This is a genomic window from Acinetobacter defluvii (genome assembly GCF_001704615.3).
GTDB classification, from domain to species: Bacteria; Pseudomonadota; Gammaproteobacteria; order Pseudomonadales; family Moraxellaceae; genus Acinetobacter; species Acinetobacter defluvii.
This window is the reverse complement of sequence record NZ_CP029397.2, coordinates 980,416-1,038,086: the sequence shown is the minus strand read 5'-3', so window position 1 is coordinate 1,038,086 and position 57,671 is coordinate 980,416. Positions and strand designations below refer to the sequence as shown.

Here is a 57,671-nt window from a genome sequence, read left to right as displayed (position 1 = left end):
GCGAGCTAGACGAATCGCCAAACAACATGGCGGCAAACTCGGCTGTATCATGGTCGATTACCTTCAATTAATGAAAGTCCCAGGCATGGGTGATAACCGTGTTGGTGAGATTGGTGAAATTTCACGATCTTTAAAAGCATTGGCTAAAGAAATGCAATGTCCTGTGATTGCACTGTCACAGTTAAACCGTTCTTTAGAGAATCGACCAAATAAACGTCCTGTGATGTCCGACTTACGTGAATCTGGTGCAATTGAGCAAGATGCCGATTTAATTATGTTTATTTATCGTGATGAAGTGTATAACAAAGAATCGAAAGAAGCGGGGACTGCAGAAATTATTATCGGTAAACAACGTAACGGTCCAATTGGTACGGTACGCTTGGCGTTCGAGGGACAATATACGCGTTTCAGTAATTTGTCCCCTGAATACTATGCTCAATATGATGATGAAGAGTAAAGCTGAGATTACTCTTTTTGTTTATACTTATTTTAATAGTCACACCTTTATGACCATGATTTAAAATAATTGAGTAGCTTTTCCCACCATGATTTAAAGGTTGAAAATAAATCCTCAGTGTGCTGAATATCATGGATCCCCATTGTTGGAAATGCGGTATTTAAATGCTGACAGGTTGGGTATTTCTGTTGCAATTTCTCTAAATAATAACTTTGATTATGTTCTAAAAAACCATCTAAAATTCCAACTGTTTTTCTGTTTCCTACTGCACAATTTGAAGTTTATTTATTCCATGCTAAAAATGGCACAATAGGGTTAGCAATAATCAAACGATCATTTTCACAGCGCAATGCCGCAAACGATACAATTTCATATTGTTCAGGTTTTCCACCATCAGGCGTATAAGCTAAGCCAATAATTAAGCTGTTTTTTACAACACTTTCAGTGGAAAATGTACTGTACCATTGGGTTGGACGTGTATATCGAAATTCATCAAAGAGTGAACGGAAAATAAATTGATCTGAGCTCAATTCAATCATGAACTGAGAGTTTTGTTCTTGCGCTGCATGTGCTGCTTGAAAACGTGCAATAAATACGTCATCAGGTGAATGTGGCATACACGCAACACTTTGTTCCACAAAACATATTCCACAGCTTAAAACACAAATTAAAACACCATATTGCATGTGACAAGCCTTAAGATGAAGTTCACTTTTTATAGGAAATAAATATTATGAAATGCCTAATAAAAACTCTTTATTGTATAAAAAAATACTCCTTATAGAAAAAAAGCCTTGAAAATTCAAGACTTTTAAACTCTTAAGCATTAACGTCGTGGTAATGGAATATATTGTGAATCACTTTGTTCAATTTGACGCTCACCCACTTTGACATTTAAGTCTAATGTTTCTTGCCCTCGAACCACTTCAACTTTAATTTCCGAGTTTGGCGCTTGCAAAGCGACATAATTAATCAAATGCGAAGTCGAACTAATCTCTTCATCATTAACTTTAACAATACGATCACCAATTCTTAAACCTGCATCCGCAGCAGGACCACGTTTCAACACATCTGCAACCACGACACCCTTTTGACGAGGTGCTAAAACATCTGCCTGTGTTGGCGGTACTAAGCTAATGCCTAACCAACCACGAATGACACGACCATCTTTTAAAATTGAATTCATGACTTGTTGACATACTTTTGCGGGAATGGCAAAACCGATCCCCAAAGAACCACCTGACTGTGAGAAAATTGCAGTATTGACACCAATTAAATTCCCTGCGACATCAATCAATGCTCCCCCTGAGTTTCCTGGGTTAATTGCCGCATCAGTCTGGATAAAATCTTCATACGTATTGATGCCTAAGTCAGAGCGCCCTGTCGCAGAAATAATACCTTGCGTTACCGTTTGACCAACCCCAAATGGATTTCCGATTGCAAGTACAACATCACCCACTTCATTACCACTGAGTTTAAATGGCAATACTGGTAAATTCTCCAATTCTATTTTAATGACAGCCAAGTCGGTATCTGGATCAGTCCCAATCACTTTTGCTTCAGCACGACGACCATCCTGCAAAGCAACTACGATTTGTTCGGCTTGTTCAATCACATGATTATTGGTTAAGATATAACCATCAGGACGTACAATTACACCCGAACCTAAGCTATTTTCATTTTGTCCTTGGTTTTGATCTGGGATTTGATTACCAAAAAACTCACGAAATGCAGGATCATTTAATAGCGGATGATTTTGTTTGACTTTTTGAGTAGTGAAAATATTTACCACCGCAGGTGCTGCAACTTTTACTGCTGCACTATACGACACCACGCCGCCCGTGCGTGACGTATCGACCAATGGCTCAACCTTTTCAGCTGGCATTTTTACCCCATCTGCTGCGATGGGTGCTTTGGGTTGTTGTAATTTTTGCCATACAGCAAAACTGATAATAACTAGGATGAGTAACACCCAAGGTAGCCATGTAAAGGTACGGCGCACTTTTTCGTTCCTCTTAAGAATTTTTTAATTGATTGATGTAAAAGTATTTTCAATATTGTAATCTAATTCAACAAATAAACCTAAAAAACACAAGGAGTTTTGTTCAGCTTTAGTTACAATTAAAAAAGATAACTTGTTCTGGTAATTGATTTGTTGTCGGTTGATATTTCATAGCATCACTATGATTATCACGCATACAAATAAATTCTTAAATCCTATTTGAATTGCGTTGTAGTCGAACATTTTGATAAAGTGATTAAAGGATTTTTCACATTTCAATCCATTATTTTCATTTTAAAAATGTTCCAGCAAACTTTTCTTATTGCACATTGATTAGAGTATTATGGCAAAACTATCTGAAATCATTCAGTGGTGTGATGGCACATTAAAAGCTGCTGAATTTAAAGACTATGCACCGAACGGTCTACAGATCGAAGGTAAAACTGAAGTTAATAAAATTTTATGTGCAGTCACCGCTTCCCAAACTGCAATTGATGCAGCGATTGAACAAAAAGCTGACTTATTATTGGTTCATCATGGCTATTTTTGGAAAGGCGAACCTTACCCGATTACAGGTATGCGCGCTAAGCGTATCAAGGCTTTGATTCAACATGATATTTCACTGGTGGGCTATCATTTACCTTTGGATGCGCATCCTGTACTTGGCAATAATGCAGCAATTGCTGAAATTTTAGCTTTAGAAAATATCGAAGCACTTGATCCTAGCGAGCGCAATCCAATTGGCAACATTGGTTATCTAAAACAACCCATGTCACCTGAAGCTTTCAGAGCTTTATTAACTGAAAAATTAGGCTTCGATACGATTCATCTGCCCGCATCAACGACACAGGTACAAAAAATTGGTTTTTGTACTGGTGGCGCACAAGATTATATTGAGAAAGCCGCACAACAAGCGTGTGATGCTTATATTTCTGGTGAAGTGAGTGAGCGAACTTTCTATCAGGCACAAGAATTAAATGTTCATTATTTTGCATGTGGACATCATGCTACTGAACGTTATGGTGTACAACGACTCGCTCAAGCTATTTCAGAACAGTTTAATATTGAGTATAGTTATTTTGAATTAAACAATCCTATTTAATGGCGACAAAAAAACTTGCTATTGGTGTACACATTTACATTTAAATGCAAGACTTTTTTGTCAATCAGAATAGCTGATTTTTAACATTTTCTTTATACGTATTAAATCGAAATAATTTGTGTATTGTTATTTAACAACTTGCACAATTGTTCGTAGAATCCATTACAATAAAGCCACTTAATGTTAAAACCCAGCAAAATGCAAGGAATTTAGAACATGTCAACGATTACTTTACCTGCACTTCCTTATGGTTATGATGACCTCGCTCCACACATCAGTAAAGAAACTTTAGAATATCATCACGACAAACACCACAACACCTATGTTGTAAACTTAAACAAAGCAATTGAAGGTACTGATTTAGCTTCTAAAACATTAGAAGAAATCATTGTTTCTACAGCGGGCGATGCTGCTAAAGCAGGTGTTTTCAACAATGCTGCACAAGTTTGGAACCACACATTCTACTGGAACTGTATGGCTAAAAATGGTGGCGGTAAAGCAACTGGTGCTTTAGCTGCTAAGATTGATGAAGCTTTCGGTTCTTATGAAAAATTTGCTGAAGAATTCGCTAATGCTGCAACAACTCAATTTGGTTCTGGTTGGGCTTGGTTAGTTGCTGACAAAGTAAATGGCGAGCTTTCTATTCTTAAAACTTCAAATGCAGATACGCCACTTGCTCATGGTAAAGTGGCTGTGTTAACAATTGACGTTTGGGAACACGCTTACTACATCGACTACCGCAATGCTCGTCCTAAATATATCTCTACTTTCTTAGAAAGCTTAGTAAACTGGGATTATGCAAATGCAAAATACGCTGGTCAAGAAGCGGGCGTAGAAAAATAATTAATTAACAATTAATTATCTAGAAAGCCAGTCAGGTAAATCTTGACTGGCTTTTTTATTTTCTTAAATTTTCTTACAAAAATTTAAGATGCTTTTTTATGTTTTGCCGCAGTTGCATCAGCCAACTCATAAATCAAATCTTGCAAAGCCATCATTTTTTCACGGTTATCATGATCCCAAGGATGATAATTGGGACGAAAATAATCAATATAATTACCCAATTGCTTACGTAGTGCCCCAATTTCACCAAAAGTATATTTATACGCTTTACGCCATGCAGGAATATCTGTCAGTTTTTTCTCATCAAGGACAATTTTGGCAAATACAGGCAGTACAAAGCCCCAAAACACAATGGTTGCAGCCACTAAACCAAAGCTACGTAATAAATAAGCATAGATTCCTTGTCCCATTGCCGTGTTCCAAACATCATAAGCAACTGCTTTATGCTCTGTTTCTTCGAATGCATGCCAACGCCAAATATTGGCATAATGCTCTTCTGCACCTACGAATAATTCAGGAATTTGTAATACAGAATCTGCAAGCAACGCTGTAAAATGCTCAAGCGCAATCGTTGCACTCAATGAATATGATGCCGGTAAATGCTTTTTCATTAAACCAAATACACCAAGTACAAAACTTTCAAACTTTGGTGCAATCGGATTTCGTGCAAATAATGCACTGTTATAATCCTCATGCTCACGACCATGCATAGCTTCTTGACCAATAAATGCAGTCACGGCTTTTTTAAGTTCAGGGTCTTCGACCAAATCACGATGTGCTCGCACCGCATCGATAAAGAATCGCTCACCGATCGGCAAGACAATGGAGAATGTATTTAACAATGCAGTAAAAATCGGACCTGCGGCGGTATGCCAATCTGCAATACGATCAGCAGGTAAATCAAAGCGAATATCACGGCGAATCGGCAATGGCTCATGATATGTATTCGATTTAATAAATTTCTGGAAAATACCCATTTTCAGAATCTATCCTGTTTTAAGTTTATTGTCTGTGTTAAATGAAATTGTATCTTTTTGAATGCAATTCACTATGTCATTTCAATCCATTTACATGTCATTGCATCCCTTTTATGATATTTATGTCAAATAGATCACACCTATCTCATCCGTATAAAATTCAGACATATGTTCCCCAACCGTGAGGTTCTGCTGGAATGCTACAGGCTTTTTTACCTTGATGCTCGTAAAGAGAGTGAAGTAGACACAATGTTTTTTTTAATTACCATTCAAAAGATAAGACATTGAAATTAAATAATTAATTAAAAAATTTAACTTAAACACAAGCTAAGTTTATTGCAGTTAATTTTAAATAAAATTATTTTTAAAATGAGCAAATCAAGCAAGATATGGGTTTTATTGCTTTCTCTAAATTAACAAGTAATTGTGTGATTTTAGATGTGGCAATACGATATCACTTAAAATCTAAAATAAATGTTATTTTCAACTTAAAATCTTATTTGACCAAAGAGATAAATTATATTTTTAGTCAATTTAAAATATTGTTGTGCTGTGAAAATCATTCAATATTGGCTGTATGTACATATAAAATAATACGCTTAGCCATCACAAAAAATATTTTAAATATATAAATTAGTATGCAACAAGTTGCAAAGCCAAATGTTAAAAGGGATGCGCCATGACAACTCACTATACCAATATTTTAAAACCACTTCACTTAGGATATACCACCATCAAAAATCGTGTCGTGATGGGGTCAATGCATACAGGGTTGGAAGATCGTTTTTATAATTATCCAAAACTTGCGGCATATTTTGGGGAGCGCGCCAAAGGTGGCGTGGGCTTAATTATCACAGGAGGAATTTCTCCTAACCGTCAAGGTTGGTTATTACCAGCAGGCGGTACGATGAATACTTTAGGCGATATCGCACCGCATCGTTTAGTCACACGTGCAGTGCATAAGCATGGCGCAAAAATTCTCATGCAAATTTTGCACTCAGGACGCTATGGGTATCAACCTTTTGTGGTTTCAGCAAGCCCGATCAAATCCCCGATCTCCATGTTCAAACCACGTGAGATGAGTGACAGGCTTATTTTAAAAACCATTCAAGATTATGCGGATACTGCCAGTCTTGCGAAAAAAGCAGGTTATGATGGCGTAGAAATTATGGGTTCAGAAGGTTATTTACTGAATCAATTCTTAAGCCGTCATGTCAACCAGCGTACAGACCGTTGGGGTGGTCCTGTCGAAAATCGTATGCGTTTTGCTGTAGAAATCGTTAAAGCCATTCGTGAAAAAATTGGTGAAAAGTTTATTATTTGCTTCCGTTTATCTATGCTTGATTTGGTACATGACGGTAATACCATGGATGAAGTCATCACCATTGCTCAAGCTTTAGAAAAAGCGGGTGTGACCTTATTAAATACTGGAATTGGCTGGCATGAAGCACGTATTCCAACCATCGTTACCTCTGTGCCACGTGCTGCTTTTGTCGACTATACTGCAGAAGTAAAAAAACACGTTTCTGTTCCTGTGATCGCATCAAACCGAATCAATATGCCAGATACCGCTGAACAAATTTTGGCAGCAGGTAAAGCAGATATGGTTCAAATGGCACGTCCATTATTAGCGGATGCTTTTTGGGTAAATAAAACAGCAACCAATCGTGTTGATGAAATTAATACCTGTATCGCTTGTAACCAAGCTTGTTTAGACCATTCATTTCAAAATAAACGCGCGACTTGCCTGGTTAATCCTCGTGCTGCCTATGAGACAGAACTGATTTATTTAAAAACAAAAAAACCGAAAAAAATTGCAGTCGTAGGTGGTGGAGTCGCTGGTATGTCTGCAGCCACCGTTGCCGCAAGTCGTGGGCATCAGGTCACATTATTTGAAGCATCACATGAAGTGGGTGGACAATTTAATTTAGCAAAGGTTGTACCTGGTAAAGAAGAGTTTCACGAAACGATTCGCTATTTTAAAGTTCAGATCGAAAAAACAGGCGTAGAGTTACGTTTAAATACCAAAGTAAATCGTGAACAATTAGAACGTGAAGGCTTTGATGAAGTGGTTGTGGCAACAGGTGTCATCCCTCGCGCGTTAAAGATTGAAGGAAGCGATGCGCCACAAGTACTCTCTTATGCAGAGGTATTACGTGGTGCACCAGTCGGACAACGTGTTGCTGTTATTGGTGCGGGTGGTATCGGTTTCGATGTTTCTGAATATTTATTAAAACCTGAACATCAACCGCAGCCTCAACCACTCGCTGACTGGCAACGTGAATGGGGGGTAGATCCTCAACCGAATTATATGACCGAAGGTGGTTTTGTTCCCCCACAGGTTGAACAACCTATCCGTGAAATTTATTTGATGCAACGTAAATCAACTCCGCTAGGAATTGGTTTAGGGAAAACATCCGGTTGGGTTCACCGAGCACAATTGAAAAAACATGCTGTCAAAATGTTACGTGGCGTGCAATACAAAGCTGTTAGTAATGAAGGTCTTTGGATTGAAAATCATGGACATGATCAATTATTGCGTGTGGATACCATTGTAGTCTGTGCTGGACAAGAATCTGTGAAAGATTTGATTCCTTTTGAAGGTGAAAAAACCTTAGCCAATTATCATATTATTGGTGGTGCAAAACTGGCAGCTGAACTTGATGCAAAACGTGCGATTCGTGAGGGGGCTGAATTGGCGGCCAAACTTTAAAATAAAAAGCTGATTTTGACGAAACAATACACACTTGGTTGCTTTAATTGTATTTTTTACTTGTCATAATTGCAAAAGCTTCGTATTATGGCGCACATGGAAGCGTGGCAGAGCGGTTTAATGCACCGGTCTTGAAAACCGACGAGGGCGCGAGTCCTCCGTGAGTTCGAATCTCACCGCTTCCGCCAAATAACTAAAAAAGCTCTTGTTTTTACAAGAGCTTTTTTATTGCCCGTAGATTTACCCCACAACCATCCCCCTCAAATATTATATTTGTTAAGCTTTGATCAGATGGTGTTATATGCTTCTAGCAATGAACTTGAAGAAGTATTTATTAAACCGCTATTTTTGCAAAGCTTGAAGAAAAGCTAAATAGCCCATTACACCCATTTAGCGACTATGTACCCCCCCTGCTTTACCAATAACAGTTAAAACGATGCTACAGGGGCAACCATGGGCACAATACCCTAACCCTAACTGTGGTCATACCGATAATGGCTAAGGTATTAAAAGACTTTCAAAGGCGTTTAGCTAAAGTCGAAATCCATAGAAAGAACAAAGCGACTACTATTCGGTTAGTAGCCGCTTTTCCACCTATCTTGTCTTATGATGAATGGGAAGCGATTGCTGTACCACATCAACAACAATTAGTTGACGATACTAGGCACGATTAATATCTACACTTCATACCTATTTAATAATTTAAGATAGAATTTCTAGAAATGGATTCTTATCAATAATTGCAGTTTTTGATTTTTTACTCAGTAATTCCACAAGATCATCTTGACGTTGCAACAACATAACAAATTCTTGTAATGAACATAAAAACAATGTTTTCTGACTAAGAGCATTCCTACATTCTGAGACAACGGATGTAGAATATCCATTTGTTGCAATGAAAATGCCATGAGCATCTGCTCGACCAAATAAACGAACTAAGTGTGGTGAAAATTCACCTATACCCACAGGTGAATTAAGCCATTTCATTTCAACAAGATGAATTTTCCCATTTAACTCTATTACCCCATCAATCTGCTCTACGACAACAGCAGTATCGGGATCTTTACGACGGAAATCTTCACGGATAAGAATCCCATAAATACGAAATAAATCATTCAAGACCCCTTCTAATAACTTACCTCGTTCCTGTGGTTTATCATCCATTTTAAAAAGTGCAGAAAGGCGTTGATTTACACTATTAATTTCCAAGCGCTTTTTCAAATTTATTAATTGAAGCTTGATTTTTAGATAAGACGCTGGCGACATCTCTCAAATCTTTTTGAGCAACTCCGACACCTTGGAGAAAAAGAATCACAGCTTTCTTACTTCGAACTAATCTTGGAATAGTCTCAACAAGCAATTCAAACACATCGGGAGGGTAATGATAAATGTCTGCCATTTTATTCTCTACATTTTCTAAAACTTAATCTATTTTAGGTTTATGTTTAAATGTTATATCAGTAAATGAGCTATTGTAAGAAAATTTGACTTATATTTTTATGCTTACTACAGGCTTACGTTGCATAACCCTAGAAACAACAAAGCCCTGACAATGTCAGGGCTAAGTCGTTGATATTTGGCGGAAGCGGTGAGATTCGAACTCACGGAGGACTCGCGCCCTCGTCGGTTTTCAAGACCGGTGCATTAAACCGCTCTGCCACGCTTCCAATGGCGGCTATAATATAAATAAAAATTGAACTTGGCAAATGTTTTTCTAAAAATAGAGATTTAAATGCTCAAAATAAAATCAGATTCTTTCAAATCGATGAGTTTTCGGGCTTTTCATAACGAATAGCATTGATATACCAATTTTTTTTACCTAATGGGGTGATTACTTCAAATTCATCATCCACTTGTTTTGATAACATGGCACGTGCCATCGGTGAATCAATGGAAATATTTTGTGGATGATGATCATAAATTTCATCAACTCCTACTATTCGAACTGTTTTTTGTTCGCCTAAATCATTTTCTATCTCAACCCAAGCACCAAAATAAACTTTACCCTCTTGTTCAGGAGAAAAGTCAATTATTCTTAGCTCTTCTAAACGCTTTCCTAGATAGCGAACACGTCGATCTATTTTTCTAAGTATTTGTTTATTATATTGATAATCTGCATTTTCACTCCGATCTCCAAGACTTGCAGCCCAGTTGACCTTTTTGGTAATTTCAGGACGTTCTTCATGCCATAGATGTTGTAATTCAGCGACTAATTGATCATGTCCTGTACGAGTAATTAAATTAGATTTCATGATTTCGCCCTATATTTTTAGCAGGAAGTTCCTACATTTTTAAATAAAAAATGCACACTTTCTACACATAAAAATATTATAAAACTTTTTCACCAATTAAATCAGTAAATTATGTTCAGTAAAATAATTTTTTTTAGCACAAAATTTGACATTTTAAATTTTCAACTTTATTATTCGCACATGTTTTAAATTGTCTATTTTTTGTACTTTATCGCTTCACATCATGATGTAGCCATAAAGCTTTTAATTTCCCATATGTCATTTTTTGAATGACGTCCATGCCTGCCCACCCTTATTGAATTTATCAACTTCAAAAAGTTCAAGTAGCTTTTGCTACAGCTTTTTTGGGCATAAATTGCTTGTAGCGGAGACAACATGCACAGTAATTCAACGTCTGGATCGAGGATAAACTTCGATTCTTTTTTTTCAACGCTCCCTTTAAAAGCCTTAGTGTTAACCAGTGCTTTAATGCCATTTCATAGTATTAATGCCACTAAAACCAATCAGTACAATACTGTTGTTAATACCAATACATTAACCGTAGTAGCAGTATCCAGCCCTACAATTGTGTTTAAAGAAGGTCAATACCAACATGGTTTTGGTTATGATTTAGCACAAGATTATGCGCAAAGTCTAAATGTAAAGCTAAATTTTAAAACCGTACCAGATAATGCTGCTGCTTTAAAAATGGTTGCGCAAGGTAAAGTAAACTTTGCTATTACCACCGCAACTTTTGATCGAATTGAAGCAAAAAAGTTATCGTCATTTTCCGCAACCTGTGGTGACTTAAACAGTTTGCAAAAAAACGGCTTAAATCCTGAAATTAATTGGGTATTTAAACGTGCAGATGATCCACTCACTGAAACTGCGAGTGGTTTTATTTGCCAAAGTAAGCAAAATGGTTCAATTCAACAATTGGCATCTTTTTATAATCGTAATGTCGTTAAGCAAAATGACTGGAATGTGATTCAACGTGATCTAAAGCAACGTTTGCCTATCTATCAAGCCAGTTTCAAAAAAACTGCAAAGCAGTATGATATGGATTGGCATTTACTTGCTGCCATTGGTTATCAAGAGTCTTATCTAAAACCTGACTCCGTTTCTCCGACGGGTGTACGTGGTTTGATGATGTTAACCAATGCGACTGCACGTGCGATGGGGGTTTCTAATCGAACAGATCCGACTCAAAGCATACAAGGTGGTGCAAAGTATTTTAATCAAATGCTTAATCGTTATGCTTATATTCAAAATCCTGATCGTCATTGGTATGCTTTGATTGCTTACAATATGGGACCTGGTGCTGTAGATGCGATTCAAAAGCGTTTGAAATCACAAGGTAAAAACCCAAATGATTGGATTAATATGTATGAGTTTTTAAGTAACAATCAAGCACGCAATGGTCGTTATAAGCAAGCGGTACAATATGTCACACGTATTCGTAGCTATTTAGAACATATTAAAAACACACCGACTTTGATGACCATTTAGTTTTGATCTACTGACATAAAAAAAGGCTTACACAACGTAAGCCCTTTTTTTCAAACCTAGTCTTAAGCAGTTTGCTCAAGTACTTTTTTGAATAAATCTTTTTGTTCTTGGCTTGGTTTTGCAGTTTGTAATGCCATTAATTGTGACATATCACCTTGAACTTTGATTTTGCCAGTCATGAAGGCTTGCATTGCAGCAGCCATATCAAATTCTAAGAATACTTTACGAAGGGTTTCGCCATCCATATTCAAGGTAGTTTTTGCATTTGAAGATAAGCCTTTTACGATTTTACCACCGTCTAAAGACATTTCAGTATTGCCATTATCATCAGCAACAACAAGGTTGATTGCAAGATTTGCCAACGCAGGCGGTAAATTAAGATCACCCGCTTCCGCAGTCAGTTTTTCTACAGTTGCAAACCAATCATCAGTTAAAAATGCAGGCATGTTCATTCCTCAAAAAATTATTTATTCATTTATTGTGTTGTCTATCCAAACAACATCATGAAGCTTTTCGCTTGTTTAAGGTTATAACATGATAATTTCAATTTAGGCTAAAGTTTTTTGTACTGACTGTTCTATTTTTATTGATTTTATCGTTTTATTTTTAAAAATCAGACATTCATTTCAATATAAATGTCTGATTTGCTCATTAAAATAGCAAAAGTGCTTAATCTGCTGCAAAACTTAAATTTACAACATCTAAACGTTTTTTAGACTCTTCAGTGTCACATTTCATATCAAATTCACGTTGTGAATCGAGTGCTTCAAAGTCAAATAAGTCACGGTCAGCCAATTGTGAGGGCGATACATTTTGCATGGCACCAAAAATACTGTGCAAGCGTTTTGGATATTGTTTATCCCACTCACGTAACATGTCATTGATCATGGCACGTTGTAAGTTTTCCTGAGAACCACACAAATTACACGGAATAATCGGGAATTTACGCATTTCAGCATATTTAATAATGTCTTTTTCTTCCACATACGCCAGTGGACGAATCAAAATATTCTTTTTATCCGAAGATAACAGTTTTGGTGGCATTGCTTTTAAGCTACCACCATGAAATAGATTCAAAAAGAAGGTTGCCATGATGTCATCACGGTGATGACCTAAAGCCACTTTGGTGGCACCAATTTCTTGGGCGAAACCATAGAGTGAGCCACGACGCAAACGAGAACATACTGCACAGTATGTTTTTCCTTCAGGGGTTAAACGCTTAGTGATGCTGTAAGTATCTTTTTCCAAAATATAATAAGGAATGTTATTTTCTTCCATAAACTTTGGTAAAACATCTTCAGGGAAGCCGGGCTGTTTTTGATCCAGATTCACTGCAACCACATCAAAGTGAATCGGTGCAATACGTTTAAATTGCAACAAAATATCAAGTAATGTGTAACTGTCCTTTCCTCCAGAAACACAGACCATGACTTTATCGCCATCCTCAATCATTTTAAAATCACGAATTGCATGACCTACTTGACGACGAAGTTTTTTTAACAAGCGATAATAAGCTGAACTTGTAGGAAGTTCTGGTTTGAAATTAAATCCTTGATCGGACTCAACTGGCGAGTACATAGAGGAAAATTACCCAAATAAAAATGCTGCACAATTTTAGCCGATTTGTGGGTATATAACATCTAAAGATTTTTGTTTTTTACAATAATGCGATTTTGTCATGCAACTGTCGTACCTCGCAGGATAAAATAATAGATCGTGTACAAAATACGTGCTAAGTGCTTATCTTTTAAACTTTTCCACAGTTTTCCACAAAACCTGTGGATAAAATTGTGGATTGTTGAGGGCTTGACAAACGATATAGCCGAAGAGATGGGCTTTCTCTTTGGATTGTGTATTTTTTAACCAGTTATTTTTTTAAATAAATTTCAAACAGTTATAATAGTCAAGAGCTCTAAAATAAAAAAATAAAATTAATTTTTTTTGATTATTTGCAGATCAGTTGAGACTTGATTTTTTCTATTTGTCTTGATAAAAATCAATTCAAGGTTTTACTCCTAGCCGAACTTTGCTAAACTCCAAGCAAATTGGGGAAAAATATAATATTAAAATGAGAAACTTTATCCGTACATCGATAGTCTCTTGTGGGCTTTGCTTAAATCTGGGGATTTTAGCGACTTCAAGCTATGCGGGACAAATTTATATTTACAAAGATCAACAAGGCAGTACCCTACTGACCAACAAAAAAAGTTCTGATCGCTCACTGCAAAAAGTCAAAGTTACGTATTATCCAGACAGTAATATTCATAGTTATAGCAATTGGGGCAGTTCAGAAGCCTCGGTATTACCAAGCTATAGTCGTAATAAAAATGCTTATGACCACATCATTCAACAAGCTGCTGCGGCACATGGCGTTTCTGAAGGCTTAATTAAAGCGGTAATGCACACTGAATCAGGATTTAATGCAAATGCTCGCTCTCCTGTCGGTGCGCAAGGTTTGATGCAGCTGATGCCAGCCACAGCACGGCGTTTTAATGTATCTAATTCCTATGATCCCCAACAAAATATTTTTGCAGGTGCACGGTATTTAGCATGGCTACTTAAACGCTTTAATGGCAATACATCATTGGCACTTGCAGGTTATAATGCTGGTGAAGGGAATGTTGCAAAATATGGCGGCATTCCCCCATTTCGTGAAACACAAGACTATGTCAGACGAGTATCCAGTCGTTACAATAACTTATACGCTGGTGGCGTAGGCTTGACAACAACGAGCAATTCAAACCCAAGCAGTAATTCAACCACAAATACTTCTTCACAAGGTCAAGTTATCGCACAATCAAGCAATTACAATGCACCAAGTGAAAATACGATTGCAAAATCACAATATTCACAGCGTCAGATTATTGTAGCAAGCGATGGTAATAGTTTTACGGATGCGCCTGCAGGTTCTTATTCAACCAACCATGCGACTGCATCTGCTCGAATCTATATATCCAATTAAAAGATCACTTGAAAATGATGTCTTAAATAAATGATCTAAAAATAAAGCTATTTCTCTAGATGAGAGAATTAAAAAATAATAGTCGAATAATTTCGGCTATTTTTTTATCTTACTCTACTGATAGCAAAATTAAAGCTAATTTCTTAGTATAGATTTTTTCAATCCTTCTTGAATTTTCATAGGATAATCCTCATATTTCATTTTGGATTTATATTTTATAAATCATGTTATTTTTATTATTAAGAGGATTTTCTCAATGATGCGGATTGGTTTGTTCTTGCTTACCAACCTCGCAGTACTGGTTGTAGCTGGCATTCTCCTATCGGTTTTAGGTGTTGGTAGTTACCACGGCGCTGGCGGTCTAAACTTAGGCAACCTATTAGTCATCTGTTTTGTTTTTGGTATGGTGGGCTCTCTCATCTCACTGTTTATGTCTAAATGGATGGCATTAAAAACAACAGGTACTGAATTAATTGATCCCAATGCACCTCGTAACCAAGCCGAAGCATGGTTAATTCAAGAGGTTGCTCAACTTGCTCAACGTTCTGGAATTAAAATGCCAGATGTCGGGATCTTCCCTTCTTATCAATCCAATGCCTTTGCAACAGGTTGGAATAAAAACGATGCGCTCGTTTCAGTGTCCACGGGCTTGCTTGAGCGTATGAATAAAGATGAGCTACGCGCTGTACTTGCCCATGAGATTGGCCACGTTGCTAATGGTGACATGGTGACATTATCCTTGATTCAAGGTGTTGTGAACGCTTTCGTGATGTTCTTTGCTCGTGTGGTAGGTGATTTTATTGACCGTAATGTCTTTGGCCGTGAAGATGGCGAAGCACCCGGTATGGCTTACTTCATTATTTCTATTGTGCTTGATATTGTGTTTGGTATCTTAGCCTCAGCGATTGTGATGTGGTTTTCTCGTTATCGTGAATATCGCGCTGACGAAGCGGGTGCACGTTTAGCAGGTAAGGAAGCCATGATTTCTGCATTGTTACGCTTACAAGCAGAATCGGAAATGCCTGATCAAATGCCAAAAGAAATGAAAGCATTTGCGATTGCGGAAGGGAAAGAACAAGGTTTTAGTTTGGCTGCACTGTTCCAAACTCACCCAAGCATTGAGCAACGTGTTGCTGCTTTACGTCAACTCAACGTACCTTAATATAGATTTCATCAAACGATGATGTTGAAATTATAAAAAGCTTCCTTCGGGAAGCTTGGCTATTTTAAAACCTCATCTTAAAAGAAATGGCTCTTTTTATAATAGTTGATACTCATCGCTTTCTTGTTAAGCAATTCCAAGTGAGGAACAAGTTTAATCAAATATACTAGATGTCAATGAATTAATGCTGAGACCATGTTTGATATACCTCCCATAACCAACTCAGTCCAAACCACATCGCCAGACCGATTAAAATGAAAACTACTATACCAAGTAAATCTGGAATATGAATCCATAGCCAAGCAACCACTGGGTTACGCCAAAATGCAGAGTGTTGTTGTTTTTGCTCTAAGCGTTCATGTAAAAATGGATGAATCACATGATCTTCTGTTTTGATTTGATATTCTGTTTGGATATGTTCATGGACTAGATCTAATGCTTTTCGGCTTGGACGAATAAAAATATCAAATAAAGTCCCAAGTACAGGAATAAACCCAACCACAGCATCCATCATTGCAAGTTTCAGAACGCCATTCAGCTTGGACTGAGGCACGCCCAATTGTTTGGCTTTGTAGATAGCATAACAAGTCAAAATAAAACCAGCCACATCCCCTGCGACAGGAATGGTACTCAGTGCAGCATCCGCCCCCACGCCTTGCTTGGTAAAAGGAATACGCACAACTGAGTCCATCATATTGGCAAATTTCGCCAAATCACGTTCCAGTCGAATGACTTCTTGAGTGGTTAATTTTTTTTGTGTACTCATTTTCAGAACATACATCCAATTCGATTTTATTTCTAAATGATAACCAATAAATTCAGCATGTTGTGTATAAGTTTAATATTTAGCGGCTACCTACTATGCAACTACTTGACCTAAAAAAATAGAAGCAATAAATAAATAAACGATCACCCCTGTTGCATCACAGATAGAGGTGACTAGTGGAGCAGAGGCGCTTGCAGGGTCTAATTTAAGACGATTTAAGATAAATGGCAAACTCATCCCAATCAAACATCCTAGGAGCACAATTCCCATCATACTAAGCGCCAGCACCAAAGCTACCATAGCATCACCACGTATATAGCCCAATATAGAAACTGCAAATGCCATTGTACCCCCTAGAGATAATGCAACGAGGGTTTCACGCCCAATCAGTTTTAACCAATCTTTTAACTCGACGTCACCCATTGCCAATGCTCGTACCATTAAGGTGGCTGATTGTGAACCTGCATTCCCGCCACTCCCAACCAACAATGGTAAAAAGAACACCAGTACAATATTAGCCGCAATAATGTCTTCAAAATGGGCTATACCGATGCCCGACAACAAACTTCCAAACACCAAAATGACCAGCCAAAACACTCGTTTTTTATATAAAAATAAAATAGGTGCGGTTTTCAAACTAAAATTAGGAGAGCTGCTCACCGCACTTGACTTTAAAAAGTCCTCTATCATTTCTTCTTGTACAACATCCATGGCATCATCATAAGTGACAATTCCTTGTAAATGCTGTGCATCATCAATGATCGGTAATGCTATAAAATCATAATGACTTAGTTTTTGAGCAATAGTTTCTTGGTCATCATAAACATAACCTACAACCAAATCAGTACTCATAATTTCAGCAATCGTTTTATGTGCTTCAGCTAAAATAATTTCTCGTAAAGATACTACGCCTAAGAGCTTCAATGCTTCATCGGTAATATAAATCAGATATAAAGTTTCACGGTCAGACGCTTGCTGTCGTAATTGTTCAATAGCTTGAGTCATATTCAGATCAGGTGATAAAGTCACAAAATCTGAACTCATAATTGCCCCTGCTGACTGTTCAGCATATTGAGCAAGTTGTTTAATTTGCTGGCGTTTTTCTGTATTTAATTGCGTATATACTTCATGTTGTAGCTTGAGAGGCAATACTTTAAATAAATCAGTACTGTCATCTGAATGCATATCCGAAATGAGTTGTACCAATTGCGCTTTGGGTAAACGCAATGCAATTTCAAGCTGTTCCGTTAAGCTTAAAAACTCAAAAACATAAGCAGCATGTGGTAAATATTCTATTAATTTTAATTGTTGATCAAAACTCAAGTTTGCCAATAAATCCGCCAAATCGGCATGATTGACTTGGGTAATTAAACGCTTAATCTCCTCAATTTGATGGTTTTGAATCGCTTGTTCTAGACTTAAAATAAGTTGAGAAGATAACTGCATAAATATCACACCCGTTTTTTGCTACATCATAAAATGAGCTGTTTCAATAAAGCAAATTTACTCCGTATTTATTGCATAAAAACCAGAAATTCCAGTAGGCTAACCACTTTAAGAAGCTAAAAATACAAAGATTTTAGCTTAGGATGCTTCGCTGATATCTTTGATTTAAACTGAAGATTTGTTTTTGAAAGCTGAACGCACCATCACATACATAAAAGGAATAAAAATCAGTACCAAAACTGTTCCAAAAATCACCCCACCTAAGACACTGACACCAATTTCCTGACGACTAGCAGCCCCTGCACCAAAAGCAAAGACCAAAGGAATCACCCCTGCACCGAATGCCAAAGATGTCATTAAAATTGGGCGCAATCGCAAGCCTGCACCTTCAATTGCTGCTGCAACAATGGTTCTACCTTTTTCTTGTGCCAAAGCCGCAAACTCTACAATCAAAATGGCATTTTTACATGACAAACCAATGGTAGTTAATAATGCGATTTGGAAATAAATATCATTTGGAAAACCCGCCAAAGTACTAAAAATAATATTCCCACCAATCCCCAAAGGAATTGCTGCAAGTACACCTGTTGGAATTGACCAACTTTCATATAACGCTGCCAAGCATAGAAAAATAAAACCAATTGAAATCAAATACAACCAAATCGCCTGACTACTTGATTGCTGCTCTTGAAAGGATAAACCACTCCATGCGATGCCAATCCCTTTTTCAGCGGCAATCATTTTTTGTACATCCTGCATGGCTTGACCAGAACTGACATTTGCAGCGCTATTGGCTTCCATTTGTAATGCTGTATAACCTTGAAAACGATTGACCACATCAGGTCCGCCTTCCCAATCCACTGTCGCAAAATTACTAAATGGAATCATTTGATTTTGTGCATTTCGCACAGTCCATACATTTAAGTCCTCAGGTTGAGAGCGGAACTCGGCATCGCCCTGCATCATTACTCGCTTAATCCGTCCACGATCAATAAAATCATTAACATAAGAACCACCCCAAGCAGTTGCTAAGGTACTATTAATTGCCGTTTGACTTAAACCATTTGCCATCGCTAATTTTTGGTCGATATGGACTTTTAGCTTGGCTTTGTCAGGGTTAGATTTTTTATCTAAATTTTCAAAGCTGCTAAATTGTGCTGCATTTTGCTTCAACACACCAAACTTCTGATCTAAAAATTTTCTCCCTTGACCATCCACATCTTGCAGCCAAAATTCCAAACTATCACTATCGCCCAAGCCACTAACAGATGCAGGTAAATTCACATTAATAATGGCATTGGGATCTTTCTTAAAATGTTTCATTGCACGTTCACGAATCGCTTGTGCTGAATTTTCAGCACCCGAACGTTCATCCCAATGTTTGAGTGCAATAAAACCAGTGCCTAAATTTTGCCCTGTGCCTGAAAAGTTTCGCCCATAACGCATTAATACAATCCCAACATTTTGCTTTTCTTGCTCTAAGAAGTATTGACGAATATTTTCTCCAACGACTTGACTACGGCTCATAGGCGTACCATCAGCAAGTCGGAAATTTACACTGATAATACCTTGATCTTCGCTTGGAATAAAACTGGTGGGTAATTGCGTATAAATTAAGCCAAATGCAACCACTAACCCCACAAAAACAACCCCAATTAATGCTTTTAGCCGTAAGGTGTGATGGACTAATTTGACATAGGCATGTTTAAGCCGATCTAATTTTTGATTGACCCATACAGCCCATTTCGCAGGCTGTATATTGGGTTTTAAAACAATGGCACAAAGCGCAGGTGTTAGAATCAAAGCAACAACTAAAGAAATACTCATAGCAGCAACTAAAGTAATCGAGAACTGTCGGTAAATCACACCTGTAGAACCACTAAAAAATGCCATTGGTATGAAGACAGCTGTGAGTACGACTGTAATCCCAATCAAAGCACCTGTGATTTCCTGCATAGACTCAATCGAAGCTTGTTTGGCATCTAAGCCTTGCTCATGCATCAAACGCTCAACATTTTCCACCACCACAATCGCATCATCGACCAATAAACCGATGGCAAGTACCAAAGCAAAAAGCGTCAAAGTATTGATACTCATACCAAGCACATACAGTACAGCAAAAGTACCTAAGATCACCACAGGCACAGTAATCGTCGGAATCAAGGTTGCGCGCCAACTTTGTAAAAATACGAACATCACGATGACCACTAAAATAATCGCTTCGATCAGTGTTTTTACTACTTCTTTAATTGATTCTTGCACAAAGGGCGTGTTATCTCGTGGATATACAATCTTATAACCATCAGGTAAATTTTCTGAAATCTTTGCCAATTCAGCCTTGATCAGTGCTGAGGTTGCCAAAGCATTTGCTCCTGAAGACAAAGAAATTCCCATGCCTGAAGATGGATAGCCATTAATGGTATTAAAAGATTGATAATTTTCTGCACCCAACTCTACTCGTGCTATATCTTTTAAATAAACATAACTGCCATTCGGGTTGGATTTGACCACAATGTTTTGAAATTCTTCGACTGTTCTTAAACGAGAACCTGCAGTAACTTTGGCATTTAAATATTGATCTGCTATAACAGGTAAATCTCCAACACCACCAGCGGCAACTTGGGTATTTTGTGCTTCAATCGCAGAACGCACATCACTCGGCATGAGTTGATATTGACGCAATAAGTTTGGATTGAGCCAAATACGCATCGCATAAGATGAACCAAAAACATCAACTTCACCCACCCCTTCAAGTCGTGCAATTTCTTGCTCAATATGATTAGAAGCATAATCTCCCAATTCAATATTACTACTTTTATTATTGGCATCATAAATACCGACTACCATAAAAGTATCACTCAGTGATTTATAGACGCTAACACCTTGTCGTTGCACGTCTTCAGGAAGTCGATTAATCACACTGTTAATACTATTTTGTACTTGGACTTGGGCGGTATCTGGATCTGTGCCATTTTCAAAACTAAGGCTGACTCGTGCTCGCCCAGAAGAATCACTACTCGAACTAAAATATAATAAATGGTCAATGCCTTTAATCTGTTGCTCAAGGACTTGGGTTACACTTTCTTCAACGGTTTCAGCATCTGCACCCGTATAAGTTGCCGAAATGGTAATACGCGGAGGCGCAATATCAGGATAGCGTTCCACTGGTAAATTCATTACGGAAAAGATACCGAGTGCCATCACGATAATCGCAAGTACACCTGCAAAAATAGGGCGTTGAATAAAAAATTTTGAGAGCATTAGTGTCGGTTCTTAGTCAGATCTGTATAAAGTAGCAATGTCTTTATAATTAAATCCATTTATATTGATATTCCGTGACTTAAGCATAAAAAACAAGAATAAATAACAGAAAAACTGTGTAGAAAATACAATAAGAAGGAAATATGAAGAAATCTAAACATTATATTTTGTAATCCTCAGCCTGCTTTTCATGATTCTGCAAGAAATTTTACGCACATTAGTTTGACTTCATTTATCTAAAAATACAGGATAATAGGATTATGCCTAAAAAAACGATATTAAGTTTCAGTCTTTTGGCTGTATTAACCGCATGTAATGACAATAATGATGATGATAATTTAACGAATACCGTCAAACCTGAATATAAAGAACCTAAAATTATTATTGTTGGGCATCGTGGTGCAAGTGCCTTACGTCCAGAGCATACTTTGGCAGCTTACCAAAAAGCGATTGATGATGGTGCGGATTTTATCGAACCAGACTTAGTTTCGACCAAAGATGGTGTATTGGTTGCACGCCATGAAAATGAAATCGGTGGCACATCCAACGTCAGTACCCTCCCCCAATTCGCCGACCGTCAAAAAACCAAAGTCATTGATGGTACATCACATACAGGTTGGTTTACTGAAGACTTTAGCTTGGCTGAGCTAAATCAAATCAAAGCACGTGAACGTATCCCGAAAGAGCGTCCTTCAAATACCCAGTATAACGATCAATTTGCAATTCCAACCTTAGAGCAAATTATTGAACTGGCTGATGCTCATTACAAAAAAACAGGTAAAATTATTGGTTTATATATCGAAACCAAGCATCCTACCTATTTCCAGAAACAAAACTTAGCCATGGAAGATACTTTACTAAAAACTTTGGCAAAATACGAATATACACGTGATATTGCACCGATCTATCTACAATCTTTTGAAGTAAGCAATTTAAAATATTTAAAAGATCAGCTCACACTGCATAAGTCGTTGAAACACGCTAAAATCATCCAACTTTATGATGCCAAAGACACACAACCTGCTGACTTTGTGGAACAAAAAAACACCATCAAATATGCAGACATGGCAACAGCACAAGGCTTAAAAACTGTGGCTGAATATGCTGATGGTGTTGGTCCTTGGAAACCTTATATTTTCAATGAAACATTCACAGCGCCATCAGATTTTGTTAAAAATGCGCATGCAGTTGGATTAAAAGTTCATCCTTATACCTTCCGACCTGAAAATAGTTTCTTAGCCAAAAACTTAAAGTGTAGTGAAAAAGAGACAGATGCCGCTCAACGCTGTGAAACAGGTGCGAAAAAAGAGTTTGAAATGTACTTTAATGCAGGAGTAGATGGCGTATTCACTGATGATCCTGGTTTAGGTCGCCAAACACTGGATGCTTATTGGAAAATGAATCCAACTCAAAAATAAATCGATTCTGAGCTACCTTTTGCCCAATAAATTGAAATGATGTATTGGGCAATTGTTATATTAATACGACGTTAGACTAAAATTAATTCCCTTTTAAGTTTAAAATAATAACATTCCTATTATTTTTCTCTCTCAATGAATCCCATGCATTCTTATTCCCCATTTAAAGGTAAAACTGGCTTTAAACGTATTCTAAATGCCACTGGATATTCTCTAGCTGGTTTCAAAGCTGCTTTTCAAAATGAAGCCGCTTTTCGACAAATACTTTTGTTGAATATAATTTTAATTCCCATCACATTTTTCTTAGAAGTAAGTGCCGTTGAACAAGCTGTGATGGTCGCAGTATGTTTATTGGCAATCATCGTTGAATTATTTAACTCTGCCTTAGAAGCAGTCGTCGATCGTATTTCTTTGGAGCGTCACCAACTTTCCAAAAATGCCAAGGATATGGGAAGTGCTGCGCAATTTGTTGCGCTATCTATTATTTTTATGACATGGACGATTATTTTATTTTTATAATTGATATTAAGCAGTAATATCAAAAGCATATTTTGATCTTGCTAGATATAGATGCGCGTTAATATCATCCGCAAGTGTGTGATACAGAACCACATCGGCAAATGAATATTTCTACAAAATATCAGTTAAAAATATTCTTTAACAAGTTTTACAGTGAGAATCGCAGTTTGATAATAAGAAAACTATCTTGTGAAGCTACGATTCTCATTTTCGTAAAAACAAGTACCTGAGGAGGTTAAAGCACAACTTGAACCAACCCCAATATGCAAACCAAACCTCTCAATCAAAACTTTTGATCTAAGATTCTATTTATATTGAAAAATCGGTTAAATACTTTTAAGTATTTAACAGCCGTTAAAAATTAAAAACTATCTTCTGGGATACGCACCCAGCCTTCCATTAGAACACGTGCACTACGACTCATGATGGCTTTTTTTACTACCCATTGCCCATTTTCTTGAAGTGCTTGTGCACCTACACGTAAAGTGCCTGATGGATGTCCAAAACGTACTGCTTCACGCTCGCCACCACCTGCCGCCAAATTCACCAAAGTATTTGGAATCGCTGCCGCTGTACCAATTGCAACCGCAGCAGTTCCCATCATCGCATGATGCAATTTACCCATCGACAGTGCCCGTACCAATAAATCGGTATCTGTTTCAGAAACTTGCTTAGCACTTGATGCAACATAAGCTTTTGGTTTTGAAACAAATGCAACTTTTGGCGTGTGCTGGCGGTTTACCGCCTCACTGACATCTTGGATTAAGCCCATTTTTACTGCACCATATGCGCGGATTTTTTCAAAACGCGCTAACGCTGCTGCATCACCATTAATTGCCTCTTGTAACTCTGTACCTTGATAACCAATATCTTCTGCATTTAAGAAAATGGTTGGAATCCCAGCATTGATCAAAGTGGCTTGGAAAGTTCCCACTTCAGGTACATCTAAAGTATCCACCACATTGCCTGTCGGGAACATTGCACCGCCATCTTCCCCATCATCGGCAGGGTCTAAAAACTCGATTTGTACTTCCGCAGCGGGAAATGTCACCCCATCTAACTCAAAATCACCTGTTTCTTGTACTTGCCCATGAGTGATTGGCACATGTGCAATAATGGTTTTTTGAATATTCACCTGCCAAATACGTACTGTACAAACTCCATTTTCGGGAATACGTTCAGCGTTGACCAAACCATTGGAAATAGCAAATGAACCCACAGCAGCAGTGAGATTTCCACAGTTACCACTCCAATCAACAAATGCTTTATCAATCGAAACTTGTCCAAATAAATAATCTACATCATGCTCAGGCTGTGAACTTTTTGATAAGATCACAGTTTTACTGGTGCTGGAAGTTGCTCCACCCATGCCATCAATTTGTTTTCCATATGGGTCTGGACTACCAATCACACGTAACAACATCCGATCACGTGCTTCACCTGCACTTTGTGCACGTTTTGGTAAATCTTCAAGTTTAAAGAAAACACCTTTACTGGTACCACCACGCATGTAAGTTGCAGGGATTTTAATTTGCGGTGCGAAACTCATTGGTTTTATTCCTTTGGTTTATCTTTGTTGTTCAACAATTATGAATCCTCATTCAATTTTATATTACTCTTTTTTTTAGGAAAATCATTGCCCCCATGACTTAAGTATAAAAAATAAGAGAAATAATTCAAAGAATTGATAAGTTTTCCAGACATATAAATAACTCTATTTATATAATTTTTAATGATTTTTTAAATAAGTATAAAATTAAAATCTTATCAGTCAGTTAAAATCAACTGCGGAATACTAGGAGAACTGAAATCAATCAATTACAATCGCTTTCTTATCCATTGTCGGGCTGATCATTTTGAGTAAAGAGTCAACTTCCCTTCAGCGTGGCTTAAAGAATCGTCATATCCAACTCATCGCAATGGGTGGTGCAATTGGTACTGGCTTATTTTTAGGTTCTGCGCAAGTCATCCAATCTGCGGGTCCATCCATTATTTTGGGTTATGCCATTGGCGGTCTTATTGCATTTTTAATCATGCGCCAACTTGGTGAAATGATTGTTGAAGAACCTGTCGCAGGCTCTTTTGCCCATTTTGCTAATAAATACTGGGGTAAATTTGCTGGCTTCTTGGCGGGTTGGAATTATTGGATTTTGTATATTTTAGTTGCAATGTCTGAACTGACTGCTGCCGCAAAATACATTAATTATTGGTGGCCTCATATTCCCGCATGGTCATCGGTTCTGTTCTTTTTCATTACGATCACAGCCATCAATTTAGCCAATGTTAAATTTTATGGTGAATCAGAGTTTTGGCTTTCTATCATCAAAGTCACGGCTATTATTGCCATGATTGTGTTTGGTTTGTATTTGATTTTTACTGCAGATCCTACAGTTGGTTATAGCTTTAGTAATCTTTGGGAACATGGTGGATTTTTTCCACATGGTTTTGAAGGTTTATTCTACATGCTTGCCTTTTTAATGTTTGCCTTTGGGGGCATTGAATTAATCGGCATGGCTGCTGCTGAAGCAAAAGACCCTGAAAAAACTATTCCTAAAGCAATCAATCAAATTATTCCTCGTATTTTAATTTTCTACATTGGTTCTATTACGATTTTATTATCATTGGTACCTTGGAATCAGTTTGATGGGGGAAGTTTAGATAAAAGTCCATTTGTTATGGTCTTTAGCTTAATTGGTATTGGTTGGGCAGCAAATTTGGTTAACTTTATTATCCTTACTGCCGCACTTTCTGTTTATAACAGTGGTATGTATGCCAATAGTCGTATGCTGTATGGTTTGGCTGAACAAGGCAATGCACCGAATATCTTTAAAAAAGTGAATAAACAAGGTGTTCCAATTCCTGCGGTATTATTCTCTGCCTTATTGATTTTTGGTTGTGTATTACTTAACTACTTTGTACCAGAACAAGCATTAAGCCATTTAATCTATATCGTCGTAGGTGCATTGGTTTTAAACTGGGCGATGATTAGCTTAACCCATTTAAAATTTAAACAAGCAATGCTTAAACAAGGGTTAAAAACCAAATTTCCTGCACTGTGGGCACCTCTAAGTAACTATCTGGTATTAGGATTTATCGCAGTTGTGCTCTATATCATGTGGACTCAAGGTTTTAAAGAGTCTGTATATATGATTCCGATTTGGATTTTGTTAATGTATGGTCTTTATAAGGTTCTCAACAGTGAGCAACCGAAAAGCGATTAATGTTAATTTTGAGGAATAAATTGCGATAAATTTCAATTAATTCCTCATAATAAAGCAACGACAATCACTCAAACAACTGAGTCAAAAAGAGATATTGAATTGTGCTCAATATCTCTTTTTTTATATATCATGCAAATTAACCATCTAAAAAATAATCAAAATTTTCCAGCTTCATTGGTTCTAAAAACGATCTATTTACTTTAAAAATGACCATTTTGACAGCCCCATTTGTCAAATTTACCAAAAAAAATATTGTGCTTATTTTTAAACATGCTATGTTCAAATTGTACAGCGAATCATCCACAGTATGTATTCATGAAATATGCAGAGAATGAGTATATTGCGGATTTTAGTGACAATCATGCCATTGCCTATGGTTTAAGTTTAAAGACAGGTTATAAACTTTAGTCATAGACCTCTTTAAATTTGCTGATTTGGACGTATTTTTTAAAGAAGTTTTTCTAATTTTTAAATCAAGCTCTGTATTTAGTTGCTCAATAAACATCTGATTTAAACTTTATTTTTTTATTTTTTTTGCATTACATTAATGTTTTTAATGCGCCCTTAGCTTAACTGGATAGAGCAGTTGCCTCCTAAGCGACCGACGTGGGTTCAAGTCCCTCAGAGCGCACAATTTTATCTTGCTATTTATTGATTAGTCATCACGTCATTTTGTAATTTTTGACCAGATTGCCATTTTGATTTTCTCAAATTGAGTAAAATAAGTAATCCAATACATGTCCCTATTGGAAAACCAATCAAAAATAAACAACCTATAAATGTAGACATTAACTTACCTGTTTCTGTACCCATTTCAACTTCGATTGCCGCTTTATAATGAAAATATGCCAGTCCACATACAATCAAAAAAATGACAATAATAGCTAGCCAATCTGTTTGTTTTCCACCTAGCGTAAATATCATTAAAATCAGAAGAACAATGAAAATAGAATACAGTGCAAATAAGGTGTTGTGCGTATAATAAAGTGTTTTATTGAGTTTCATACTCTTCCTTAATTTTATTTTAATGTATAAAAACGCTAAAATTTTACATGTCCTATAACTATCTGTCATTAAAATTCGTATTAGATACAGCTTATTGCAAGCTGATTAAATTGATAAATATTTTTACTTATTCTAGATAGAAAAGTACTGAATAATTTTAACGAGAGTTGTTGAATCTTGGTAAAACATCAATTAAAAAGTGCTATCATATTGCCCATATAATTTTTTTCGGCACACCTTGAGTGTCAATATTCGTAAAAGTTAGGAATAGCAATGACTGATAATGCAACGATTTTGCAGAATGTACCAGTAGGCAAAAAAGTCGGTATCGCCTTTTCTGGTGGTCTAGACACTTCAGCAGCTTTATTGTGGATGAAACAAAAAGGCGCAGAACCTTATGCTTATACAGCAAACTTAGGTCAACCTGATGAAGATGACTATGATGCAATTCCACGTAAAGCAGAAGAGTATGGCGCTGTTAAAGCACGTTTAGTTGACTGCCGCTTACAACTTGCATTAGAAGGTATTGCTGCAATTCAATGTGGCGCATTCCATATCAGCACTGGTGGCGTTCCATATTTCAATACGACGCCATTAGGTCGTGCAGTAACAGGTACAATGCTTGTTACGGCAATGAAAGAAGATGATGTCAACATCTGGGGTGATGGTTCAACCTATAAAGGGAACGATATTGAGCGTTTTTATCGTTATGGTCTTTTGACCAACCCTGCCCTTAAAATTTATAAACCTTGGTTAGACCAACAATTCATCGATGAACTAGGTGGTCGTGCGGAAATGTCACAGTTCCTCATCGACAATGGTTTTGACTATAAAATGTCGAAAGAGAAAGCATATTCAACTGACTCGAATATGTTAGGTGCGACTCACGAAGCGAAAGATCTTGAATATCTCAATGCAGGTATCAAAATCGTTGACCCAATCATGGGTGTTGCCTTCTGGAAAGATGACGTAAAAATCGACGCTGAAGAAGTATCAATCACTTTTGAAGAAGGCTTTCCTGTTGCATTAAACGGTAAACGTATTGAAGATCCAGTTGAGTTGATTCTTGAAGCGAACCGTATCGGTGGTCGTCATGGCTTAGGTATGTCGGATCAAATTGAAAACCGTATCATCGAAGCAAAATCTCGTGGTATTTATGAAGCTCCAGGAATGGCACTTCTTCACATTGCGTATGAGCGTCTTGTGACGGGTATTCATAATGAAGATACGATTGAACAATACCGTATCAACGGTTTACGTTTAGGTCGTTTATTGTACCAAGGTCGTTGGTTCGATTCTCAAGCATTGATGCTGCGTGAAACTGCTCAACGTTGGGTTGCTAAAGCCATTACAGGTACTGTGACTTTAGAACTTCGTCGTGGTAATGACTACACGATTATGAACACTGAATCTGAAAACCTTACATACGAAGCAGAACGCTTAACAATGGAAAAAGGTGATTCAATGTTTACCCCAATGGATCGTATCGGTCAGTTGACCATGCGTAACCTAGATATTACGGATACACGTGCAAAACTCGGTATCTATACTGGTGCAGGTTTACTCGCAGTCGGTACAGGTTCTGCAGTTCCACAGCTTAAAGACAAAAACAAATAATTTAATCTGTTCAATATAAACAGCATTTAAACTAAACCCCATAAGTTGAATTCAACTTATGGGGTTTAACTTATTATTTATACTATTTTTATCTTTCAGACATCGCAACGACTATCGTTTCTCCATCTTTTTGATCTAGTTGAATATGTTGTACTTCTTTATAATGACCAATCATTTCTGCTAAGTCAGGCGAATGGCTTGTCACCCAAAGCTGGGTATAGTGGCTAGCTTCAGCAATCAACATCGCTAATGCAGGCAGCAAATCAGGATGCAAACTATTTTCTGGTTCATTTAATGCCATAAAACTCGGAGGGCGTGGACTAAGTAAAGCCACAGCCAAACATAAAAAGCGTAATGTACCATCAGAAAACTCAGCACTTTCTAATGCTCTTAAAATCCCTGCTCTTTTCATCATCATTTGAAAACGTCCACCCAATTCTTCTACATAAAACTGAGTGTTCGGAAAAGCTTTTTCTAACACAGCATACAAAGATTCGCTCTGCCCACGCTCTCGCAATGTTTCAAAAGCCGCTGCTAAGTTTGCACCATCATGCGCCAAAATTGGGGAACGAATACCAACTTGTGGTACGCGCATAGGTGAGTTTGAGCTTACCGAAAACTCATGATAAAAGCGCCAATTTTTCATAGTTTCACGGACTTGGGATACTTCAGGATACAAATGCGGATCAGACAATTGACCAAAAATTGAATCTTCCTGCGTTAAAGTCATCGGGTAACTCATACGCTCACCCTCAACGTTCTTTAAAAATGCAGCTTGATTGACTCGCTCCATCAGCTCACTCATTCGACGACGCTGATAACCACTGAGCCAAATATTTTCTTTTTTGACCAGTGGGTCTAGTGCAAATAAACTGATCAAAGGTTCAGGAAAACCGATTTCCATTTGATAGTCATAATCTTGCATATCTACTGACAAAATCATTCGTTTGGGGTCTTTGGCTCGATCTCCTGCACGATGTCCTCCTGCCCACATAACTTTTTGAATTCCACCTTCTTCAGCAATCGCTTGCGATAAACGACCATTGGCTGCTTCATGTAACAAACGGACAGCTTTATAAAGATTTGATTTTCCACAGCCATTTGCACCACTAATAATATTGAGTTGTTTTAATGCTAAAGTCATATTTCGTATGGAACGAAAGCCTTTAATCGTGACTGATTGAATCATAGTATTTTCCAAATTTTATAGAATTTGTAAAACTCTTATTGTTGTACTGAGTGGATAAAAAACCCGCAAGCCTAAACTTACGGGTAATATAAAATAGAAACAAAAATTTTAAATTCATCTTAGAATAAACGATTCATTCCATTCAAAGTGGCTACACGGTACGCCTCTGCCATTGTTGGATAGTTAAATGTCGTTTCTACAAAATACTTAATGGTATTATTGCTACTTTGCATCACTGCCTGACCAATGTGAATAATTTCAGCAGCATTATTTCCGAAACAATGCACACCTAACAACTCCAAAGTATCACGATGGAATAAGATTTTTAGCTCACCTACGGTATCGCCTGTGATTTGTGCACGTGCCAAATGACGGAATGATGCTTGACCGACTTCATACGGAATTTTTTCAGCGGTAAGCTGACTTTCAGTTTTACCAAAGAATGAAATTTCTGGAATAGTGTAAATCCCTGTTGGAATATCGGTTACAGGTTTTACATTTTCCTCGCCTGCCATATTTGCACCTGCACAGCGACCTTGGTCATAAGCAGCCGAAGCCAGTGAAGGCCAACCGATTACATCGCCAGCAGCATAAATATTTTCAACTTCAGTCTGGTATTGCTCATTGACAGTGATTTGACCACGGCTGTTTGGTGTGATCCCTACATTTTCCAGACCTAAGCCATCGGTATTTCCTGAACGTCCGTTACACCACAGAATTGCATCAGCTTTAATTTTTTTACCACTTTGTAAATATAAGACAACATGATCATCAAAAGTTTCTAAATGATCAATTTGCTCATTGTGGCGAATGAGTACACCTTGTTCACGTAAGTGATAAGACAATGCATCTGCGATCTCATCATCTAAATAGCTCAATAACTGATGTTGTGTATTGATCAAATCAACTTTATGGTCTAAGCCAATGAAAATAGACGCATATTCACAACCAATAACACCTGCACCATAGATGATAATTTTATGAATAGAAAAATCTAAATCTAAAATTTTATCCGAATCAAATACACGGGGATGATTAAAATCCAAACCTTGTGGACGATATGGTCGACTACCTGTTGCAACAACAATTTGTTGACAAATCAAGCTTTCTTTTACACCATCTTCATTAAAAATAAGGACGGTATTTTTATCTTGAATATAGGCACGACCATGAAATACATCGATATTATTGCGATCATAAAAACGTGAATGGGTGTCTACTTGTTGTTGAATAACTTTGTGTGCATTGCGCAACACTTGTTTCATCGTAAATTGTTTCCAATCCCCCACTTTTTTAAACATTGGGTCACGTTGGTAACGAATGATACTGGAAACGGTTTGACGTAAGGCTTTACTTGGAATTGTGCCCACATGGGTACAGTTCCCACCAAGCTGTTCACGCACATCAACAATAGCAACACGCTTGCCTGATTTTGACAGCTTCATTGCCGCGCCTTCACCTGCTGGGCCAGAACCGAGTACGACTGCATCGTATTTTGAAAAATTCCCACTCACCAGTTCTTTTTTACGTGGCATCCAAAGCTCCTCATACTGATTTGGTACACTATTCTTGCGCTATATTATGACTGAAAGTTTATCACTTTGCTGTATTTACCAAGTATATATTGCGTGATAGCCACATTTAGTAAATGAATAGTGTTTTTACCCTTTCATTTTTCAATTCCGCTATAATATAACCAAATAGCTACCGTCAAAAACAGTGGAAAAGTTGAATATGTCAGAAAACCGTAAACCTGAACAGGGTGTGAAATTACGTGGTGCAGAAAAAGTTGCTCGTATTCCTGTAAAAGTTGTAGCAACGGTTGAAACACCTCGAAAGCCTGATTGGATTCGGGTGAAAATGGCTGCACCTGATGAAGTTCAACGTATTAAAACAACTTTACGTGCACAAAAATTACATACCGTTTGTGAAGAAGCCGCTTGTCCCAACTTACCTGAATGTTTTGGTGGTGGTACTGCAACCTTTATGATCATGGGTGATATTTGTACGCGTCGTTGTCCATTCTGTGATGTGGCACATGGTCGTCCAAATGCTTTAGATCCTGATGAACCTCGGCATATGGCTGAAACTATTGCAAATTTGGGTTTAAAGTATGCTGTGATTACGTCTGTAGACCGTGATGACTTACTCGACGGTGGGGCGCAACATTTTGTTGATTGTATTAAAGAAGCCCGTGCGCTAAGCCCTCATACTTTACTTGAAATTTTGGTACCTGACTTCCGTGGTCGTATGGATATTGCTTTACGTATCATGACTGAATGTCCACCTGATGTGTTTAATCATAACATCGAAACGGTGCCACGTTTGTATAAAGCGATGCGTCCAGGTTCTGATTATCAGCATTCCCTTAATTTATTAAAAATGTTTAAAGAATACTGCCCTGAGATTCCAACTAAATGTGGTTTGATGGTCGGTATCGGTGAAACTGAAGACGAAGTGATTGCATTGCTTGATGACTTGCATGCACATGGCGTGGACTATGTGACAATTGGTCAATATTTACAGCCGTCGAAAGAGCATGCACCAATTGATCGTTTTGTAACGCCTGAAGAGTTTGATCGTTATACTGCGCATGGGCAAAAATTAGGTTTTAAAAATATTTGGGCTGCGCCGATGGTGCGTTCAAGCTACTTTGCAGATCGTCAATACTACGGTGAGCCTGTGCCACAAGTGCGTCGTAAAACTGATCCTGCAAAGAAAATCGCAGTGCAAACGATCGAAGCTTAATTAATTTTTTACTTTGAAAATCTAAAGCCAATCTGTAATGATTGGCTTTTTTGTTTTCTGGGTATTTAAATACATTCGGTCAAGCTTTTAATTTATAAAGGTAAAATAATTAAAACTACTTATAAAATTAGCGACCATAATTACCATCCTTTTTTAATAATATTGAAGGTTTATTGTAAAATATTACCCCACGTATAATTTAACGGAGTCAGGGCAGAAACTTGAGGGATGGATGGTGTAAATGGCAGTTTAGAGGAGAATACATAAGGAAATTTTACGCCAGAAGAATTTTTTACATAGACATTATCCTGCTCTTTTGTAGGTTCACATTTAATACCCAAATTATTAACTAAAATTTCTAAAATAATAGATATTTGATCAGCTCCATTATTTATAATTTTTAATTGTGCTGAAAAAATATTAATTTCCTTTATATGTTATTTCTTTGACTAATATAAGAAAAAACCGCCCTGACAGACGGTATTTTTTATCATCATTTCAATTAAGCCACAGGCGACAACGTAAACAACACCTGCCCTGTTTTCACCGTTTGCCCTTTTTCAATGGTAATAACTTCAACTTTCATCCGTTCAGGTGCAATAATGGGTATCTCGATTTTCATTGCTTCAATCACAGCAAGCGTTGCACCCTCTTCCACGATATCACCCGATACACATTCAATCTTCCAAATTGACCCCGGCATATGTGACTCAACCGCACATCCACCTTCAGGAACTTGAATCTCACTATCATCAGTTACAGCATCTAAACTTTCAGATACGTATTCTGCAAGCCCTGCCTCGTGCCAACGGTTACGTTCTTCATCAAAGTTGGCTTGTTGTACCGCTTTAAACTGAGCAATAGATTCTTCATTTTCAATCAAGAAGTCATTGTATTCTTTTAGGTTTAGTATACCTTCTTCTACACGGAGTTTTAAGCGACCTGCTTTAAAGTCCTCACGCATTTGCATGAGTTCCTGTTCTGATACTTCATAAAATTTGATTTGGTCGAAGAAACGCAGTAACCACGGCATGCCTTTTTCAAAATCAGGATTTTTGCGGTAACGACTCCACATTTGTGTGGTACGACCCACAAACTGATAACCACCTGGTCCTTCCATCCCATACACACACATATACGCTCCACCAATACCGACAGCATTTTCAGGTGTCCATGTGCGTGCAGGGTTGTATTTGGTCGTCACTAAACGATGGCGCGGGTCGAGTGGCGTTGCCACAGGTGCACCTAAATACACATCACCTAAACCCATCACCAAATAATTGGTGCTATACACAATATCTTTCACCGCTTGTTTAGAATCTAAACCATTAATACGGCGGATAAACTCAACATTATCAGGGCACCACGGTGCGTCACTTCGCACGGTTTGCATATAACGTTCGGTTGCCAATTGGGTTTGCGAATCTTCCCATGCAAGCGGTAAATAGACGGTACGTGATGAGACTTCCATTTGCGTAACATCAGGCAATTGGCTTTCCGCTTGTTGTAATAAACTAAGCAGTTTTTTCTGACCCAAAACCAATGAATCAAAATGGATTTGTAGCGAGCGAATGCCTGGAGTTAAATCAATAATACCATCAAAATGCTGATCTTTTAGCCATTGCATGAGGGCATGAATACGGAAACGTAAGTTGAGATCAAGCACTAACTCGCCATATTCAACCAACATATAGTTATTACCTGCAGGGCGATATACCACATCTGGTAAGCTATTTTTGCCTTTTAAAGTCGCAAGTACAGCATCGTTTAAAGTTTCTAGTTCGGCACTAAAACTTTGTCTAAAATCGATTGCATCTGCATGATCTGCTTTTAAGGCTGTGCTGTAAGTCTGGTTAAGTGCATGCGCTTGCTCATAAGACACAGGAGTAAATTTCACTTGATCACCTGCTTTGAGCTGTCCAATTTTCCAAAGTTCAGAGCTGACAATCACCGCAGGACAAACAAAACCACCTAAACTTGGACCATCTGGTCCCAAGATAATTGGCATGTCACCTGTAAAATCTATCGCACCAATCGCATAAGCATTGTCATGGATGTTGGAGGGGTGCAAACCAGCTTCACCACCATCAATACGTGCCCATTCAGGTTTTTCACCGATCAAACGCACGCCTGTACGGCTAGAGTTAAAATGGATTTCAAAAGTTTTTGCAAAAAAACGATCTATATCGTTTTTAGTAAAAAAATCAGGTGCGCCATGCGGACCATACATTACCGCAATTTCCCAACGATTTGAGAATGTCGGAATTTGATCTTCGGCAAGTGCTTTGCTTTCAGTTGATGTATACGCTGTGATCGGCAACATATCACCAAGCAGCAAGTTACGTCCTGCATGCCCCCCAAATTGCCCCAACGTAAAAGTCGCTTGTGAGCCTAAATATTCAGGTACATTCAAACCACCTTTAATGCCGATATAACTACGGCAACCTGTGGCAATTTTTCCTGTTTTTAGGATTTGATCTTTTTTCACATTGATGGTTTGCCACATCGGAACTGCAACGCCATCAAGTGTGGCAGGCATATCCCCCCCCGTGATGACAATTTGGCTATCACAGTGGAACTTTAAAGTTGGACCTTGAAGGGTACATTCCAAGCCTGCGGTATTAAATGGGTTACCAAGCAATTGGTTTGCCACGTTTAAAGACAATGGATCAATCGCACCTGATGGCGGTACACCCACATCCCAATAGCCCAAACGGCCTGTGACATCTTGCACCACAGTCTGAATACCTGCTTGTAACACTTCAATTTTTTGCGTTTTCCACTCAAAAGTATTTAAGAAGCGTGTGGTTTGTGTGCCTGCTTTAAATACCTCGCAATCAACAATGTTTTTTAAATATTCAAGATTGGTTTCAATGCCTGCCACTTGGGTTTTCGCCAAAGCCTCTGTCATGGCTTGGATCGCTGACTCACGAGAATCGCTTGTCACAATAATCTTGGCAATCATGGGATCATAGAACGATGACACATTTGAGCCTGTTTCTACCCACGTTTCATTACGAGCATTCTCATCAAACTCGACATACGTCAGAAGCCCTGCACTGGGTTGGAAGTTTTTAATTGGATCTTCGGCATATAAACGCACTTGAATTGAATGACCTTTAGATTCCAATTTTTCAATGGGCGCAACCCAATCACCACTGCCTAAGGTGATCATCCATTCCACTAAATCAACACCAAAGACTTGCTCTGTCACACCATGTTCGACTTGTAGACGCGTATTCACCTCTAAGAAATAAAATTCTTGTGTGTCGGTATCCATTACAAATTCAACTGTTCCTGCCGAGCGGTAATTCACCGATTGCATCAGTTGAATCGCGACATTTTGGATATAGGCACGTTGTTCGTCATTTAGATGTGGCGCAGGCGTTTCCTCGATCACTTTTTGATTACGGCGTTGCACAGAACAGTCACGTTCACCCAAAGCTAGAATTTGACCTTGACCATCACCAAATATTTGTACTTCGATATGACGGGCATTTTGTACAAATTTTTCGAGGTATAAACCGGCATCATTAAAGTTAGCTTGTGCAAGATAAGAAACCGTGGCATACGCATCTTTCAGCTCTGCGTCATTCCATACCAAACGCATCCCTATACCGCCACCACCAGCAGTACTTTTTAACATCACAGGATAACCAATACGTGAAGCTTCTGTTAAAGCTTCAGCTTCATCAGCAAGCAGTTGACTACCTGGCAATAACGGCACATTGGCTTGAATCGCGAGTTCTCGTGCAGTATGTTTTAAGCCAAAAGACTTCATTTGTGCGGCATTTGGTCCTAAAAATACAATGCCTTGTGCTTCACAAAGGTCACAAAATTCTGCATTCTCAGACAAAAAGCCATAACCTGGATGAATGGCATTTGCACCTGTTTGCTTCGCCACAGCCAAAATTTTATCGACATTTAAATAGCTTTGACTTGCAGGAGAATCACCAATAAATACGGCTTCATCCGCCAAAGTCACATGCAATGAATCACGATCTGCTTCTGAATAAACTGCAACTGATTGAATACCTAGTTTTTTTAATGTGCGAATAACACGACAGGCAATTGCCCCACGGTTGGCGATGAGTACTTTATTAAACATAGTTACACCTCGCCTTCACGGATGATCAGTTGAATTTTAGTTGGGTTGTAGGCATTACATGGGTTATTCAATTGTGGACAGTTTGAAATCAGTACGATCAGATCCATTTCAGCTTTGATTTCGACATATTTACCGGGTGCAGAGATACCATCATCAAACTTCAATTTTCCTTCAGAAGTCACAGGTACATTCATAAAAAAATTAATATTGGGTCCAATATGACGCACCGTTAAAGCATACTTTTTGGCAATCTCATGTTGTGACAAGGCGATCATGAAATTATTACGGCAACTGTGCATAGGGAATTTATCATGGGCATAACGCACAGTGTTACTTTCGCAAGAACATGCACCGCCCAAAGTGTCATGGCGACCGCAGTTATCATCATTAATAGTCGCGATTTTATTGCCAAAATTGGTATAAAGCGTTGTGTCTTTTTCTAAATAAATCTGTTGATTGAGCGCCAAAGTATCGGTTGCACTATAACGTTCTTCAGGGTTTGAAGCTGCGATAAATAGTGTGTCTACTGCTTGATTGCCTTCAACATCGACAATACGGAAGTATTGACCTTTCTTCACTTCACACATCCATGCTTCACCTGCAGGACATACGTCATTTAATACTTCTTTTTCAAATTTAGCCAATGCTGACATGATGTGTCCTCCTTTAGACTAAACTGCATCGAGTGCGTAGTAACGGGCATTATTTTGAAATGCTCGTTGGTTTTGTGGACAGGCGTCACGACAGATATCCGTCTCAGCCAAAGGAAGGGCTTTAAAGAGTTTCAGCTCAATATCAGCAGGTACATATGTATTCAAAGTATCTAAGCCATGCGGTGCAGCAGATAAAAATACCAAGCAATCCATCTCAAAACGTAGCTGAATGATTTGATTGGTATTATTGGATTCAATATAAGATAAGTGACCTGTATCATCAGGTATTACTCTAGAAAAGAAATTAACTGTTGCGCTTAAATCCGTCGCCCCTAGCCCAAATTTAGTCATTTCCAAAATCAAACTGTCTTTGGCGTTGCGGTACATGTCATTACGTGCATCTTGAAACGTCTTAACACCAAATTGTTTTTTTATTTGTGCTGCACTACTCGGTGCGCAGATCGCATCATTCCACCCATGATCATCTTGAACAATTGAAATCATCGCACGACCTAAGTCAGAAGCTAAAATATGACCTGTACTTAAAAATGCTGTGTGCTGTGCTTTTAAACTGTCAGACATGTTGTAGCGTTCAAGTTTGTCCTCAGCATTGACACAAAATAAAGATACATTGGCATGCGCAGCCAATGCCTTAATCTGTAACACTGTGCCACGTTGAATCCGCCCTGACCAATGGTGCCCACCGGGTAAAATTTCAGCCCAAAGTGCTTGATCATTATGATAGTTATAACTCTTAGTCATTTGCTCCACCTCTTTTTCAGGTTATTCAACCTCCCGGGCTTTTATCCCTCCGTGTAGCTCTGCTTTTGTTCAAAACTAAGCCGTGAACTCTCGGTCTCAGACATACGTTCTTCATCGAACTGTATCGGAACCCTAGATCACTTTGATGATAGATAGAAATATGCAAATGATGTGCCAAAGCAGTCATACTGTTTTAAGGCTAAACAATACTAATTTTGAGCGATTGTTGAGCATTTTTATCAAGGATTTTTCTGAATGCACCATAAATGACTTTTGTTATACAATACAGTCGACTTTACAAGATCAGCGCATTAAAAATATGTGATTAACGATGGGTTTAGAGAAATCTTATTCGCAATAATATTTACGGAAAATGCTTTAAATTATAAAAAGAGCTGAAAAAATACAGAGATTGTTTTATTTTTACACGTTTGATTTATTTTTCCCGTTTTATTGCAGAAAAATATTTGACACTTTTAAATATTCACCCTAATATACGCCCACCTCTGAAACGACCCTATCGTCTAGAGGCCTAGGACATCGCCCTTTCACGGCGGTAACCGGGGTTCGAATCCCCGTAGGGTCGCCAATTTATTTTAAATTTGGATTTCAGAAATTTGCCTCATCTTATTGACCCTATCGTCTAGAGGCCTAGGACATCGCCCTTTCACGGCGGTAACCGGGGTTCGAATCCCCGTAGGGTCGCCATATATTCTTTGATTATAAATTTTAAAATACTTTTCCATTATTATTTTCCAAAATATCATTTTTCCTAAAATTGCATATTTTTTCTTCTATTCTTAAATAAATCACTGCTTTGACTGATGAATTTACATTTCAGGACTTGAAAAATAGCCATCACCCTCGATTTAATATCACAAGACCAGTTTTTTGCATAAATGATATGAATAATCAAAACAGACCTGAAATAATTACCATTGATGATCATAACTTCGGTAGTCATGTTGAACATTGGAGTTTGCTGACCGATAACCCAACGGCTGAAGTTCCAAAATGGTTAGGTCTGGCTTTAGATACGCCGGTGATGCCTATGGGGCTATGTCAAAAAGAAACAGACATGGATGAAAGTGCTTGGCTAATCCAAGGACCAAATGGTGCAAAAGTTCAAATTGTTCAGGTCATCGCTGTTGAAAACAATAAACCTAAAGCAATGAAAACTGCTTTTCCTAGTTTTGAAAGCCCGTATTCCATTCAGGCTGAAATAGATCGTATCATTACCTGTAAAACCAATACACAAGCCGTATTACGCCTTCAACTAGGTCAAAGCACCGTTTATGCTTTTGATAGCTTATACAGCGTTAATCATGCGCACTACAAAAAAGATCAATCCTATCAAGTACAACTTAATGCATGGGCATACGAGTTAGAAAAAGTATCCGATCATGAGCAAATCGTAGTCGATGACCCAGCTTCGATCAAACATCATCGTGCCCTCAATGAAATTTTGTCGAAAAATAATGGAATTGCCCCAGACAATCTACAGGCATTAATTGATGCTTGGGAACCAAAATCTGAGGCAGATAAAGAACCTGTCACTGTCGATTTTTCAAAAATGGTGGCATATCTGTATGGCGAAACTTTAGGTCAAGAAGATGAAGCATGGTTTCAAGGTAAAATTGTGGGCAAAACCCAAATGCAATTTATGCAAGAAGACTATACTCTTTATGATGTCACTTTAATTTTAGAAGAAAATCAACCTGCTATTTTGGTGCGTATCGCTACAAAAAATCCAGATTTTAAAAACTTTGAAATTGGACAATATATTCGTGGCAATATTTGGATTCAGGCAAATATTTATTCAGAAGCCAAAACAAAATAATTTAAATAGGTTTCATTTAAAAAGCTCAATATTTTAAATTGGGCTTTTTATTTGAATAATTCAACTTTATGGGTACATTTCTAAAATAAAAGATTCATCATTCTTGTTTAATTTATGTAAAATAGCACAACGGATTTCATTGCATTTTTGAATTTAAAAATGATTTTCCAAATGGATTCCCTAATAAATACGCATTTATTTTCTGTTTAGCAGTTGAAATAATTACTCAAATTTTCATATAGATATAAAAACTAGCAGGAAACGCTGTCTTTCTTCACTCAGTTTGATTTGTAGATTTTAAATAGAAATTTAAACTTATCCACATTTCTAGGTTTCGATAAGATCATTTATCTTTAAGATATTGTCCTAAATTCAGCTTGATTTTGACATTCATATTAAACAGCACTTTATTTGCACATTTTTTTATGTTACAAATAGCTCGAACCGATAGATTTAACAATAATTTAAAATCCAGGCTCAGTGATGAAAATTACACCGGAACAACCGACCCATCTTATTCAACAACATAGTACATTCCGTTTACCTTGGGATAAAGGCGCATGTTGCTTTTTTATCTTAGGGATATTTTTAGCCGCCATGATTTTTCATCTTTTAGGTATTTTTCCGACTGTTTAAATTTTAAATATAAAAAATCCCTCATTACGAGGTAATGCCAGTCAGTTAAGAAATTGACTGGCATTTTCTTGGATATTTTTGTGCTTTAATTTTCACGACTCGTGAACATTCTCTCTGCCTTTTTTCAGGTAATACAAATATTTTTGATTGTTCAAATAATTGTGCTAAATGTTTAGGTAAGTTTCCTGCTGACTCTAAAGGCGTATGTCTTAAGATATTGATAATACCTATGGATGCAATATGGAAACTGATCCTTAAAGGACTGACATTTGCATGTTGGGCGATAAATTTCATCTGTCGTCTCAAAATATTATAAGCTATAAATACACCCCACAATTCTTGATACACCAAATCAGGTTGCTTACTTCTTAAAACCTTTGAATCCTGTAAATCACTTTTAATTTCTCGATAACACATTTCTATTTCCCAACGCTGCATATAAAGCATCGCAAGGTCTTTGAATGGATACGCTTTAGAATCTGTCAATGATGTAATGTAACGCCTCGTTTTTCCTGCATATTCAACTTCAAGCAAACGGGCTTCCCAATAATCACCTAATGCTGGATTGATCTTTTTTGCTCTTGGTGAAACAGGCATTTTTATCTGAAAGTCATGGGCGGCATTATTGTGAATAACTTCATAACGAAGGTTATCTTTTGCACGCATCAACCAATGACTTTCTTCTGCCTGAGATTGCCAACTCACTAAAAAATCAGCAGAGAAGTAAGCACGATCAAATAAGGTAATACTATGAGCAGGTGCTTTTAATTGACTAGCTAAGGTTAATTCACCTTGATCCATACTGCCAATTTGGGCATCGATCATTTCATGTGTATTGGTATTCACAAGACAAGTTGCTCTAACTTGTGGATAAGGAACAACTGCTGTTTTCCCTTTAGAAGAGCCAAAGTGCTTAAAGTTTTCTTCGGTATGAGGCATAGACCAAACCACGCCGTCTACAGCACAAACGCACAGACCATGAAAGTTATTATATTGTTGTTGTGAGTCTTTAAGCCATGCCTGACTTAATGTTGAAAATAAAGCACTCATAGGTTCTAAACCTAAGCGCTGTCTTGCCTGTACCGATGCACTAGGTACACAGTATTCTGTTGTACCGAAAACAAGTTGTAATTGCTGAACTACATACCAAATTGGTTGGTTTCGAAATAGAGCAAGTCCAATGACTAACCAAACAACATGTTCAGCAGGAAGTTTTCTTTTTCGAATGGATGCTTTACCTGTTTGATTTAAGCAATCTTCAATCCAGTTTAAATCAATTAACTCACTAAATTGAGAAAGTGAAGGCAAGGTTTGTTGTAATGTTATATCTAAATTCTGAGATAATTTCATAAAAAAAAGAGCGTATTTACATACACTCTTTTTACAGCATTTTAACTTTTTTTGCTTAACTGACTGGCATTACTCATTACGAGGGATTTTTTATTATCGTTCCTTAAACTTAAGCATTCCGTTTAGCAAAATCATCCATAAAGTTAACCAACGCTTGTACACCTTCTAAAGGTACAGCGTTATAAATACTTGCACGCATACCTCCTACTGAACGGTGACCAGCAAGGTTAAGCAGATGATTTTGTTCTGCTTCTTGTAGGAATAATTTATCCAAATCAGCATTTGCTAAAGTAAATGGCACATTCATAATTGAACGATTTTGCTCTGCGATTGGGTTTGCATAAAAGTCGCTTGAATCAATATAGCCGTATAACAATTTTGCTTTTTCAAGGTTAATTTTATGCATTGCATCTACACCGCCCTGCTCAAGCAACCACTCAAATACTAAGCCTGATAAATACCATGCGTAGGTGGCAGGCGTATTCACCATAGAGTCATTTTTTGCTTGTGAAGCATATTTTAATAAGCTTGGAATTTCAGGTTTTGCTTGATCAAGTAAATCATCACGCACAATCACCAGCGTTAAACCTGCAGGACCGATATTTTTTTGCGCACCCGCATAAATTAAACCAAATTTAGAAACATCTAATGGCGCAGATAAAATGCTTGATGAAAAATCAGAAACCAAAGGCTTATCGGTTTCAGGAATGTTGGCAAATTGAATACCGCCAATTGTTTCATTATCTGCATAATGGACATAAGCAGCATCATCAGATAAGTTCCATTGACTTTGATCAGCAATTGCTAATTTACCATCAATTGTAGTACCTGCTTCAACAACATTGATCTCGCCGTAACGTTGTGCTTCTTTGGTGGCTTTTTCAGACCAAATACCCGTATGGATATAATCAGCTTTTGGATTTTTACCCAACAAGTTTAAAGGAATCGCAGAAAATTGTAATGATGCACCCCCTTGTAAGAACAAAACCTTGTAGTTTTCAGGAATGTTCATAAGTTTACGCAAGTCTGCTTCTGCTTTTTCAGCGACAGCCACATAGTCCTTACTACGGTGGCTCATTTCCATGATGGATAAGCCTTTACCCTGCCAATCTAACATCTCTTGTTGAGCTTTTTCTAAAACGGCAGTAGGTAATGCAGCAGGACCAGCACAGAAATTGTACGCGCGCATGATTTTTCCCTTATGAAAGTGAAACGAATGAAATAGGCGCATTTAACCACAAATTGACTTTTCTTGCAGCAGCTTTGTTAGTCAATCTTTCAATATGTTTCAGAATTTAGAATTGATATTTCAATAACAAAGTTTGAACCTATTTTATAGACACTGAATGTTTTGCAGTTTCATTTTAAATCATAGAAAAAATTAACCTCATCTACTAGATCAATATTTTTATCTTTACAGATAGTAATATGCTCTTTAAATATAAATAATGTGGGATCACTACAAAAACCACACAGGATAAATATGACTTTTAGATTATTTATTCTAGTCATTCAAGGTTAGAATAGTTTCAAATTTAAACAAATACTGATGATTTTGCAGATGAAATTGACAAAGTATTATCCTAAAAAAACATTATGTGCATCTATGCAACTATGTGGCTTATTCATACTCAATACGGCTTTAAGTCACCCTAGTTTTGCTGAGAATCTCAGTTATGCCCAAGCCGAACAGTATTTACTGGAAAATTCCTATACTTCTCAAGCCAATGCTGCATTAGATCAAGCTTCAAAATTACAAGCGGATGCCGTGAAAAATATTGGGCTACCACGTGTAGATTTAAATGTTCGTGCTTATAAATTCCATGCAGAAACAGATATTCCTTTGGATGGTGTGAAAAATAATCTAGAAAATACTTTATCTTATGGCGTCAATGAAAAAGTAGACCAATGGCAAACACAACAAAATCTGCCAACGACTTTAACTGATCCTTTAAAAGAGGGTTTAAATCAGGGGATTCATAGTGGAATTGGCTTAATTCCGGATACCGCCAATGTGGTGCTTGAAGACGAAACCATTCGCCCAACACTATCCGTCATGATGCCCATTTATACAGGTGGACTGACGACCACAACCAAAAATATTGCCAATCTCAAAGCCGAGCGCAGTCAACTCAACACGAAGCAACAGCAAGACACGCAACGTTTTGAAATTATTCAAGCATATTTCAATGTACAATTACAAAAACAATTATACAATGCCAGTGCTTTTAATTTACATGCCATGCAACAACATTATGATAATGCACTAAAACTTGAACATCAGGGTTTTATTAGCAAAGGGCAACGCATGCAATTTGAAGTTGCTAAAAATAATGCAACCCGAACCTATCAAAATGCCGAATCAAATTTATCTTCAAGCCAATTTCAGTTGAAAAACCTACTTAATAAACAGTCGATTGATCAACTTACGACGCCGCTTTTTATTAACAGAGTCCAACAAAACAGCATAGATCAATTGTTAGCATCCTATCCTCAAAGCTCAAATCTTGTGCAAAAAATGCAGATGGATACACGCTTAGCAGATGAAAATATCAAAGCACAACAAGCAGCGAAAAAACCAACACTTTTTGCTTTTGGTGAATATAGCCTAGACAAAGATCAGAATTGGATCGTCGGCGTTGCTGCTCGCTACAACTTATTTTCAGGCATTGATAAAAATAAAAATGTGCAAGCCGCTGAACTTCAACGTTATGCGGCTGAACTCGGTACGGCACGCACGAAGCAAGAAATTGAAAATGTGATCTATACTTCCTATAACGCACTGCAAACTGCACAAATGAATCAGCAACTGTTACGCCAGAATGAAGCGGCGGCAATGGAAAATTTACGTATTCAAAACTTATCTTTTAAAGAAGATATGGGCACAGCCACCCAAGTCATTGATGCACAAAATCAACTCAGCGCCTTGAAAACGGAAATGGCAATAAATGCTTATAAATATGTCATGTCATTGGCGACTCTTTTACAAAGTCATGGCTCAATTGATCAATTTAAAAGCTATGTAGATCAGTCAAATACTGATTATATTCGTTAAAATGGGGAAAGTAATGACACAAGAACACGACCCAAAACTTGATAAAGTTACAAATACAGACTCAGCAGCAAAAAATACAACGGAGGAAAGTCTTGATTTAAATTCTCAACAAGAAGCACAAAATCAAGCTGATCAAACTCGCCCTGAGCCAACACCTGACTCTAAAGTGGTTGAAGCTCCACTATCAGATCCAGCACCTAAAAAGACTTTGTTGATGGTTTTGGGGTTGGTGATTTTAATAGCCCTGCTGGGGTTAATTGCATTTGGCTTATGGAAAACCTATCAGCCCAAAACCATTGATGTGCAAGGTCGTGTTGAAGCTGAAACTTTGCACATTAGCACTAAAATACCGAGTCGCATTGAAGAAATTTTAGTAAAAGAAGGTCAAACGGTCACTCAAGGTCAAGTTCTAGTGAAACTAAGCAGCCCAGAAGTTGAGGCAAAAAAACAGCAAGCATTGGCAGCCCTACAATCTGCACTTGCCTTACAATCAACCGCTGAACGTGGCTCACAACAAGAAAATATCGATAGTTTATATGCCAATTGGCAAGCCTTAAAAGCACAGGAAGCTCTCGCACAAACAACTTATCAGCGGGGTGCAAACTTGTTTCGTGAGGGCGTGATTTCACGTCAACGCAGAGATGAAATGCATGCCGCAGCACAATCCTCACATCAAATGACCGAGGCAGCTTATCAACAATATGCACGTGCCAAACGTGGTAGTACCACACAACAAAAATCCAGTGCCGATGCACAAGTCGATATTGCTCAAGCTGCGGTCAAAGAAGCCAATGCGCTCGAAGCAGAAACTATTTTGAGTGCACCAGGTAACGGCACTGTTTCTAAAATTTACGGCAAAGCATCTGAATTGGTAGCAATGGGCGTGCCTGTGGTGAGTTTGCTAGAAACCGATGCACAATGGATCAGTCTAAATGTCCGTGAAGACCAATATGCGCAAGTCTATCAAGCCAAAATCTTACAAGGTTTCATTCCTGCATTAAATCAAACTGCTGATTTTAAAATCGACAGCATTGATGCTGAAGGAGAATTTGCCACCATCAAGAATACCCGTCAAACAGGTGGATATGATGTGCGTAGTTTTAAACTCAAGCTCGTACCTGCTGAAAAAATTGACAATTTAAAAGTGGGCATGAGCGTCATTTTTAAACTCCAAGAGCTTAAATAAAATGTGGGGCTGCATGCTGCGTGAGTTACGTTATTTAATACGCCATAAATGGGATTTGGCTTTGGTCACGCTTGCACCATTATTTTTGCTGATTTTATTTGGCAGTATGTTTTATGCAGGCAAAGCAGAACATTTACCGATTGCGATCATTGACCAAGATCAAAGCCAACTGAGTTTAAATATTCAAAAATATTTAAGTCATAACAGCACACTGCAGATCTATGAAGTTTCTGACAATGTCGATGAGGTTGAAAAATTAATTAACCAAACCAAAGTCTGGGGCTATGTGCATATTCCTGAAGGTGCAGAACAGCGTTTGGTCAAAGCACAAGATGCAGGGATTAGTATTGCATTTAATCAGTCTTATTTTAGTATTGGTAATAGCATTTCTTCAGCAATGCTACTGTCCACGATTGAAGGAATCACAGATTTTAGTAAAAATACGTATTTGCAAAATAAACTGCCCTACTTAAATATTCCGACTGCAAGCCTAAAAATTTCACCTTTATACAATCCAAACCTAAGTTATGAGTTTTATTTAGAACCTTTCATGATTCCTGCGATTTTGCATTTATTACTTTGTTGTTGTGTGGCTTTTGCAGTTGGACAAGAACTTAAATATAACAGCACTGCAAAATGGGTGCATCATCAAGGTTTTCTTCAAGCAATTTTGGCAAAAAATTTAGTCTATGTTTTGATTTTTAGTGTTTGGACATGGCTGTGGATGTTTTGGTTGATTGAAATTCGAGGGTGGTTTGTAGCGGGTCAACTGTGGCTGATTTTAGTGGGGCAATTCTTTTTCTATTTGGCTTATGCGTTGATCAGCACAACAGTTGTGCTTGCTACGCAAAACTTATCCAAAACTTTCGGTTTTATTGCTGTCTATGGTGGATCATCTCTTAGCTTTGCTGGCGTGACATTGCCTTTAAATAATGCACCAATTTTCACGCAATTTTGGGCAAATATTATTCCCTATACGCCTTATGCCAAGTTACAAACCGAACAATGGGTCGTCGGCAGCCCGATCAGCATTTCACTGATTCCATTGGCGATTCTTGTGCTTTATTGCATTTTTTATGCTGCGATTTCCACAATTTTATTGAAAAAAATGACAAGAAAATTAACACAAGGAGCTACTCATGTCTAAATTCAGTAGCTTTTTCAAACAACTTTATCGTGATTATCTAAAAACATTCAAGGATATTGCAACAAATTCGTCCATTTTAACCACAATGGTTTTATCAGTATTCTTTTACAGTTTTTTCTATCCTACTGCCTACAAAGCACAACAAGCCGAATCATTACCAATTATTATTGTGGATGAGGAGCAGAGTTATTTAAGCAATGCGATCATTACACAAGTGTATAAAAGCCCAAATGTAAAAGTTCAAGACATCACTGGCAATTTTGAAGAAGCCAAGCAACTGCTCCAGCGACAAAAAGCAGATGGGATTTTGTATTTACCCAGCAATTTATCCAATAGCGTTGCTCGAGGAGAAACGGGTGGCATTGGCTTATATCTCAGTGCTGCTTATTTTTTAAAAACCAAACAAATCGGTTTAGGTTTAGTCAGTGCCATTGAAAATACCCTTGTGGAATATGCTGAAAAATTTGGACATATTTCTGATTTTAAGGTTGCTCTTTCAGTTCATCAGATTCCCTTATTTAACACGCTTTCAGGCTATGGCAGTTATATTTTTCCTGCCATTGCACCCTTGATTATTCACCAAACCATTTTACTTGGCTTATGTATGCTGATCGCAGGATATAGAGAAAAATTTTGGCGTGCATCGCCTAGTGCATTTTTCGGAATTTATGGTGCTGCGTTGACCATTGGGTGTTTAGGCTGTTTTTATTTATTTGGTTTTACTTATTGGTTTTATGATTATCCACATGGTGGAAATTTCACCGCAATGTTTATCGCTGTTCCAATTTACATCAGTTGTGTGATTGCGTTAGCAATGCTTTTAGCCAGTTTTTTGGATCTGTCTGAACGTGCTGGACATGTGATTGTATTTACTTCTATCCCTTTATTTTTATTGTCTGGCGCTGCTTGGCCAGTATCGGCAATGCCGATCTGGATGCAATATTTTTCACAGATTTTACCTTCTACCCAAGGGATTAATTTATTTATCCAACTGAACCAAATGGGGGTCACTTTAGATATTGTGTTTCCTAAACTGATTTATCTTGCAACTTTAGCTTTGATTTTATTGGTTTTAGCATTTTATCGGCTGACTTCTATGTATAAAAAATAAGAATAGATATATCAACTATAATTTATAAAATTAATTAATCTTAAATATAAAATTGGATCATTAAATTAAACTGAATTATTTTTATGCTGTTGATCGTCACTTTACAGAAAAAATTTAGGTTCACTATGTAAATAAGCGCAAAATAAAGCACTTTCAGAATACTCTTAAACATTTTTAAAATCTCCCAATTGACCACTCCCACAGTTCTTGTCGGGGGATTTTTTGCGTGTTTTTCATAGAGTTTTTCTTTTCGCCAAAATCTGAATTTTAAGGGCTCAGTATGAAGAAAATCAAAATTAGCCTTGCTTGGCAAATTGTTATTGCGCTCTTCCTCGGTATTCTCGTTGGGGCATTTCTGCACAACTCCCCAGAATTCCGTGATGATATTGTGACGAACTTTCTACAACCATTGGGTAAGATTTTTATTAATCTCATCAAAATGATTGTGATCCCATTGGTGCTTTCTATGCTGATTTTAGGCATTGTCAATGCAGGTGACAGTAAAAGTGTCGGTAAGCTCAGTTTTAAAACCATTGTTTATTTTGAAGTCATTACAACCATTACGATTGTGGTCGGTCTTGTTGCTGCCAATCTCTTCCAGCCAGGTGCTGGCATTGATATGTCTAAACTCACTACTTCAGATATTTCACAGTATCAACAAACTACACAAGAAGTCAGCCAACAAGCTCACGGCTTGGTGAATACGATTCTGTCGTTGATTCCATCCAATATTTTTACTGCCATGAATGATGGGCATATGCTGCCAATTATTTTCTTTGCTGTGATCTTCGGGATCGGTTTAGGTTCGCTTGCCAAAGAAACCAAACAGCCGTTAATCGATGTATTAAAAGCCATTTCTGAAACCATGTTTAAAGTCACACATATGATCATGCTGTTTGCACCTTTTGGTGTATTTGGCTTGATCGCTGCAACTGTGGCAAACTTTGGTTTTAGTTTACTTTTACCGCTCATTAAACTTGCAGCTTTAGTATATGGTGCAATTATATTCTTTATCTTTATCGTACTTGGTTTGGTCGCTAAATTCTGTGGTTTTAGTATTTGGACAATTATCAAAATACTCAAAGATGAACTAATTCTAGCTTATTCGACTGCTAGTTCAGAAACAGTTTTACCGCGTATGATGGAAAAAATGGAAGCCTATGGCGCACCAAAATCCATCACCAGTTTTGTTGTGCCGATTGGTTATTCTTTTAACTTAGATGGTTCCACCCTGTACCAAAGTATTGCTGCGATTTTTATTGCTCAGCTTTATGGAATTGAGTTAAGCATTACACAGCAAATCATTTTAGTTTTAACCTTAATGATTACTTCTAAAGGCATCGCAGGTGTACCGGGTGTATCTTTTGTTGTTCTATTGGCGACACTTGGTAGTGTTGGTATTCCACTTGAAGGGCTTGCATTTATCGCGGGGATCGACCGTATCTTAGATATGGCACGTACTGTGTTGAATGTAATCGGAAATGCACTTGCTGTGCTTGTGATTAGTAAATGGGAAGGTCAATTCGACATGGAAAAACAAAAATCGTATAACTTTGATGCAATGCATTAATTTTAAGATTTAAAATCAGAAACCACCTGCGGGTGGTTTTTTATTCTACAGCACAACAATCATCACCAGTACTTTGTAGTCTTCTTCTTCAGTTTCAAACACGTCCACCTCATATTAAGTTTTTCATTTGTTATACACAGCAAAATAGGCGGTCAGTCCTAAAATTAGATATAAAAGATGATTTTTTCATAGATTAACTACCCTGTGTAGGTGTTTACCCATAGCAGATTTAATCAAAACTTATTTTTTATTGTCTTAAATTTTATTGACGACAATTTTTTAAATGCATAAATTTAAAAACACATGCAAAATAACACAATATTGTTTAAACTCTAAACCAAAAGAAACAAGCATTAAATTACAATGGCACAAGAAAATTCGCATCTCCCCTACTGGAAAACTACTGATCATTTGTTCGGTTGTTATGGCGCAATTATTTTTTTGTTTATTGGCTTTAATACAAGTAATTCCACTTGGTTGGTTTGGTTGTTCTGTTTTAGGCTATGTGCTTGGACGCTTAATCTATTTTGTATTGCTGCAATTACATACGCAACCGATTTATAACCCCATTACACCACCTCAAAATATCACACCACAGCCCAAACATTTGGCGAAACCGACAGTAAAAGAAAGCGTTTCACCCGAACAAAAACTGCTTGATGATTTTTTTAAACTCCAGTTTCAAGTAGGTGACTTATTACCCGCTACAGCAAATGCAAAATTTCAAGATATTCATGCCCTGATTATTGTACTTGTGCAAAAATTTAAGCGTACACAAGACTTCAATATGCAAAATGAAATATTGAAAATTCAATCAGTTATTAAAAATTATCTTGCACCCACTATCAAAAATTATCAAGAACTGCCTGTATTTTTTTTGGATCGAAAAATAGATAATAGAGGTGGTCCCACTTGTTTGAACAACTAAAAGCGTATTTATAAGTGATATTCCGCTCTAGTTAAGCCACCTTGTTTTGTTGGGGTAGCTGATCATAGTAAAACTCATTTGGTGTCATTTTGTCTAGACTCGAATGAGGTCGTTTCAAATTATAAAACTCAAAATATGCACTTAATTGCTTTTTCGCATCTGTGACACTGCTATAAGCTTTGAGATACACCTCTTCATATTTAACGCTCCGCCATAATCGTTCAACCATCACATTATCTACCCATCGACCTTTACCATCCATACTGATTTGAATGCCATTTGATTTCAATACATCAATAAATGCATCACTGGTAAACTGGCTGCCTTGGTCTGTATTAAATATTTCAGGTCGACCATATTTTTCAATTGCTTCATTTAAAGCCGAAATACAAAAATCCACCTCCATACTAATCGATACCCTATGCGCAAGTACCTTGCGGCTATGCCAATCAATCACAGCACATAAATAAACAAAGCCTTTTGCCATAGGGATATACGTTATATCCGTAGACCACACTTGATTACTGCGCTGAATAGCCAACCCTTTGAGCAGATATGGATATTTACGGTGAGCTTGATTAGCCTGGCTTAAATTTGGTTTGCAATATAACGCCTGAATACCCATTTTCTTCATTAAAGTACGTGTATGACGTCGTCCTATATGATGTCCTTGACGATTCAACAAATCACGCATCATACGACTGCCTGCAAAAGGATATTGCATATGTAATTCATCAATACATCGCATCAGCTTCAGATCTGATGCACTCACAGGTTTTGGGCGATAGTAATAACAACCACGGGAGACTTTCAGCAGCTTAGCTTGCTTAGATACTGAAATCTGAAGTGAGTCGTCGATTAACTTTTGTGGTTGAAGCGGCCCAGTTTCTTCAACACACCTTCTAAAAAATCAATTTCTAATGCCTGCTCACCGATTTTTGCATGTAGTTTTTTTAGATCGATGGGTGGTTCTGTTGGAGCTTTTGATTGATCGAAAGCTTGCGAGGAAGCTGAGATCAATTGATTTTTCCAGTCAATAATTTGGTTTTGATGAACATCAAACTCAGCACTCAATTCAGCAAGTGTTTTTTCTGCTTTAATCGCAGCAAGTGCTACCTTAGCTTTAAAATCATTTGAATGATTTCTTCTTGGTCTACGTGCCATAAAATACTCCATATATTGATGTTTATAACATCATTTGAGGAGCAGAATATCACTTATAGGAGTTGTTCAAATTTACGGATCCATCTCTAATGAACATAGTCCAAATGACTTAATGCAACAACAATTAGATCTGATTCACCATGAACTGTTGGAAATCACCCAATATATTTTTCAAAATGATTTTGATCAATTGGTCATGCATGATGAATTAAAAAAAATTAAAACCGCTTGTCTTTTTAAAGTTGGGCAAGAACTTTCTTCCCATCAACACTCTTAAAAGTAAATATGCAACTGAAAATATTTATGTTTTAAAATATTTACAATTAAATACTTAGCACATATGTTAATAAAATCTCTTTTCTTCAATGGACAATGAATCAATAAGTTTACGCTGCGCCAACCATTCAGTATGTGGAAAACAATAACCATCAGATTTCTGGGTAAAATGCGCACCTTTACAATCAATTAGTTCTACCTGAACGGTAAAGTAATCACCGTATAAAGTTGTGGATCTTAGGAGATGATTTTTATCAAACTGAATTTTGATTATGGCAGCAGTTAAATCTTGCTTGGATTTATTATGAATTTTCAAATAATGTTCTAAATATTGAATAAATTTCAAATGTACTTTCCCCAAAAAGACATCGTTCTCAATATAATTGTCATCTAATAAGTTAAATATGAAACCTGAACGATTTAAATGCCTTGCATGTGTATAAAGCACACCTATAGCCCAAAAATTACCATATTCATGATACCGATTGGTAAATTTATCTAAAATGATACCTGTTACATTCAACAATCTTTTTTTCATGTATTCAAATTTTTAATATTTTTATCATCATAAACTAAAAAGCCCCTTTCGGGGCTTCTTCAAATCAATTGATATTTAAAAATCTCAACCAATAAATTTACGTGCATTACGGAACATACGTAACCATGCACCATCTTCCGTCCATTCTTCAGGTTTCCACGAATGCTGAATCGCACGGAAGTTACGCTCAGGATGTGGCATCATAATCGTTGCACGACCATCTTTCGACGTCACACCAGAAATCGCTTCAGGTGAACCATTCGGGTTCATTGGATAATGTTGTGTTGCATTACCTTGACTGTCAACATAACGCAAGATCACTTGATTACCTGCTTTTAACGCAGCTAAGTTTTCTGCACTTGCAACGACACGACCTTCACCATGTGCCACAGCGATTGGGAGAATCGAGCCTTCCATATCCTGCAACAACACAGAGTTTGATTTTTCCACACGAACGTTGACTGCACGTGCTTCAAACATTTCAGAGGTATTGCGATGGAAACGTGGCCAGTTTTCTGCACCCGGAATCAATGGTGCAAGTTGTGACAACATTTGACAACCATTACAGATACCCAGTGAGAAAGTTTCATCACGGTTAAAGAATTTCTCGAATTGGTCACGCAGTTTTGGATTAAACAAAACTGATTTTGCCCAACCACCGCCTGCGCCCAATACGTCACCGTAAGAGAAACCACCACACGCCACTAGCCCTTCAAAGTCATCAAGGTCAATGCGTCCAGCAAGTAAGTCGCTCATGTGAACGTCAACTGTGTTGAAGCCAACTTTATCAAATGCTGCAGCCATTTCAACATGACCGTTTACGCCTTGTTCACGTAAAATCACCATGTTTGGACGGCGTTCGTTGATATAAGGTGCTTCAATTGGCTCATTCAAATCAAATGTTGCTTTAGCGATTAAACCTTCATGAGCTTTGTCACTAATTAAAGCAAATTCTTGATCTGCAGTTTCCACGTTGTCACGTAAGCGTTGGATTTGATGAGAAACTTCAGTCCAAGCCACTTGTAAATCAGCACGTTCAAGCATCAACCCATTGACTGTTAAAGTATCGGTATCATTTACAGTACCGACAACAGCAATCGCATCTTTTAAGCTTGAAGCTGCAACTTGATCTGCCAATGCCGCCCAGTCGGCTTTAGAAATTTGCAATACTGCGCCGATTTCTTCAGCAAATAAGCTTTCAATGGATTGATCTTCAAGTGCTACACCTAAACGTGAAGCAAACATCATTTCTGCAACAGTTGCGAGTAAACCACCATCACCAATATCGTGATAGGCTTTGATCAAGCCACGATTGTTCCAATCTTGTACCAATGCAAAGAAGTCTTTGAAATCGTCAAAGCTGTCTACGTCAGGTGTCACTGAACCGATCGCTTTATACACTTGCGCTAAGATCGAACCACCTAAACGGAATTGACCTTTCGACAAATCAATACGAACCAGTACTGAATCTTCATTTTTCAATTCAGGTGTCAATGTCTTACGTACATCGGTCACAGGTGCAAACGCCGTGATTACACCTGACATTGGAGAAGTCACAGACTTGTCTTCGCCTTCGTCATTCCATGTGGTACGCATTGACAAAGAGTCTTTACCAACAGGAATTGCGATACCCAACGCAGGACACATTTCCATACCGATGGCTTTTACACCTTCAAATAATGCTTGGTCTTCGCCCTTCTGTCCCGCAGCTGCCATCCAGTTTGCAGACAATTTAATGTCACTGATTTGCTCGATTTTTGCAGACATGATATTGGTGATCGATTCTGCAACTGATAAACGCGCTGATGCCGCTGGATTTAACAACGCCACAGGTGGACGTTCACCCATTGCCATTGCTTCACCTGTATACCCCACTAAACTTGTGGTTGTTACAGCAGCATCTGCCACAGGCACTTGCCAGCGACCTACAAACTGATCACGTGCCACCATCCCTGTGATTGAACGGTCACCGATGGTGATGAGGAATGACTTAGATGCAACTGTTGGATTTTTAAGCACACGGTAAATCGCATCTTTTAAATCAGTCACTTTTGCTGCTGTAAAATCATCACCTTTACGTTCAATGGTTTCATATGAGCGACTCATACGTGGCGTACCACCAAGCATCACTTGCATTGGCATATCCACAGCTTTATTGTCGAACAATGGATCATTTACAATCAATTGACGCGCTTCAGTCGCTTCACCTAATACTGCAAATGGGCAACGTTCACGTTCGCAAAGCGATTCAAATAATTCTAAAGAAGATGGATGAATTGCCAATACATAACGCTCTTGCGCTTCGTTTGACCAAATTTCCATTGGTGACATACCCGGCTCTAAAGATGGAATTTTACGAAGATCAAGGATTGCACCAAGTTCGTGATCATTAACAAGCTCAGGCATGGCATTGGAAATACCGCCCGCACCCACATCATGTACAGATACGATTGGGTTATGGTCTTCCATACGCCAACATGCATCAATGACTTCTTGGCAACGGCGTTCCATTTCAGGGTTTTCACGCTGTACAGAAGCAAAATCAAGGTTTTCACCCAATTTACCGCTATCTACAGAAGACGCCGCGCCACCACCTAAACCGATCAGCATTGCAGGACCACCGAGTACGATCAACAAATCACCTGGTTGGATTGCATCTTTTTCCACATGGTCAGGACGGATGTTACCGTAACCACCTGCGATCATGATCGGTTTATGGAAACCTTTCACATCACCATTGACATTTTGTTCGAAGGTACGGAAATAACCGTTTAAGGCAGGACGACCAAATTCGTTGTTAAATGCTGCACCACCTAAAGGACCATCAATCATGATCTGTAAAGGTGATGCCATACGAGATGGTTTACCGTAGTTGTCTTCCCAAGGTTGTTCAAAACCTGGAATGTTTAAGTTAGAAACTGTGAAACCTGTTAAACCCGCTTTAGGTTTGCCACCACGACCTGTTGCACCCTCATCACGGATCTCACCGCCTGAACCTGTCGCAGCACCTGCAAATGGCGCAATTGCTGTTGGATGGTTATGCGTTTCCACTTTCATGAGGATATGAGCGGCTTGGCTCTTATATTTATAAACGTGATGCCCTGTTTCTTCGTCTTTTTTCGGATAAAAACGTTGTGTATCAAAGCCCACGATCACAGAAGCGTTATCTTTATATGCCGACAATACATCGGTTGGAGATTCTTTATAGGTATTTTTAATCATTTGGAACAATGACAATGGCTGAACCTCACCATCAATTGTCCATTCAGAACCAAAGATTTTATGACGGCAATGTTCAGAGTTTGCTTGTGCAAACATCATTAGTTCGATGTCATGCGGGTTACGACCCAATTTATTAAATGCCGCAACCAAATAATCAATTTCTTCATCTGACAATGCAAAACCAAACTCAGCGTTAGCTTTTACGAGTGCGTCTTTGCCCTGACCTAAAATATCAATTGCATTTAAAGGTTTTGGTTCTGTTTCTAAAAATAATGCTGCTGCATCTTCAATTTGGTTGAATACGCTTTCAGTCATACGGTCATGTAAAACTTGTTTAACTGCATCAGATACTTCAGAAATACCCTTTAAAATAAACAAAACACCGCGTTCTAGGCGGTGTACAGGCGTATTACAGTTGGCAAAAATATCAGTCGCTTTTGATGACCACGGTGAAATTGTACCGACACGTGGTGTCACTAAAACTTGTACTTCGTCGTTTGCAGCCTGACGTATTTCAAACGATGCACCATCATTTAAAAGCTGTAAAGCAGATTGCTGTTGTTGCTCGCTGAGCGCTTGGTCAAACAGATAGACCCATTGGCTTTCTATTGATTGAACAGAACTGATAGACGATAAACGTGTTAATAGTTGTGTTTGCTTAAAAGAAGAGTGTGCGGGTGCACCGGCAATGATAAACATGCTGTTTTTGGCTCCACGGGCAGATTTTAACAACCTACCGCAATGTGACTTGAAGAGAGCGCATATTCTACTGTGAAAGCGCATTTTCAGCTAGTCATGTATGCCTGAAAAATTTAAGATTTCTCTGTTTTAAATGCGCTATTTACTTTGACTTTCAAGTTCAAACATGATTAGTAACAATTGATTTAATCGAGGGTATAACTTGTTTTTCCTGTTTGTGCATTGTATTTAGGATACGACCACTTCTCTAGTAAATCCCATGTCTACGTTAAATATCT

General features: G+C 37.8%; 46 protein-coding genes, 5 tRNA genes and 1 riboswitch (1 of these 52 running past the window's edge). Of the genes, 27 read left to right on the top strand and 24 right to left on the bottom strand.

The annotated features are described in order from the left end of the window. On the top strand, window positions 1–457 hold the 3' end of the coding sequence (gene dnaB, locus DJ533_RS07290) for a replicative DNA helicase (RefSeq protein ID WP_065995238.1). The gene continues 992 nt to the left of window position 1, outside the view; the window shows 457 of its 1,449 coding nt (coding positions 993–1,449); its start codon lies beyond the left edge, outside the window; the stop codon is at window positions 455–457. A gap of 281 nt (window positions 458–738) precedes the next feature. Here the strand turns inward: dnaB and DJ533_RS18890 are convergent, their stop codons facing one another. Together DJ533_RS18890 and DJ533_RS07280 are read right to left on the bottom strand one after the other, a co-directional pair. Then, on the bottom strand, window positions 739–1,095 hold the full coding sequence (locus DJ533_RS18890; RefSeq protein ID WP_228716524.1) for a hypothetical protein: 357 nt from the start codon (window positions 1,093–1,095) through the stop codon (window positions 739–741). A gap of 188 nt (window positions 1,096–1,283) precedes the next feature. After that, window positions 1,284–2,459, bottom strand: coding sequence for a S1C family serine protease (locus DJ533_RS07280; protein WP_065995239.1), 1,176 nt, complete (start codon window positions 2,457–2,459; stop codon window positions 1,284–1,286). 343 nt (window positions 2,460–2,802) lie between these two features. Here DJ533_RS07280 and DJ533_RS07275 point away from each other — a divergent pair, with 343 nt between their 5' ends. Both DJ533_RS07275 and DJ533_RS07270 read left to right on the top strand, forming a co-directional pair. Continuing rightward, window positions 2,803–3,561, top strand: a complete 759-nt coding sequence (locus tag DJ533_RS07275; RefSeq protein WP_065995240.1) for a Nif3-like dinuclear metal center hexameric protein — start codon at window positions 2,803–2,805, stop codon at window positions 3,559–3,561. A gap of 216 nt (window positions 3,562–3,777) precedes the next feature. Then, the gene (locus tag DJ533_RS07270) at window positions 3,778–4,404 is read left to right on the top strand and encodes a superoxide dismutase (protein WP_065995241.1); all 627 of its coding nucleotides are present in this window, start codon (window positions 3,778–3,780) and stop codon (window positions 4,402–4,404) included. An 83-nt stretch (window positions 4,405–4,487) separates the two neighbouring features. Here DJ533_RS07270 and DJ533_RS07265 read toward each other — a convergent pair whose 3' ends face one another. Further along, window positions 4,488–5,381, bottom strand: coding sequence for a metal-dependent hydrolase (locus DJ533_RS07265; RefSeq protein WP_065995242.1), 894 nt, complete (start codon window positions 5,379–5,381; stop codon window positions 4,488–4,490). Window positions 5,382–6,060: 679 nt separating this feature from the next. Here DJ533_RS07265 and DJ533_RS07260 point away from each other — a divergent pair. The 3 genes from DJ533_RS07260 (at window position 6,061) to DJ533_RS07245 (ending at window position 8,768) form a co-directional block, all read left to right on the top strand. Continuing rightward, window positions 6,061–8,094, top strand: a complete 2,034-nt coding sequence (locus DJ533_RS07260; protein ID WP_065995243.1) for an NADPH-dependent 2,4-dienoyl-CoA reductase — start codon at window positions 6,061–6,063, stop codon at window positions 8,092–8,094. A 98-nt stretch (window positions 8,095–8,192) separates the two neighbouring features. After that, a tRNA-Ser gene (locus DJ533_RS07255) sits at window positions 8,193–8,282 on the top strand. A gap of 306 nt (window positions 8,283–8,588) precedes the next feature. Continuing rightward, window positions 8,589–8,768, top strand: coding sequence for a hypothetical protein (locus tag DJ533_RS07245; RefSeq protein ID WP_065995266.1), 180 nt, complete (start codon window positions 8,589–8,591; stop codon window positions 8,766–8,768). Window positions 8,769–8,796: 28 nt separating this feature from the next. Here the strand turns inward: DJ533_RS07245 and DJ533_RS07240 are convergent, their stop codons facing one another. From DJ533_RS07240 to greB, 4 genes are all read right to left on the bottom strand, one after another. Continuing rightward, on the bottom strand, window positions 8,797–9,303 hold the full coding sequence (locus DJ533_RS07240) for a hypothetical protein (protein ID WP_228716523.1): 507 nt from the start codon (window positions 9,301–9,303) through the stop codon (window positions 8,797–8,799). Further along, window positions 9,293–9,493, bottom strand: a complete 201-nt coding sequence (locus DJ533_RS18885) for a hypothetical protein (RefSeq protein WP_228716522.1) — start codon at window positions 9,491–9,493, stop codon at window positions 9,293–9,295. Before DJ533_RS18885 ends, DJ533_RS07240 begins: the two co-directional genes overlap by 11 nt. 178 nt (window positions 9,494–9,671) lie before the next feature. Then, window positions 9,672–9,761 (bottom strand) — tRNA-Ser (locus DJ533_RS07235). Between the two features lie 90 nt (window positions 9,762–9,851). Then, window positions 9,852–10,346, bottom strand: coding sequence for a transcription elongation factor GreB (greB, locus tag DJ533_RS07230; protein ID WP_065995244.1), 495 nt, complete (start codon window positions 10,344–10,346; stop codon window positions 9,852–9,854). Between the two features lie 375 nt (window positions 10,347–10,721). Between greB and DJ533_RS07225 the strand changes: the two genes are divergently transcribed. Next, a complete protein-coding gene (locus tag DJ533_RS07225) occupies window positions 10,722–11,834 on the top strand; it encodes an MltF family protein (RefSeq protein WP_065995245.1) in 1,113 nt (370 codons plus the stop codon). A 62-nt stretch (window positions 11,835–11,896) separates the two neighbouring features. On the opposite strand, the gene DJ533_RS07220 is transcribed toward DJ533_RS07225, so the two are convergent. Together DJ533_RS07220 and ttcA are read right to left on the bottom strand one after the other, a co-directional pair. Next, the gene (locus DJ533_RS07220) at window positions 11,897–12,280 is read right to left on the bottom strand and encodes an SCP2 sterol-binding domain-containing protein (RefSeq protein ID WP_065995246.1); all 384 of its coding nucleotides are present in this window, start codon (window positions 12,278–12,280) and stop codon (window positions 11,897–11,899) included. Between the two features lie 223 nt (window positions 12,281–12,503). Further along, window positions 12,504–13,412 (bottom strand): tRNA 2-thiocytidine(32) synthetase TtcA, encoded by a 909-nt coding sequence (gene ttcA / locus DJ533_RS07215; protein WP_065995247.1) that lies wholly within the window; start codon window positions 13,410–13,412, stop codon window positions 12,504–12,506. 490 nt (window positions 13,413–13,902) lie between these two features. Here ttcA and DJ533_RS07205 point away from each other — a divergent pair, with 490 nt between their 5' ends. Beyond that, the gene (locus DJ533_RS07205; RefSeq protein ID WP_065995248.1) at window positions 13,903–14,796 is read left to right on the top strand and encodes a lytic transglycosylase domain-containing protein; all 894 of its coding nucleotides are present in this window, start codon (window positions 13,903–13,905) and stop codon (window positions 14,794–14,796) included. 256 nt (window positions 14,797–15,052) lie between these two features. Beyond that, entirely contained in the window at window positions 15,053–15,958 is a 906-nt protein-coding gene (htpX, locus tag DJ533_RS07200) for a protease HtpX (protein WP_065995249.1), read from the top strand. Window positions 15,959–16,139: 181 nt separating this feature from the next. Here the strand turns inward: htpX and DJ533_RS07195 are convergent, their stop codons facing one another. The 3 genes from DJ533_RS07195 to DJ533_RS07185 all read right to left on the bottom strand — a co-directional run bounded on the left by DJ533_RS07195 (window position 16,140) and on the right by DJ533_RS07185 (window position 21,431). Then, window positions 16,140–16,724: a DUF4112 domain-containing protein gene (locus tag DJ533_RS07195; RefSeq protein ID WP_065995250.1), complete on the bottom strand. Its 585-nt coding sequence runs from the start codon at window positions 16,722–16,724 to the stop codon at window positions 16,140–16,142. Between the two features lie 93 nt (window positions 16,725–16,817). Continuing rightward, complete coding sequence (gene mgtE, locus DJ533_RS07190) at window positions 16,818–18,170, bottom strand: magnesium transporter (RefSeq protein WP_065995251.1); 1,353 nt, start codon at window positions 18,168–18,170, stop codon at window positions 16,818–16,820. 165 nt (window positions 18,171–18,335) lie between these two features. Further along, window positions 18,336–21,431 (bottom strand): multidrug efflux RND transporter permease subunit, encoded by a 3,096-nt coding sequence (locus DJ533_RS07185; RefSeq protein WP_065995252.1) that lies wholly within the window; start codon window positions 21,429–21,431, stop codon window positions 18,336–18,338. Between the two features lie 260 nt (window positions 21,432–21,691). On the opposite strand from DJ533_RS07185, the gene DJ533_RS07180 reads away from it, so the two are divergent. After that, complete coding sequence (locus DJ533_RS07180) at window positions 21,692–22,849, top strand: glycerophosphodiester phosphodiesterase (RefSeq protein WP_065995253.1); 1,158 nt, start codon at window positions 21,692–21,694, stop codon at window positions 22,847–22,849. Window positions 22,850–22,993: 144 nt separating this feature from the next. Next, window positions 22,994–23,368: a diacylglycerol kinase gene (locus DJ533_RS07175; RefSeq protein WP_065995254.1), complete on the top strand. Its 375-nt coding sequence runs from the start codon at window positions 22,994–22,996 to the stop codon at window positions 23,366–23,368. A 361-nt stretch (window positions 23,369–23,729) separates the two neighbouring features. Here the strand turns inward: DJ533_RS07175 and prpF are convergent, their stop codons facing one another. After that, window positions 23,730–24,917, bottom strand: a complete 1,188-nt coding sequence (prpF, locus tag DJ533_RS07170; RefSeq protein ID WP_065995255.1) for a 2-methylaconitate cis-trans isomerase PrpF — start codon at window positions 24,915–24,917, stop codon at window positions 23,730–23,732. 307 nt (window positions 24,918–25,224) lie between these two features. On the opposite strand from prpF, the gene DJ533_RS07165 reads away from it, so the two are divergent. From DJ533_RS07165 to DJ533_RS07160, 3 genes are all read left to right on the top strand, one after another. After that, window positions 25,225–26,589 carry an amino acid permease gene (locus tag DJ533_RS07165; protein ID WP_081406148.1) on the top strand — a complete coding sequence of 455 codons (1,365 nt, stop codon included), beginning with the start codon at window positions 25,225–25,227 and terminating at the stop codon, window positions 26,587–26,589. Between the two features lie 270 nt (window positions 26,590–26,859). Then, complete coding sequence (locus tag DJ533_RS18660; RefSeq protein WP_171488543.1) at window positions 26,860–26,997, top strand: hypothetical protein; 138 nt, start codon at window positions 26,860–26,862, stop codon at window positions 26,995–26,997. Window positions 26,998–27,147: 150 nt separating this feature from the next. Continuing rightward, window positions 27,148–27,220, top strand: a tRNA-Arg gene (locus tag DJ533_RS07160). 17 nt (window positions 27,221–27,237) lie between these two features. Here the strand turns inward: DJ533_RS07160 and DJ533_RS07155 are convergent. After that, window positions 27,238–27,594 (bottom strand): hypothetical protein, encoded by a 357-nt coding sequence (locus tag DJ533_RS07155; protein WP_065995257.1) that lies wholly within the window; start codon window positions 27,592–27,594, stop codon window positions 27,238–27,240. 273 nt (window positions 27,595–27,867) lie between these two features. Here DJ533_RS07155 and argG point away from each other — a divergent pair, with 273 nt between their 5' ends. Next, on the top strand, window positions 27,868–29,211 hold the full coding sequence (gene argG, locus DJ533_RS07150) for an argininosuccinate synthase (protein ID WP_065995258.1): 1,344 nt from the start codon (window positions 27,868–27,870) through the stop codon (window positions 29,209–29,211). 88 nt (window positions 29,212–29,299) lie between these two features. On the opposite strand, the gene DJ533_RS07145 is transcribed toward argG, so the two are convergent. Both DJ533_RS07145 and sthA read right to left on the bottom strand, forming a co-directional pair. After that, the gene (locus DJ533_RS07145) at window positions 29,300–30,400 is read right to left on the bottom strand and encodes an AAA family ATPase (protein ID WP_065995259.1); all 1,101 of its coding nucleotides are present in this window, start codon (window positions 30,398–30,400) and stop codon (window positions 29,300–29,302) included. A 119-nt stretch (window positions 30,401–30,519) separates the two neighbouring features. Beyond that, window positions 30,520–31,935, bottom strand: coding sequence for a Si-specific NAD(P)(+) transhydrogenase (gene sthA, locus DJ533_RS07140; RefSeq protein WP_065995260.1), 1,416 nt, complete (start codon window positions 31,933–31,935; stop codon window positions 30,520–30,522). 199 nt (window positions 31,936–32,134) lie between these two features. On the opposite strand from sthA, the gene lipA reads away from it, so the two are divergent. After that, the gene (gene lipA, locus DJ533_RS07135) at window positions 32,135–33,148 is read left to right on the top strand and encodes a lipoyl synthase (protein WP_065995261.1); all 1,014 of its coding nucleotides are present in this window, start codon (window positions 32,135–32,137) and stop codon (window positions 33,146–33,148) included. A gap of 502 nt (window positions 33,149–33,650) precedes the next feature. Here the strand turns inward: lipA and uca are convergent. From uca to DJ533_RS07120, 3 genes are read right to left on the bottom strand one after another with little or no spacing between them, the layout of a single operon-like run. Further along, entirely contained in the window at window positions 33,651–37,256 is a 3,606-nt protein-coding gene (uca, locus tag DJ533_RS07130; protein ID WP_065995262.1) for an urea carboxylase, read from the bottom strand. 2 nt (window positions 37,257–37,258) lie between these two features. Then, window positions 37,259–37,909 (bottom strand): urea amidolyase associated protein UAAP2, encoded by a 651-nt coding sequence (locus DJ533_RS07125; RefSeq protein ID WP_065995263.1) that lies wholly within the window; start codon window positions 37,907–37,909, stop codon window positions 37,259–37,261. Between the two features lie 18 nt (window positions 37,910–37,927). Then, window positions 37,928–38,671 (bottom strand): urea amidolyase associated protein UAAP1, encoded by a 744-nt coding sequence (locus DJ533_RS07120; RefSeq protein ID WP_065995264.1) that lies wholly within the window; start codon window positions 38,669–38,671, stop codon window positions 37,928–37,930. A gap of 28 nt (window positions 38,672–38,699) precedes the next feature. After that, window positions 38,700–38,818: riboswitch (guanidine-I (ykkC/yxkD leader) on the bottom strand. Between the two features lie 366 nt (window positions 38,819–39,184). Between DJ533_RS07120 and DJ533_RS07115 the strand changes: the two genes are divergently transcribed. The 4 genes from DJ533_RS07115 to DJ533_RS18655 all read left to right on the top strand — a co-directional run bounded on the left by DJ533_RS07115 (window position 39,185) and on the right by DJ533_RS18655 (window position 41,147). Continuing rightward, window positions 39,185–39,260, top strand: a tRNA-Glu gene (locus DJ533_RS07115). Window positions 39,261–39,303: 43 nt separating this feature from the next. Continuing rightward, window positions 39,304–39,379: transfer RNA gene (locus tag DJ533_RS07110), tRNA-Glu, on the top strand. A gap of 196 nt (window positions 39,380–39,575) precedes the next feature. After that, window positions 39,576–40,511 (top strand): hypothetical protein, encoded by a 936-nt coding sequence (locus DJ533_RS07105; RefSeq protein ID WP_065995265.1) that lies wholly within the window; start codon window positions 39,576–39,578, stop codon window positions 40,509–40,511. Between the two features lie 483 nt (window positions 40,512–40,994). Further along, window positions 40,995–41,147 (top strand): hypothetical protein, encoded by a 153-nt coding sequence (locus DJ533_RS18655; RefSeq protein ID WP_171488542.1) that lies wholly within the window; start codon window positions 40,995–40,997, stop codon window positions 41,145–41,147. Between the two features lie 45 nt (window positions 41,148–41,192). Here the strand turns inward: DJ533_RS18655 and DJ533_RS07100 are convergent, their stop codons facing one another. After that, window positions 41,193–42,497, bottom strand: coding sequence for an IS4 family transposase (locus DJ533_RS07100; RefSeq protein ID WP_109849248.1), 1,305 nt, complete (start codon window positions 42,495–42,497; stop codon window positions 41,193–41,195). Between the two features lie 109 nt (window positions 42,498–42,606). Continuing rightward, entirely contained in the window at window positions 42,607–43,686 is a 1,080-nt protein-coding gene (gene serC, locus DJ533_RS07095; protein WP_065995556.1) for a 3-phosphoserine/phosphohydroxythreonine transaminase, read from the bottom strand. 417 nt (window positions 43,687–44,103) lie between these two features. On the opposite strand from serC, the gene DJ533_RS07090 reads away from it, so the two are divergent. The 6 genes from DJ533_RS07090 (at window position 44,104) to DJ533_RS07065 (ending at window position 51,494) form a co-directional block, all read left to right on the top strand. Next, on the top strand, window positions 44,104–45,552 hold the full coding sequence (locus tag DJ533_RS07090; protein WP_228716532.1) for a TolC family protein: 1,449 nt from the start codon (window positions 44,104–44,106) through the stop codon (window positions 45,550–45,552). Window positions 45,553–45,565: 13 nt separating this feature from the next. Continuing rightward, window positions 45,566–46,738, top strand: coding sequence for an HlyD family secretion protein (locus DJ533_RS07085; protein ID WP_065995554.1), 1,173 nt, complete (start codon window positions 45,566–45,568; stop codon window positions 46,736–46,738). A gap of 1 nt (window position 46,739) precedes the next feature. Beyond that, complete coding sequence (locus tag DJ533_RS07080) at window positions 46,740–47,885, top strand: ABC transporter permease (RefSeq protein ID WP_065995553.1); 1,146 nt, start codon at window positions 46,740–46,742, stop codon at window positions 47,883–47,885. Next, the gene (locus DJ533_RS07075) at window positions 47,878–48,996 is read left to right on the top strand and encodes an ABC transporter permease (RefSeq protein ID WP_065995552.1); all 1,119 of its coding nucleotides are present in this window, start codon (window positions 47,878–47,880) and stop codon (window positions 48,994–48,996) included. Before DJ533_RS07080 ends, DJ533_RS07075 begins: the two co-directional genes overlap by 8 nt. A gap of 280 nt (window positions 48,997–49,276) precedes the next feature. Then, the gene (gene gltP / locus DJ533_RS07070; protein WP_065995551.1) at window positions 49,277–50,566 is read left to right on the top strand and encodes a glutamate/aspartate:proton symporter GltP; all 1,290 of its coding nucleotides are present in this window, start codon (window positions 49,277–49,279) and stop codon (window positions 50,564–50,566) included. A 424-nt stretch (window positions 50,567–50,990) separates the two neighbouring features. After that, complete coding sequence (locus DJ533_RS07065) at window positions 50,991–51,494, top strand: hypothetical protein (RefSeq protein ID WP_065995550.1); 504 nt, start codon at window positions 50,991–50,993, stop codon at window positions 51,492–51,494. 31 nt (window positions 51,495–51,525) lie between these two features. Here the strand turns inward: DJ533_RS07065 and DJ533_RS07060 are convergent. Next, window positions 51,526–52,658, bottom strand: a protein-coding gene (locus DJ533_RS07060) for an IS3-like element ISAba14 family transposase (protein ID WP_223155595.1) whose coding sequence is annotated in 2 segments (ribosomal slippage) — window positions 51,526–52,406 and window positions 52,406–52,658 — 1,134 coding nt in all. Because the reading frame shifts where the segments join, the coding sequence is not laid out codon by codon here. Between the two features lie 112 nt (window positions 52,659–52,770). Between DJ533_RS07060 and DJ533_RS18650 the strand changes: the two genes are divergently transcribed. Then, entirely contained in the window at window positions 52,771–52,935 is a 165-nt protein-coding gene (locus DJ533_RS18650; protein ID WP_171488541.1) for a hypothetical protein, read from the top strand. Window positions 52,936–53,001: 66 nt separating this feature from the next. Here the strand turns inward: DJ533_RS18650 and DJ533_RS07055 are convergent, their stop codons facing one another. Beyond that, window positions 53,002–53,472 (bottom strand): hypothetical protein, encoded by a 471-nt coding sequence (locus tag DJ533_RS07055; RefSeq protein WP_065995586.1) that lies wholly within the window; start codon window positions 53,470–53,472, stop codon window positions 53,002–53,004. Between the two features lie 84 nt (window positions 53,473–53,556). Continuing rightward, the gene (purL, locus tag DJ533_RS07050; protein WP_065995585.1) at window positions 53,557–57,393 is read right to left on the bottom strand and encodes a phosphoribosylformylglycinamidine synthase; all 3,837 of its coding nucleotides are present in this window, start codon (window positions 57,391–57,393) and stop codon (window positions 53,557–53,559) included. Between the last annotated feature and the right edge of the window lie 278 nt (window positions 57,394–57,671).

What these genes read in the sequence shown, in the direction of transcription:
- DJ533_RS07220 (WP_065995246.1), bottom strand. Translation starts at nt 12,280, where the DNA reads ATGCCTGCATTTTTAACTGATGATTGGTTTGCAACTGTAGAAAAACTG.
- ttcA (WP_065995247.1), bottom strand. Translation starts at nt 13,412, where the DNA reads ATGTACTCGCCAGTTGAGTCCGATCAAGGATTTAATTTCAAACCAGAA.
- DJ533_RS18650 (WP_171488541.1), top strand. Translation starts at nt 52,771, where the DNA reads ATGCAACAACAATTAGATCTGATTCACCATGAACTGTTGGAAATCACC.
- purL (WP_065995585.1), bottom strand. Translation starts at nt 57,393, where the DNA reads ATGTTTATCATTGCCGGTGCACCCGCACACTCTTCTTTTAAGCAAACA.
- DJ533_RS07075 (WP_065995552.1), top strand. Translation starts at nt 47,878, where the DNA reads ATGTCTAAATTCAGTAGCTTTTTCAAACAACTTTATCGTGATTATCTA.
- DJ533_RS07080 (WP_065995553.1), top strand. Translation starts at nt 46,740, where the DNA reads ATGTGGGGCTGCATGCTGCGTGAGTTACGTTATTTAATACGCCATAAA.
- DJ533_RS07265 (WP_065995242.1), bottom strand. Translation starts at nt 5,381, where the DNA reads ATGGGTATTTTCCAGAAATTTATTAAATCGAATACATATCATGAGCCA.
- prpF (WP_065995255.1), bottom strand. Translation starts at nt 24,917, where the DNA reads ATGAGTTTCGCACCGCAAATTAAAATCCCTGCAACTTACATGCGTGGT.
- DJ533_RS07065 (WP_065995550.1), top strand. Translation starts at nt 50,991, where the DNA reads ATGGCGCAATTATTTTTTTGTTTATTGGCTTTAATACAAGTAATTCCA.
- DJ533_RS07225 (WP_065995245.1), top strand. Translation starts at nt 10,722, where the DNA reads ATGCACAGTAATTCAACGTCTGGATCGAGGATAAACTTCGATTCTTTT.
- DJ533_RS07195 (WP_065995250.1), bottom strand. Translation starts at nt 16,724, where the DNA reads ATGAGTACACAAAAAAAATTAACCACTCAAGAAGTCATTCGACTGGAA.
- greB (WP_065995244.1), bottom strand. Translation starts at nt 10,346, where the DNA reads ATGAAATCTAATTTAATTACTCGTACAGGACATGATCAATTAGTCGCT.
- DJ533_RS07090 (WP_228716532.1), top strand. Translation starts at nt 44,104, where the DNA reads ATGCAACTATGTGGCTTATTCATACTCAATACGGCTTTAAGTCACCCT.
- DJ533_RS07105 (WP_065995265.1), top strand. Translation starts at nt 39,576, where the DNA reads ATGAATAATCAAAACAGACCTGAAATAATTACCATTGATGATCATAAC.
- DJ533_RS07125 (WP_065995263.1), bottom strand. Translation starts at nt 37,909, where the DNA reads ATGTCAGCATTGGCTAAATTTGAAAAAGAAGTATTAAATGACGTATGT.
- DJ533_RS07155 (WP_065995257.1), bottom strand. Translation starts at nt 27,594, where the DNA reads ATGAAACTCAATAAAACACTTTATTATACGCACAACACCTTATTTGCA.
- sthA (WP_065995260.1), bottom strand. Translation starts at nt 31,935, where the DNA reads ATGCCACGTAAAAAAGAACTGGTGAGTGGGAATTTTTCAAAATACGAT.
- htpX (WP_065995249.1), top strand. Translation starts at nt 15,053, where the DNA reads ATGATGCGGATTGGTTTGTTCTTGCTTACCAACCTCGCAGTACTGGTT.
- DJ533_RS07145 (WP_065995259.1), bottom strand. Translation starts at nt 30,400, where the DNA reads ATGATTCAATCAGTCACGATTAAAGGCTTTCGTTCCATACGAAATATG.
- gltP (WP_065995551.1), top strand. Translation starts at nt 49,277, where the DNA reads ATGAAGAAAATCAAAATTAGCCTTGCTTGGCAAATTGTTATTGCGCTC.
- DJ533_RS07260 (WP_065995243.1), top strand. Translation starts at nt 6,061, where the DNA reads ATGACAACTCACTATACCAATATTTTAAAACCACTTCACTTAGGATAT.
- DJ533_RS18885 (WP_228716522.1), bottom strand. Translation starts at nt 9,493, where the DNA reads ATGGCAGACATTTATCATTACCCTCCCGATGTGTTTGAATTGCTTGTT.
- DJ533_RS07085 (WP_065995554.1), top strand. Translation starts at nt 45,566, where the DNA reads ATGACACAAGAACACGACCCAAAACTTGATAAAGTTACAAATACAGAC.
- DJ533_RS07120 (WP_065995264.1), bottom strand. Translation starts at nt 38,671, where the DNA reads ATGACTAAGAGTTATAACTATCATAATGATCAAGCACTTTGGGCTGAA.
- DJ533_RS07100 (WP_109849248.1), bottom strand. Translation starts at nt 42,497, where the DNA reads ATGAAATTATCTCAGAATTTAGATATAACATTACAACAAACCTTGCCT.
- DJ533_RS18655 (WP_171488542.1), top strand. Translation starts at nt 40,995, where the DNA reads ATGAAAATTACACCGGAACAACCGACCCATCTTATTCAACAACATAGT.
- lipA (WP_065995261.1), top strand. Translation starts at nt 32,135, where the DNA reads ATGTCAGAAAACCGTAAACCTGAACAGGGTGTGAAATTACGTGGTGCA.
- DJ533_RS07180 (WP_065995253.1), top strand. Translation starts at nt 21,692, where the DNA reads ATGCCTAAAAAAACGATATTAAGTTTCAGTCTTTTGGCTGTATTAACC.
- DJ533_RS07275 (WP_065995240.1), top strand. Translation starts at nt 2,803, where the DNA reads ATGGCAAAACTATCTGAAATCATTCAGTGGTGTGATGGCACATTAAAA.
- DJ533_RS18660 (WP_171488543.1), top strand. Translation starts at nt 26,860, where the DNA reads ATGCTATGTTCAAATTGTACAGCGAATCATCCACAGTATGTATTCATG.
- DJ533_RS07175 (WP_065995254.1), top strand. Translation starts at nt 22,994, where the DNA reads ATGCATTCTTATTCCCCATTTAAAGGTAAAACTGGCTTTAAACGTATT.
- argG (WP_065995258.1), top strand. Translation starts at nt 27,868, where the DNA reads ATGACTGATAATGCAACGATTTTGCAGAATGTACCAGTAGGCAAAAAA.
- serC (WP_065995556.1), bottom strand. Translation starts at nt 43,686, where the DNA reads ATGCGCGCGTACAATTTCTGTGCTGGTCCTGCTGCATTACCTACTGCC.
- DJ533_RS07185 (WP_065995252.1), bottom strand. Translation starts at nt 21,431, where the DNA reads ATGCTCTCAAAATTTTTTATTCAACGCCCTATTTTTGCAGGTGTACTT.
- DJ533_RS07205 (WP_065995248.1), top strand. Translation starts at nt 13,903, where the DNA reads ATGAGAAACTTTATCCGTACATCGATAGTCTCTTGTGGGCTTTGCTTA.
- uca (WP_065995262.1), bottom strand. Translation starts at nt 37,256, where the DNA reads ATGTTTAATAAAGTACTCATCGCCAACCGTGGGGCAATTGCCTGTCGT.
- mgtE (WP_065995251.1), bottom strand. Translation starts at nt 18,170, where the DNA reads ATGCAGTTATCTTCTCAACTTATTTTAAGTCTAGAACAAGCGATTCAA.
- DJ533_RS07245 (WP_065995266.1), top strand. Translation starts at nt 8,589, where the DNA reads ATGGCTAAGGTATTAAAAGACTTTCAAAGGCGTTTAGCTAAAGTCGAA.
- DJ533_RS07055 (WP_065995586.1), bottom strand. Translation starts at nt 53,472, where the DNA reads ATGAAAAAAAGATTGTTGAATGTAACAGGTATCATTTTAGATAAATTT.
- DJ533_RS07270 (WP_065995241.1), top strand. Translation starts at nt 3,778, where the DNA reads ATGTCAACGATTACTTTACCTGCACTTCCTTATGGTTATGATGACCTC.